Here is a 57671-nt window from a genome sequence, read left to right as displayed (position 1 = left end):
GGTACTAGTACCATCGTTACTGCTGCTGGAAGTCATATATCTTAGCCCCTCAACCCCGTTGATTTGCCTTTCTAAGATATTTGTCACTCCGCTTTCTACGACTTCTGCACTAGCTCCGCTATAGTTGGAAGTTACACTAATTTGCGTGGGACTGATTTCTGGGAACCTAGCGATCGGTAGTGTAGGAATACTAATTAATCCTATTAAAAGGATGACGATCGCACAGACCGATGCAAAGATTGGTCGCTTAATAAAAAAGTCAACAAACATAGTTTAAAAATTAGGCTTTGGATATTGGGGCATTGGGTATTGGGTATTGGGTATTGGGCATTGGGCATTGGGCATTGGGCATGGGGCATTGATAAATAATCAATAATCAATCTCTCCCCCTGCTTCCCCTGCTCCCTGCTCCCCTGCCTCTCCCTATGGCTTCTGAATACTACCCACTTCTTGCGGTGCGGGAGCGATGGGAGCGCCATTAGTTAGGTTGAGAATACCGGAAACAACAATTTTGTCTCCAGCTTTTAATCCTTCGATAACTTGATAATTATTCCCCTCAATAGCTCCCAATTTCACAGGTTTTTGTTGAGCAACTAAAGATGGCGCTCCAGCTTGTTTTTCTGCTGGCGCTTCAGCTTTTTTTTCTGTTGGCGCTTCAGCTTTTTTTTCTGCTGGTGCTTGAGCCACAAATACAAAAGTTTCTCCACCCAAGCGAGATACTGCTGTAACTGGAATTAAAATTCCCGGACGTTGGTTCCAGATCACTCTGGTTTGCACCGCCTGGCGATTTACCAGTTGATTTCTAGAATTACCAAAGTTGGCTTTCACTCAAAATTGTCTGCGAATCTGAACTGGCATCTGGAGAAATGAAACTTATCTTACCCCTTGCTGCGGGTTGCCCTTGAGCATTCAGCATTTGCACTGGTAATCCTAAGCGCAGTTTTTTGGCTTCTTCTAGGGGAACGGAAATATTCAGTTCTAAAGAGTCGTTTCTAGTAAGTGTAGTGAGTTGGTCTGCTCTTTCGACAAAATCTCCCACCTTTGTGGGAATGTTGCCAACAATGCCGGTAAAAGGAGCCAGAACTTTTGTGTATTGCAGTTGGACTTGGGCAGCTTCGACTTGGGCTGCTGCTTGAGTTACTTGCGATCGCGCTTGGGCAATTTCTTCTGGACGGGAACCATTTTCTAGTTGTCTTAAGTTTTGTCTCTGTTGTTCTAAGGCTCCAGTTAGCTCATTGATACTAGAAGTTCTGCTTTGGCGGAGTTGGCTTAGGCGTTTTTGGGCTACGACAAGGGCAGCTTCAGCACTTTGCTGTTCTTTGACATATCCTTCTAAGGTATCTTGAGAAACTGCGCCCTCTTTTCTCAATTGTGCGTATCGTTTGGCTCGTGACTGTGCTAATTCCACATCCGATTTAGCTGACTGAATTTGAGCCTCAGCCTGAGCAATTTCTTGTGGTTGCGATCCTGATTGGGCATCTCGAAGACGAGCTTGAGCTTGGGTTAACTGCGCTCTAGCTTGGGCAACTTCTTCTTGTCGCGTACCCGCTTGGACTTCAGCAAGACGTGCTTGAGCTTGTGCTAGTCCAGCTTTTGCTTGTGATAATTGCGCTTGGACACTATCACTTTCGAGGCTAATAATAGCTTGCCCCTGTTGAACACGATTGCCCTCTTGAATAAAAATATTGGTAATTCGTCCATCAACCTGTGGCTTGATGATTACCGAACGGGGAGCCTCTAAGGAGCCAATAAACTCCGAACTTTCCTGCACTGTTTCTGTTTGCACAGTCGCTAGCTTGACGGGAATTGCCATCGGTTGACCAGCAGCAGGCCCACCTGCTCCTGGATTGCTAGCGTTACTAGTTTGCCACCAGCGCCAACCAAAACCAATACCTGCAACTAAAAGGACGATGCCCAATATCATGGGCCAACGCCGTTTTTGAGGTGGCTTAGGCGATCGCGGGAGCAATGGTTGCGACTCTTGATTAAAATCGTTAACAGAAGCCTGTTCTGTTTCAATGGGTAGGGGAGAATCAGGGAACTCAGAATTGGACATCTTCGGTTTCTCGTCTTGTGGATTTAAACTTGGGCAATCTACTCTTCAGTAAAAAAGGATTGTTTGAATAGTTTTTTAGCCCTTTGTTTTTGATGTTGGTGTCAAATGTATATATTGGGTATTGGGGCGATCGCTCACGTTGTCTAGCACCTGAAATAAATATTGTTCACCACATTATGTTTATTTTGTACATTACTTAGCTAAAATCATTGTCAAAGTGTAATTTATAAAACTTTTTTTAGGTAGTATAAAACCAGTGCCTTAGTTCAAAGATAAAACAGGGTTCATATTGTTGCAGACTAATCAACTGAAACGCTTGCCTCCTGCAATGGCAAAGTGCCAATATCGCGCACAAATAAATTCACAAAAGTTTTTATGTAGTATTCACGACTATATTTTAGTTTGGTAAGTATATGGCTAAAATGCAGCATACCGTGAAGCAACATAGCCGTTAAATTACTCAGAGATACTTTTCAATCTATATCGCAGACACTGCGCCCTGCTCTTGACTCTTGCGTAAGTAAACAACCACTTGTTCGCGCAGCGATTTGTCAGTTTCGTATAAGATTGCAAACACCTTAATTGCCGCCTTTATCAAGCGTCCAGCAGTTTGTGCCCTCCTTGATACTAAGTCTTCCATAAATGTTTGCAAGTGCTTGCTTGCATTATAACCAGATAGGTAGGTAGGTGTAAATAATTATCAATTGGGATAAAGAGGGAGGGACAAAGCAGGGAGCAGGGCAAAAAGGGTTTAAGCTGTGTTTACTTTTTTTCACATACTTTGCTTTTATCATGCCTACTTACTTGCTAAACGAGATTGTGTATAAGTTACAGATGAGTTTATCGCTCTTAATTATTAGTGAATATTGATCTTAGGGAAGAGAAGGGTATGGAGCGATGCCAACTTTTGGAGAGGCTTGTCTGCGACACACTGCGTGTAGCTAGCTTGTTTCCACCTTCGGGGAGCGTGGGGTAGGCAAATAGTACGCTGCTTAATTTAGCTTTATTAATCAAGCTTGCAAGTTTCATTTAGTTATCCTCACCAAGAACGACGTGCAATCAATCAGTGTTCTCTAGAGTCCTACTTTTGAGCCGTCTCAACTTCCTACAGTTAGTTCACCCGATCGGTTGGTTTCTAATTCACCCAAATGGGTGATTTAATTTATCTCAATCAAGGCACTTATGCGGCTTGCATTGAGCAATAAAATGCGAGGTGCTATTTTTAGCACCTCGCCAACTGTACTGTTTAGCGATCGCACAGCGCTAGTCAAGATTAAACAACCACAAAATTGTTTTCGGTTAGTGACAATCCATTTGATAGTTGTGCAAATTGTACCTGAGCAAATGCACCCGCATTGCCATCTTGGTCAAAGTACAATGCACCTGTAGTATTGTCATAGATAAATCGTTGATTACTTGTCATTGCAGATGTTCCGATTATAAACTGGCTAGCTGAGAGCGAACCTATTGATAACCCATAATCAAAACCAGCAGATGATACTTGAATGAGTTCATTAGTAGCGTCGAAATCATAAATAGTATCAAGTCCTTGATTGTAAGTATAGAAGGCAAAGGTATCAGTACCATTGTTTCCATAGAGGTTATCATTGCCATTGCTCCCTACAATGTAGTCATCGTACTGTGTGCCTAAGATACTTAATCGTTCAATATTCTTGTAGCTAATTTGATCCGTACCTGCCGCAATTGAGCCAATGTTATTAGTAGCATTAAATGTCGTTGTCATCCTGCTGTTAGCATAGGTGTAATCAACGGATAACAAATCGTCACCCTTGCCCCCATCTACCGTATCATTGCCCCCATTTACCCTATTATCATCGTCACCACTGCCCGTGGACAGTGTATCGTTACCATCACTCCCTACAATGTTGTCATCGTACCTTGTACCTGAGATATTTAATCGTTCGATATTCTTGTAGTTAACCCGACTCTTGCCTGCCGTAATTGAGGTAATGCTAGTGATGGCATCGAATGTCGTTGTGATTCCTCTGGTGGCACCATAGCCAAACCTGACGGACAATACATCGTCTCCCTTACCTCCATCTACCGTATCCTTGCCACCATTGTTCGTGGAGAGCGTATCGTCGCCATCGCCCCCCACAATATTGTCATCGTACCCTGTACCTGAGATATTTAATCGTTCGATATTCTTGTAGTTAAACCGACTCTTGCCTGCTGTAATTAAGGTAATGCTAGTGATGGCATCGAATGTCGTTGTGATTCCTCCGGTGGCACTATCGCCAAAACCGACGGACAATACATCGTCTCCCTTACCCCCATCTACCGTATCCTTGCCACCAATGCCCGGGAAGAGCGTATCGTTGCCATCGCTCCCCACAATATTGTCATCGTACCTTGTACCTGAGATATTTAATTGTTCGATATTCTTGTAGCTAACCTGCTCCGTGCCTGCCTTAATTGAGGTAATCTTAGTAGTGGCATCGAATGTCGTTGTGATTCCCCCAGTGCCACTATAGCTAAAACCGACGGACAATACATCGTCTCCCTTGCCCCCATCTACCGTATCATTGCCAGCATTGCCTGTGGAGAGCGTATCGTTGCCATCGCTCCCCACAATATTGTCATCGTACCCTGTACCTGAGATATTTAATCGTTCGATATTCTTGTAGTTAACCCGACTCTTGTCTCCCGTAATTGAGCCAATGCTAGTAGCGGCATCGAATGTCGTTGTAATTGCTCCGGTAAAATCATAGTTAAAATAGACGGACAACACATCCTCACCCTTACCCCCGTCTACCGTTTGTGTCACTAAATCAGAGGGTAAATTACTATATCCATCTGATAAGCCTAGGTAGAAGGTATCATTGCCATCGCCCCCAGAGAGTACATTATCGCCTAATGAACCGCTAGCATCCAAGGTATCATTACCAGCGCCACCGTTAAGGGTGTTATTGCCAGACGAACTACTCAAATAGCCGGTGTCACTACCTCTATAATCTAAGCCAGAAACGGAGAGAGAATCATTGCCGTCACCCCCAGAGAGCAGGTTATCGCCGAATGAACCGCTAGCATCCAAGGTATCGTCACCACCACCACCGTTGAGAGTATTATTGCCAAAGGATCGAGAGTCGAAGACGGAGGTGCCGCTGTACGGGTCGCTACTTCCTTGCTGATAGCCAGAGACTGAGAGAGAATCATTGCCATCGCCCCCAGAGAGCAGGTTATCGCCGAATGAACCGGTAACATTCAAGGTATCGTTACCTGCATCACCGTTGAGCGTATTATTGCCTAAGTAGCGAAGGTCTCCTTCTTCTTCTTGTGACCCGTAGCTTTGGTAGTACTGATAGCCTAAGGCAAAAAGAGAATCATTGCCATCGCCCCCAGAGAGCAGATTATCGCCTATTAAAGAATCAACATTTAAGGTATCGTTATCGGCACCACCGTTGAGAGTATTATTGCCTGCACCACCCCTGAGCATATCCTTGCCACCGCCACCTGTGAGGATATCATTGCCATTACCACCTGTGAGGCTATCGTCACCTGCACCACCATTAAGGGTATCATTACCTGCACCACCCCTCAGTATGTCGTTGCCACTTAAGCCGTTAATGACATCATCACCCCCCTGACCATTGATGACATCATCTGAGTTGTCAAAGCCGTTAACGTTATTGGAGAGGTCGTTAAGGAAGGTGACTGTGTTTTTGTTGAAGATAGTGCTTTGGCTAGAGTTGCCATTGAAGACATCAAAGCTATCGGTGATGCTAGTTTGCCCATCAAACAGGATGTTACCCAAGTCTACAGTGGCTCCTGTAGTTTTGCTGAGGTTATCCAGGTTTTCCAGGGCAAAGTTTTGCAAGATGACTTTATTGTTATCTGACTGCCCTTCAAAAGTGATTTCCAGATCGTCGCCATTCTGAGCCAGTAGCAGATTTCGGGCAGTTAAAATATCACCTTTGAATTTTATCGTATCCACTTCGGCAATGACTTCTGCTGTCGGATTTGTTCCTTTACCTACGCCACTGAAATCAGTGATGGTATAGCGCTCATTGGATGAGTCGTTGTTTAAACTGTAAACAAATTCATCTTTGCCGCCTCCACCAGTAACCGTGTCGCCGTTCCCGTTAGGTGTGATGGTATCGTTGCCTGCTTTACCGTTAATCGTGTCGTTGTAATCGTTGCTGCCTACTAAAGTATCATTACTGTTGGTTCCAATGACATTTGCCATAACTTTTGCCTACCTCAATCTATTTTTTCAGTAAATTCAGTTGTCAATTTTAATTTGTGCTTTCAGACACACAAATTCACCGGAATCTGCATACTTTATATGTCACATTTGAGGATAAGTAAATTATCGGAAATTCACCCTAATTCCAAGGATTTTACCTATCACTTGTTTAACTATCTCAAACTATCTAAGTCTTAAGCACTGGACAATTTCAGGAGTGCATTCATGAGAATCTGTGATTTCATGCTTTTTAATCATTTTTGTTTCAATAGAAATCGCTGAACAAAGATGATTAAAAAGTCTGGCTATTGGATACCAAAAACATACCCTTGATATTTGTTTTTTTGCCAGCGCCTAAGTCTTAACTATAGAAAATATTTAACGGTTGACTCTTGATGGGGAAAGAGATTTTTATCACCTCTTTGTGAGCTATTCTCGCTCGGTGTCTATTTTGAACATAGAGAACGTCTCAGAGGATGTTTTAAATTTCTCTCTCTAAAGGGTATAATTCTGCCGTCTCTATTGGGTTAAGTATAACACCAAATCAAGGTTTTCACTATATACTGAGATGCTTCGCTGTGCTAACTATAGAGAGCAAAATTCCCTTTCAAAACGCCTTTTCGCCATACTTGTCGGTTTTTGCAGTTCAAAAGAGGAATTTGGTTTAGGGGAAAAGTGAAAGGTGAAAGGTTTATTCTTTCCCTTTTCCCCTTAACCGAAAAGTATTGTGAACATCTCATTAGCTTCCAATAACTGCATAGCCAAGTACAAGTGTCCCATGCCCTTCAACCATCCACAACTGATTTTTTAGAATCTAATTTTGGTAAAATTCCTACAGATGATTTTCGGTTAGCAACAACACAAGAAAGCAACCCTTCATAACGATCAAGTGCTTGCTCCAAAGAGTAGTTTTCTTCGGCAAACTGTCTTCCTTTGTTACCTAGCATCGCACTTAGAGCAGGATTAGCATATAAATCATGTACCGCAGCGGCTATTGCATCAGGTGATTCTGGCTCAACAATTATCCCACCACCACTAAGTTGGATTGCTTTAGCAGCTGTACCAGTGGCGGGAACTGAACCCACAATCGGGCGACCACTCGCCAACAGCAGTGGTATTTTTGAAGGCATATTGAACGAAATCACATTGCGCTTTTGCACAATTAGCCCCACATCAGATGCTGCCAGCATTTCGGGTAGTTTTTCTCGCGGCTGTAACGGTAGCAGCAAAACATTATCTGCTCCATTTAAGAGACAATATTCCTGCAATCTTTGCAATGCTATTGATTCGCCAACGATGACAAAGACAATCTCCTTGATATGACGTAAGCAAACGGCTGCTTTTATTACCGTTTCTAAACCTTGCGTTAAAGCAATGTTTCCCGAATAAAGTACTACAAATTTCCCATTCAGTTGATGGCTAGATATCCACGAGTTATTCTCTTTCTGTAAAGGGCGGATGAAATTTACATTTACCCAATTGGGAATACAAACAATTTTATTAACAGGTACTCCTTTATTCACTAAATTCTCACGAAAAGCATCGGCAATGACACTAATAGTGTGTGCGGACTGATATGCAAATTTCTCCAGACTTGCAAGAGTTCGGATCATCCACTTGTTCTTCAATAGCCCGATACGTACCGCAGCATCTGGTAGAATATCTTGCACATTTAGAACTACTGGGCAGTTGTATAACCAAGCAAATATTGTTACTGGTAAAGTACCGAAAAGAGGCGGTATTGTTAAAATAATCACATCTGGGCGTCTGCCTTTAAAAGCTTGAGGTAAACTCGTAAAAACAAAGCTCAACTCCAGCAACAAGCGATCTAGGAGATTAGGTTTAGACTTAATTCGTAAGTAACTTCGTTGAATTATGACACCATTTATTTGTTCAGTAATATACCACTTACCCCGATATTCATCGTAAATTTCGCGCTGAGGATAGTTGGGCATTCCCGTAACCACCCGCACTTCGTGACCTCGCTTTGCTAGTCCTTCTGCTAATTCAGTCATTAACGGAGCAATACCAATCGGCTCTGGATGATAGTTATAGGAATAAATCAGAATGTGCATGAGCTATTTGTGAATTTTTTAAAGACAGCCTGAGATAATCGGATTTATTCCTTCATAGTCAGTACGGGCTGCTACTATTTATTACTTATTTGAATTTTTAATTTTGCTTCATTAACAATGCGTTAAACATCGTTGATGAATTTTTTAGAGGTTGTTTTAAAAATTCCAGGGGGGTATAATTTTCTTCTTTCGACTTGTATAAATTACAACGAAAACATTAGCTTTTAGTTATGTAATGAAATTCTTCGTTGTGTTCACTATGAAAGTAAAATGTCCTTTGAAAACATCCACTTCTAGGCATAGTTTTTAATTTCTGGTTATTTATGACAATATTTGTCCTAGTTATTTCGGAACTAATGTCTAAATTTACAACATGGGGGATTTTACCATCATATTCAAGCTCATGCATATAACCCGCATTCCGCCCTTTAAACTGGCACATAGTGTTGATGAGAATTAATGAGTTTTAATGATGGCCCTACCAGTTTAGTGAACTAGTAGGGCTAGAATAGAGATTCAGTAAATATGGCAAGCTCTAACTAGAAAGCCCTAATTTCTAGCAAGAGGCTTGCTTTTTCTTCAAAGATGAACCTACACCCAAGGCAGCAAATGCTAGCAAACCCAACATAGAAGCAGGTTCAGGAACTTTGGATACCTGAATAGAGCCAGAGTTTTGATCTAGTGTTATTGATGTCCCTTGTTGATTTACATCCTGACGTAATCGCAAAGAGTCGCCAACAGTTCCAGAAAAGAAGTATTCTCCAATTACACCCGTTCCTCCCCCGATATTCAAGGAGCTAAACAATGTATGAGTGGAAGTATCAAAGTTGAAAGCGAAGAAATCAGACTGTGATACTCCACCAGCAACGGTGTCATAAGTTCCTAAAAGATTTTTAGATGGATCTAGGAAGGATACATTCAAGGATTGTAAAAAGTTGGTTGCTCCACGACCAGCTTCGGAAATGATTGTTGGTGCTGTAGTTTCGTCGTAGCTGAATGAACCTGTGGCTGAATAACCAGCATCGCCTAGCCAGTTAAAGTTTAATTCAATAGCTTGCGCTGGGTTGTTAGCAGCTGTGATCGCAACAGTAGTTGCTGCGATCGCACCGATTTTGGTGAAAATGTTTTTCATGGTTATAACTCCAAAATTGATTGAAATGATGCAGATATCAATGCATCAAACAAAACTAAGCTTACGATAGAAAAGTTCTAATTTCTAGCAAGAGGCTTGCTTTTTCTTCAGAGTTGAAGCTACACCCAACCCAGCAAATGCCAATAAACCCAACATAGAAGCAGGTTCAGGGACTTTGGATACCTGAATAGAACCAGAATTTTGATCTAATGTTCTAAATGCTGACACTTGATCGATGTCCTGACGTAAGAACAAAGAGTCGTCAACCGTTCCCTGAAAGAAATATTCGCCAATTATACCCGTACCTCCGGCTATATCAAAGGAGCTAAACAATGTATGAGTGGAAGTATCAAAGTTGAAAGCGAAGAAATCAGACTGTGATACTCCACCAGCAACGGTGTCATAAGTTCCTAAAAGATTTTTAGATGGATCTAGGAAGGATACATTCAAGGATTGTAAAAAGTTGGTTGCTCCACGACCAGCTTCGGAAATGATTGTTGGTGCTGTAGTTTCGTCGTAGCTAAATGAACCTGTGGCTGAATAACCAGCATCGCCTAGCCAGTTAAAGTTTAATTCAATAGCTTGGGCTGGGTTGTTAGCAGCTGCGATCGCAACAGTAGTTGCTGCGATCGCACCGATTTTGCTGAAAATGTTTTTCATGGTCATAGCTCCAAAGTTGATTGAAATAATGCAGATATCAATGCATTAAACAAAACTAAGCTTACATTAGAAATATATACACGTAAATACCGCACACAACTACGGTAGCTAATGTAATGAATCAGTGAAGTAAAACACTTTTTTTGTGAAGTTTTGCATAAAATGCTAAGTTTATCTAAGTTAAAAATTTACGCAAAACATCCAAACTCTAGTATTATGTGGCGGGAGTCTGCTTAATTTTAAGAAGTTGCTTCAGCAACTTGTTGTCTGGTTAATTGAAATGGCACAAGAAGCTCGGAATACAATTATGCGTGACTTTTGAGATCCAGTTGTTATCCTGCCTTAATGCTAATAGCGTAGCTTGCTTTCTCGTAGGGTTACAAGTTGGTATCGCAGGGGCGCACTGGTTCAAGATTGACTTTTGACTTTTGCGTTGCAGTACTAATTACCTAAAAATCACGAGCGATCGCCTGAGAATACCTGATAAAGTTGAGCTACGCAAAGTTGAAAACAGTATTATATGCCTGGGTTTCTATTAGAAGTTGGTACAGAAGAACTACCTGCAAGTTTTCTCAGTGATGCTTTAGTGCAATGGCAGGAACGCATTCCTCAAAGCCTGGAAGCAAACAGCCTTAAAGGTGAAAGTGTCCAGGTATACGGTACTCCCCGGCGGCTGGCGGTATTAATTACAGGTTTACCATCCCAGCAAGCAGACCGAGAAGAAGAAATTAAAGGGCCTCCCGCTCAAGCCGCCTTTAAAAATGGTCAGCCGACACCAGCAGCGATAGGCTTTGCCAAAAAGCAAGGTGTGGAACTGGATGCGCTGTCTGTTCGCCCCACTGACAAAGGCGAATTTGTATTTGTACAAAAAAGAATTTCCGGTCGTCCGGTGGCGGAAATTTTGACAGAACTTATTCCCCAGTGGATTTGGGGGTTAGAAGGTAAACGGTTAATGCGTTGGGGAAATGGAGATGCGAGGTTTTCTCGACCGATTCGCTGGCTGGTAGCTTTGTTAGATCAAACGGTGCTACCTCTAGAATTAGTAAATGGTTCTAAAACGATTCAGAGCGATCGCATTTCTCAAGGTCATCGTGTCTTACATTCTGAACCTGTGACAATTGCCCAAGCTACTGATTATGTTACCACCCTCAAATCTGCTTATGTCACCGTTGACCCAGAAGAACGGGCAAATTTAATCAAAGAGCAAGTAAATACAGTAGCCGAGAATTTAGGCGGGTATACAGTAATTTACCCCGATTTGTTAGCGGAAGTAACCAACCTTGTAGAATATCCTTCCGCAGTTGTCGGTAAATTTGAACCAGAATTTTTGGAATTACCAACTGAGGTAATTACTGAAGTTATGGTTATTCATCAGCGTTATTTCCCTGTCTTTAAACCAGATAGCTCCGAGCAAGAATTATTGCCCAACTTCATCACCATTTCTAACGGTGATCCTAAAAAATCAGATATTATTGCCGTCGGGAATGAAAGGGTAATTCGTGCCAGATTAGCTGATGGCAGATTTTTCTACGAAGCTGATTTAACTAAGCCAATAGAAAGCTTTTTACCCCAGTTAGAAAAAGTCACTTTCCAAGAAGAATTGGGTTCGGTGCGTACCAAGGTAGATAGAGTAGTTAAGATTGCCGAACGAATAACCACCCAATTAAAATTAACGGAAAATCAAAGCCAAAGAATCCAACGTGCCGCTTTATTATGTAAAGCAGACTTGGTTACTCAAATGGTGTATGAATTTCCCGAATTGCAAGGGATTATGGGAGAAAAATATGCTTTAGCCAGTGGCGAAGATGGAGAAGTAGCAAAGGCAATTTATCAACATTATTTACCCACAGGAGCCAGTGATAATTTCCCCGAAACACTCACGGGTCAAATTGTTGCTTTGGCAGATAGATTAGATACCTTAGTGAGTATCTTTGGTTTAGGCTTAATTCCCTCTGGTTCCTCCGATCCTTTCGCCTTGCGCCGTGCTGCTAATGCTGTAGTTAAAATTACTTGGTTTTACAATTTACCAATAAATTTAGATGAGTTATTGGCACAAATATCGACAGATTTTGCAGCCAAATATCACAAAGATGGGGTATCATTAACCGCCGCATTACAAGAATTTTTCTTGCAACGCATCCGCACTTTACTACAAGAAGAAAAACAGATTGATTACGACCTAGTAAATGCAGTTTTGGGAGAAAATGACCCAGAATACACAGAACGGGCGTTAAAAGGTTTATTGGATGTACGCGATCGCGCCCTATACTTACAACAAATCCGCAACGACAGTACCTTAGATAACATCTACGAAACCGTTAACCGTTCTACCCGATTAGCTGCCCAAGGTGATTTGGATACAAAACAGCTAGAACCAACAACTGTAGTTCGTCAAGAACTATTCCAAAAACCCTCTGAGACAGCTTTGTATAATGCCCTAATCGAATCAGTGCCGCAAACTCAAGCAGCACAACAGACGCGAAATTATCAACTATTAGTAGCAGCATTAGCAAAAATTGCTCCGGCAGTCAGTAACTTCTTTGATGGGCCAGATAGCGTTTTAGTTATGGACTCCGATCCAGCAGTCAAGCGTAATCGATTGCATTTACTGGGACTAGTTCGCAATCATGCCCGTGTTTTAGCTGATTTTGGTGCGATCGTCAAAAATCTGTAGCGTAGGTCAACAAAAAGTTGTGTAATTTTTGCCAAGAAACGCTACTATAGGGAGTGCTTAACCAGGGACTCTGCTGCAATCTATGCCTAGAGCTACTGTAATTGGATTGGGAAAGTCCGGTGTTGCTGCGGCGAGATTGTTGAAACGGGAAGGTTGGGAGGTAGAGCTAAGTGATAGCAACACCTCCGAAACCCTCCTACAACAACAACAAGAACTCGCTGCCGAGCAAATAACCGTGAAACTAGGCCAATCCCTAGAATTGAATGGTGATAATTTACCCCAATTAATAGTTGTTAGTCCTGGCGTGCCTTGGGATATTCCCGTATTAATTAAGGCACGCCAATTAGGTATTGAAACCATTGGGGAAATGGAACTCGCTTGGCGAAATTTGCAAGGGCTACCTTGGGTAGGAATTACCGGCACTAACGGCAAAACTACTACCACAGCTTTAATTGCTGCCATTTTTAAAGCAGCAGAATTAAATGCACCCGCCTGCGGTAATATTGGCTACGCTGCTTGTGATGTTGCCCTATCTGATAGGGGAGAGGGGACAGAGGATAGGGGACAGAGGGATAAGGAAAGAGGTGGGGAAACTCGAATCCAAAATCCAAAATCTAAAATCCGAAATCATATTGATTGGGTGATTGCGGAAGTTAGCAGCTATCAAATAGAATCTTCGAGTTCTCTTGCACCACGTATCGGTGTTTGGACGACTTTCACACCGGATCATCTCAGTCGCCATCAGACTTTAGAGAACTATTACAACATCAAAGCCAAGTTATTACGTCAGTCCGAATTGCAAGTGTTCAATGGCGATGATGCCTACTTGAGCCAGCTAGGTTTAAGTGCTTGGCCTGATGCTTATTGGACAAGTGTCAAAGGAAAAGATTTCCTGATTAGCGAAAAAGGCTTTTATATCGAAGACGGCTGGGTTGTGGAAAAGTTGACTGCAACCTCTACACCAGAACCGATTGTGAAGGTATCTACTTTGCGGATGGTGGGGGAACATAACCAGCAAAATCTTTTGATGGCAGTAGCAACGGCAAGATTAGCGGGAATTAATCGTGATGCGATCGCACTTGCAATTCGAGAATTTACCGGTGTTCCTCATCGTTTGGAACATATCTGCACTTGGGAAGGTATTGATTTCATTAACGATAGCAAAGCCACCAACTACGATGCTGCCGAAGTCGGTTTAGCATCCGTTGACAGTCCAGCGATTTTAATTGCTGGTGGAGAAGCCAAAGCAGGAGATGATACTGCCTGGCTAGCACAAATTCAAACAAAGACTGCTGCTGTGTTATTGATTGGCTCTGCTGCACCTGCATTTGCCAAACGTCTCCAAGAGGTTGGTTATCATACATACCATATTGTGGAAACTATGGAAAGGGCAGTTTCCAAGTCGGCAGAATTAGCCAAGCAGTATCAAGCGCAGGTGGTGTTGCTGTCTCCGGCTTGCGCGAGTTTCGACCAATACCCAAATTTTGAGGTGCGGGGCGATCGTTTCCGTCAATTATGCCTCGCTTGGGTGGGAGGTTGGCAGCCTGCCAGAGTAGAACTTCCAGAACTTGAAAGCTTTAGTCAAGAGTCCATAGTTCAAAGTCGATAAGCATTGTTTGTCCACAAATCTTTTATGAAGGCAGCCTCCAAAGTTTGGAGGCTGTTTTGTCTTATGTGTACACCATAGGCAAGCGGGGAGGGTTCTTTTAACCCTGTTTTGTCACTCTCGGAAAACAATAATCAAAGTCAAATTCTGAGGCTTTGATTTAATCAAGGTTTGAGACTTTATTTTCTAATAGAAACTAAAATTTATAGCTTAAAAAGTGGAAACAAAACGAAAGCCCCGTAATCGTTTGGATTATTGGCTTTTCCCACTCTGACAAAAGAGGGTTAAGCTGTTCCACATTTACAGCAAATTGCAATCAAACGTGCTACAGATAAAAGTACTGAAAGCAATACTGGGCTTTGTTTTAGGATTTATTTTGTGGTGGGCTTGATCGAAAACTGCTGTAAATTGCATAAGCTGGGCGAGCAAGATGCCCATCAAAACTCCAAAGACATAAAGCTAGGCTTTGTATTTGCCTATTAATCTCAGAATGCTAAAAGTAGTTTAAAATTAAGTTTTTAATACTTTATTTTTTATTATGAATAATAGTTATACCAATTTGAAAAAAGAATGCGGCAGATGGACAGGGGCACAACAATGTTGTGCCCTTATAAATAATTGATGTGTCGCAAATATGATTTGAATTGGTATTATTGCAAATTTGACGGCATCAGTATTTATACGAAAATTTGAGATTATATCTTCAATTTCACAAACAAATCATGCAAAATAATCTTTTTAATAATTTTTCCTAAACCTATTAGTTTTTATATTGCCGATTTCTTACTACAAACTTAAGGTTGAGGGGTGTTATTCCCTGAAATTAAGAATTATGAAATTATCTCTCCGCACCTTATCACTTAGCGCAACATTAACTATTCTTTCGGCTGTAGGTATCAGTCAAGCACCAGCCTCTGCCGTCCTTGCTTCAACGCCAGTTACCTCAGTGAACTTACTCGTTAATGGCAGCTTTGAAGATACAACTTTAGCGGGTACTTCTCAAGCTCAACTAACAAGCGGTTGGGCAACTTATTCTCAGATCAACGGTTGGTCTGCAACTCCAAACGGTAAAATCGAAGTTCAACGTGGTGTTGCTGGTACTCCTTATGCTGGTTCAAACCTAATAGAATTGGATAGCCACAACTATGATAAAAGCAAGTTTTCTGCAAATAACCCCTTGGGTTTATACCAAGACGTTGCCACTGTAGCAGGTCAAAGCTATACTCTATCTTTTGCTTACTCTGCTCGTCCAAATATAGCCGCAGCAGAGAATATTTTTGATATCTTGGTTGGTGACATCGGCAATGTTGGCAATATTTTCAAAACGACCATTTCTGATGGTGCAGGTGGTGCAAATACTGCTTGGTCAATCTTTACTACGACCTTCACAGCAAACAATGCGCTATCACGAATACAATTTAACTATAAAGGAAATTTAGATACTTACGGAGCCTATATTGATGATGTGAAACTGGTTACTAGTGCAACAGCAGTTCCAGAACCCAGTACAATGGCAGGAATGGTTGTAGTTGGCTTGGGATTAGTTTCTTTGAAAAAGCGCAATACTTCTAAAAAATTACTGGCATCTTAAAAAAGAGTAAATTAACTTAGATGTACTAAATAGACATCTAGGCAAACTAATTCTTTGCTTTTCTAAAGTGAAAGTAAATAGTGTGAAACGTAAGCTTAGAAAGTTTCCACGCGTTACGAAATAAGAGGTTCTCCGCTTATAGTGAAGTGCAAATGAAGTACCCCACCCTAAATCGTCTCAGAGTGGGTCTTCCATTTTTATGAGCAAATATCTGTGGAATGCAGATTACCTCAAACTTCAGCATTGCTACTCAATATATCAATCAACCAATGGGGCGATTTCCGGGATTGACTGCATGAATATATTCACTACCCGATCGCGGCCTTCCTCGTTTATAATAAGCTTCTTCTGGTTTACCCCATCCTAGCTGCAAAATCATTTCCAAAAAACTAGTATTTTCCCACTTACACAAACTTGCCCACTCTGTTATTTGAACAATTCTCTCTACATCAGATGTGACAATTTGTTGGTATTGTTTACTATTATTGAAACTCAAGTACAAATCCATCCCGATAGAGACTTCATACCAAAATTCTACGATGGAATTTTTAGCGGCTTTTAATATCTCTAAGTCACCATTGAGGGCAATTAACTCAGTATCTATTTCGGGATAGTGCAAGCTTTTTCCTTTAACTGTCAATTCCCGCCAGATAATACCGGAAACTCGATTTTCTTTCTGATACTCGTGAATTGCAGTTTTGAAATCTTGATAAGCAGTGAACTGTTGCAGCCCATCAGTTCTGATAAACTGGTCAATTACAGGATTGCCAGAGGCTGTTATTTCTAATTTTAGGCGTTTTCCTTTGAGGCAAGCTTGGCGTTCGGCTGCCAAAATTTGAATTAGCTCCTGGGTGGTGTAAACTTTTGACATCAGAGTACACTCTATTTAGTCATGGGCATTGGGCATTGATTACGGACTATAGACTATGGATTAATTTCCTCAATTGTGAACACTGATATTTCAATATTATGCTTTGACATTGACGACAATGTAGTAACAGATATCACTAAAAATTAGGGCAGACCAATTTGGTCTACCCCATAATTTACTTAGCTAACTCACTACTAAACTCATTGAATGCTCGTCGTTTTAACTGTCCTGTTTCCGTGCTGGGTAACAAATCAAAGATTTTGCGAAATTGCTCGTCTATTTCTTCAAAAGGTACTTGACCCTTCTTATTCAAAACGACCTCACCTGATTTATTAAACACCACGACTTGAGGAACAGCGCCAGAATAGTAATATCCTATTTCTGTAGGGTCGTAGGTCTGTTTAAGCGGGATAGCATCTACATTAATAGGCATAATTTCTGCTACCCGACCATAGAATTCCTGTACCCGTGAAATGGAAATGGCATATCTTTTAGAATCGCTGCTGTCGTCCAAATAAAAGGCCAAAAATATGGGTTTATGTTCCGCTAAAGCCTGTGCCAGTGTCTGTCTGGGAGGAACCAATGAGCCATTGCCAGCATAAACGACAAAGATGTTGCCATCATATAAATCATTATCGAGACCAGCGTATGCAGGTTGCATACTTATAATTAAAAGACTTGCAAGCAATAACAGGCATTTGGACAACCACCTTCGCCAGCCAGTAATTTGTTTATGTAAAAAAAGAAACTTTGTGCTATTCATCAAAAGGAACCTTGTAAGCTACTACTTGTCGTGAGTTTGTGCTGAATTCGGCCAACTGGGCTGGATATGTAATTACGCCCGTGTACTAATTTTTAAGATAACGCCTACTGAGATTATCTCTTGTAAGTGGATGATGGAGATGAGGAGTAGGGGGCAGAGGGGCAGGGGAGCAGGGGGAGCAGGGGAGGCAGGGGGAGCAGGGGGAGCAGGGGGAGCAGGGGGAGCAGGGGAGGCAGAGGGGTAGAAGGTGGAGTTATGATGTGCGTCCACTAGTAAAAAAAACTCATTCACGAATATCAAAGGCTCGTTCACGAATATCAAAGGCTCATTCACGAATATCAAAGGCTCATTCACGAATATCAAAGGCTCGTTCACGAATATCAAAGGCTCATTCACGAATATCAAAGGCTCATTCACGAATATCAAAGACTCATTCACGAATATCAAAGGCTCATTCACGAATATCAAAGGCTTGTTCACGAATATCAAAGGCTCGTTCACGAATATCAAAGGCTCGTTCACGAATATCAAAGACTCGTTCACGAATATCAAAGACTCGTTCACGAATATCAAAGACTCGTTGTTGTATTCCAAAATATATCTCTTCTGCCCTTCTACCCCTTCTACCCCCTCTGCCTCCCCTGCCTCCCCTGCCTCCCCTGCCTCCCCTGCTCCCCCTGCTCCCCCTTAATTCTGGGGCTGGCTTTTTCAGCCAGGATTCGCTAAACTCACAAGATTAAATTTGCAATTAAATACTTTCAATTAGCAACTGCCAGAAGACTAGGGTACTGATGTGGGAAACAAAATACAATTCATAGATAGGCTGCGATTGGGTTTCGCGGTGTCAGTGGCAAAAAGTGTGACGTTTATAGTGCGATGTCTTCGACGGGCTGCACCTACGCTCCGTCTGGGTGCTGGAAGTGTATTACCAGGCGCAATTGCTCGTCGCATTGAACCCCGACTTTTACAATTATTGAGTCAGCAAGTTAAAAATGGAGTGATTTTAATTGCTGGTACTAACGGCAAAACCACTACAGCGCTGCTTTTATGCACAATCCTAGAACGCAAAGGTTTTCGCGTCACTCATAATTCTACAGGTGCAAATCTAGAAAATGGCTTGATGACGGCGCTGTTAGAAAGCACCAACTTACTAGGTACGCTAAATAGTGATTACGCCATTCTGGAAGTTGACGAAAATATTGTCCCAAGAGTATTAGCACCACTCCAGCCGCGAATTATTCTCTGTTTAAACTTGTTCCGTGACCAACTTGATAGGTACGGCGAAGTAGACACAATTAGTAAGCGTTGGACAAAAGTTATTTCTACGCTACCAGCAGAAACAGTAGTAATTCCCAATGCTGATGACCCAACTTTATCTAACCTCGGTCAGCAGTTACCCCAACGGGTGTTATTCTTTGGCTTGAATGAACCAGAACATTATTTAGAAGCAATTCCTCACGCCGTTGATTCTATTTATTGTCCCAAATGTGGACATTCTCTAGATTACAAAGGTGTTTATTTGTCTCATTTGGGAGATTTCACTTGTCCCAAGTGTGGTTTTAGTAAAAGTAAACCTACTCTCGAAAGTAGTGAATGGTCGCAAATTCTGGTTGGTTTGTACAACAAATATAATACTTTAGCGGCTGCTACTGCGGCTATTGAGTTAGGAGTTGATGAAGTAACAATCAGAGATACTATTAATACCTTTCAAGCTGCATTTGGTCGTGCGGAAGATTTAGTAATTAACGGTAAACGAGTACGGATATTGCTATCAAAAAACCCTGTAGGAACGAACGAAACCATTCGCGTAGTTACTCAAAGCACAGATAAAACCACACTGCTAATATTAAACGATCGCACACCCGATGGCACTGATGTATCCTGGATTTGGGACGTAGATACCGAGAAATTAGTCGAACGCGGCGGGACTTTAGTAGTGAGTGGCGATCGCGTCTATGATATGGCACTACGTCTACGTTACAGCCAAAAGTCCCCTGAAAGTAACTTAAATTTAATTGTGGAAGAAGATTTGCGACAAGCGATCGCAACTGCATTAGAGCATACACCAGAGAATGAAACTTTGCATATTCTGCCCACCTACTCAGCCATGTTAGAAGTGCGAGAAGTCTTAACTGGTCGGAAAATTCTTTAAATTAGTCATTTGTCATTGGTCATTTGTCTAAAGCTAATACTCAATGCCCAATGCTCAATGCCCAATGCCCAATGCCCAATGCCCCATTCCCAAAATTTATGAGTTCTCAAAATTTGGAATTAACAATTGGTTGGTTATACCCGACGCTGATGAGTACCTATGGCGATCGCGGTAATGTAATTACTATAGAACGTCGCGCCGAGTGGCGGGGATACGATGTTAAAGTTTTACCCCTAGATCAAAATGCCACAGCCGCAGATATTAAAACTGTAGATGTAATCGTGGGTGGTGGCGCACAAGATCGTCAGCAAGAAATAGTCATGCGTGATTTGCAAGGTGCGAAAGCTGACGCTATGCGCGAGAAAATCGAAAATGGAACACCAGGAGTATTTACCTGTGGTTCACCCCAACTGCTGGGACATTATTATGAACCAGGATTAGGACAACGGATTGATGGTTTGGGAATACTCGATTTAGTTTCCGTGCATCCTGGTGAAAATACTAAGCGCTGTATTGGTAACTTGGTAATTGAAGTGACAGCTTCACGTTTAGCGCAAGAATTGCGAGAGATGACGGGCAATACACCATATTTGGTAGGCTTTGAAAATCACGGCGGACGTACCAAACTAGGAAAAGTGGAAGCTTTAGGGCGAGTGGTGTACGGTTTGGGAAATAATGGAGAGGATGGTACAGAAGGAGCATTTTACCAGAATGCGATCGCTACTTATTCTCACGGCCCTTTGTTACCAAAAAATCCTTTTGTCGCCGATTGGTTAATTCAAACAGCACTGCGGCTAAAGTATCAGCAGGAAATTAAGTTACAACCTTTAGATGATAGTCTTGCTTTACAAGCACGAGAAGCGATGTTTAAGCGATTGAAAGTGAGTTTACCAAATGCTGCTGCGGCGAAAGTTTAACAAACTTTGGGGGTTTAAGTCCCCTGCCTCTATAGGCAGCGCGTTTTGTGTCGGGGTCTAAATCCCCGTCACAAAACGTAATTGCGAATTGCGAATTGCGAATTGCGAATTGGTTTAACCTAAGTTCGCTGATTAAGCCTCTCTCCGTGTCGGGGAGAGGTTTGGAGAGGGGTCAAATTTGACATAAAGAGGGCAAAGCATGACTCAAGTTTTAACCAAACAAGTAACATTTGATGAATTTATCGCTTGGTATCCCGATTCAGACAGGCATTATGAACTACATGATGGGGTAATTGTTGAAATGCCTAAGCCAAGAGGGAAGCACTCGGAGATAGCCGGGTTTATCAATGGTTCTTTGTTTATTGAAATCAACCGTTTGTCCATCCCTAAAGAATGCGTCATCAAGTCAATTAACACTGATTCAGGTTATGAACCAGATGTCATCGTTCTTGATAGACAAGCTGTTAGGGATGAACCTCGTTGGAAAAAAGAATCTATCATTACGCTGGGTAGTTCCGTCAAGTTGGTTGTAGAAGTTGTTTCAACCAACTGGAGTGATGATTATGCTTTGAAGCTACAAGATTACGAGTCTTTGGGCATTCCTGAATATTGGATTGTAGACTATCTAGGTTTAGGTGGTAGGCGCTTTATTGGCAATCCTAAACAACCAACTATCTCGATTTATTACCTAATTGAAGGCGAGTATCAAGTTAGGCAATTTAGAGGAAATGACCGCATTCAGTCGCTAGCTTTCCCAGATTTGAATTTAACTGCTGAACAGATTTTTTGGGCTGGAGAAGTCGCGTAATTTATGTGGCTAAGGTTTAAATTTTTATCTTACTTTAAAGCAAGAGGAAAGTATGACTCAAACCTTACGCAAAGTAGTAACATTTGATGAATTTATCGCTTGGTATCCAGAAAACTCACAACGACGCTATGAACTTCATGATGGAGTAATTGTAGAAATGGCTCCTCCCACAGGTGAACATGAACAGATTGTTGGATTTTTAGTTGGGGAAATAGTTACAGAATACAAACGTTTAAAACTACCTTATTTCATCCCCAAAACAGCTTTATTAAACCGACTCAAAGCGAAGCAGCTTACTCACCAGATGTACTGTTATTGAATAACTCTAATTTAGTAAATGAACCTCTGTGGAAAAAAGAATCTACTGTAAGCCAAGCGGCATCAATTCCTTTAGTAATTGAGGTGGTAAGTACCAACTGGCGAGATGACTATTTTACCAAAGCAGGTAAATATGAAGAGGTCGGAATATCTGAATACTGGATTGTAGACTATTTAGGTTTAGGTGGTAGGCGCTTTATTGGCAATCCAAAACAACCAACTATCTCAATTTACCAATTAATTGAAGGTGAATATCAAGTTAGGCAATTTAGGGGAAATGACCGCATTCACTCGCTAGCGTTTCCAGAGTTAAATTTAACTGCTGAACAGATTTTTCAGGCTGGTGAAGTCGCGTAAAAAACCGCTAAAGAAGTAAAAGAACCATCAAAGACTCATCCACGAGTATCAAAGACTCATCCACGAGTATCAAAGACTCATCCGCGAGTATCAAAGGCTCGTCCACGAGTATCAAAGACTCATCCACGAGTATCAAAGACTCATCGGCGAGTATCAAAGACTCATTCACGAGTATCAAAAACTCGTCCACGAGTATCAAAGACTCGTCCACGAGTATCAAAGACTCATTAACGGAGTTCCGAACCTCATTAATGAGTATTAGAGACTCGTTGACAAGCCAATCTGAACCATTGGGAATGATAAATTCTTTTTAGATTCAGTAAAAATTATTAGCACTCGTGTAGTAATACACAGAATAGTAAATTGCTTTGATATCTTGCAGCATTCTTAATTAACACCCACCTTTGCCTGCAACTCGAATTTCCTTTCTCATAGCCAAAGTCTATTCAATATGGACTAAAATCCAAGCCTGGAAAGAATTTAGCCCTCTTAAGAGGATGTTTGAAAAGTCCTTTTCTCGGTAACAAAACTTTTAGATCCCCCTAAATCCACGCCAGTTGCTCATGGGGGAAACCCCCAAGACCGCACTGGCTCCCCTTCAAAAAGGGGACTTTGACTCCGGGTTCCCCCCTTAAAAAGGGCGGTTAGGGGGAATCGATGAGTGCCTAAAATCACAGCCAACTACTTTTCAAACAACCTCTAAGAGGACTTTCGCTATCAGCCAGACGTTTCTAACCTGTGGCGGTTGTTGGGATTAGTGCAAAATATTAATGGTTGCGAGATTGTCCAGCGAATCAGGGGCATTATATATAATTTTCGTTAACAAGTGAACCTCAGTATGGCAAATACGCCTCAACGTTACCTTAAAAAAATCCGAGAAGCGAAACAGAAAAAGCTTAAAGAACTAGATTTAAGCAATAATTGGAGTACTAATGACAAGGAAAAATTAACGGAAATTCCTGCTGAGGTGTTTGAACTGAAATGGTTGGAGGTTTTGAATTTAAGCTACAACCAATTAAGGACACTGCCAGAAGCGATCGCTGATCTGCAACAACTCACTTCCCTGAATTTAAGCCTCAACCAATTAACGACGCTGCCAGAAGCGATCGCTGATCTGCAACAACTCACTTCCCTGGATTTAAGCAGCAACCAATTAAGGACACTGCCAGAAGCGATCACTGATCTGCAACAACTCACTTCCCTGAATTTAAGCCGCAACCAATTAAGGACACTGCCAGAAGCGATCGCTAATCTGCAACAACTCACTTCCCTGAATTTAAGCCTCAACAAATTAAAGATACTGCCAGAAACGATCGCTAATCTGCAACAACTCACTTCTCTGGGTTTAAGCGGTAACCAATTAACGACACTGCCAAAAGCGATCCCCCGCTTGCAACAACTCACCACCCTGTATTTAAGCCGCAACAAATTAACCACACTGCCAGAAGGGTTCGCCCGCCTGCAACAACTCACCACTCTGAAATTAAACCTCAACAAATTAACGACACTGCCAGAAGCGATCGCTGATCTGCAACAACTCAATTCCCTGGATTTAAAGGACAACCCCATCGAACAGCCACCACCAGAAATTGTTGCAAAAGGTATTAAGGCTATTAAGGATTATTTCCGGCAACTGAAAGCACAAGGTACAGATTATCTGTATGAAGCAAAGTTACTAATTATCGGCGAAGGAGGCGCAGGGAAGACAACACTGGCGAAAAAGATTGAACACGTAAATTATCAACTCCGAGAGGAAGACTCTACGAAGGGAATTGAGGTGATCCAGTGGGGTTTTCCAATGGAAAATGGGCAAGAATTTCGAGTCAATATCTGGGATTTTGGGGGACAAGAGATTTATCATGCAACTCACCAGTTTTTCCTCACCAAGCGTTCCCTCTATGTCTTAGTGGCAGATACCCGCAAGGAAGACACGGATTTTAATTACTGGTTGAATGTGGTGGAACTGTTGAGCGATAACAGTCCACTGCTAATCATCAAAAATGAGAAACAAGACCGCCACCGGGAAATTAATGAACTCCAGTTACGGGGGCAGTTTACTAATTTGAAGGAAACTTTACCAACGAACCTTGCTACTAACAGAGGTTTAGAACAAGTTTTAAAACAAATCAAGCTTTATATTCAAAGCTTGCCTCATATTGGCAGTCCGCTCCCAAGAACCTGGGTTAAAGTCCGGAAAGCTTTGGAAAGTGACTCACGCAATTACATCGGCTTGGATGAATACCTGAGCATCTGTCAACAAAATGGGTTTACCGAAACAAATGACAAGTTGCCGTTAAGCAGCTATCTGCACGATTTGGGAGTATGCTTGCACTTCCAGGAAGACCCACTTTTGAATAAGACCGTCATCCTCAAACCCAAGTGGGGAACTGATGCAGTCTACAAAGTGCTGGATAATGAAAAGGTTATTTGCAACTTCGGCAGTTTCACACGGTCTGACTTGACAAACATCTGGCGTGAAGATGAATACGCCACGATGCATGATGAACTATTGCGCCTGATGATCAACTTCAAGCTGTGTTATGAAATTCCTAGAAGCCAAGGAAAGTATATTGCCCCACAACTGCTATCTGCAAATCAACCCTCCTATAAGTGGAATGAAACCAACAACCTGATACTGCGTTACACTTACGAGTTCATGCCCAAGGGGATCATCACCCAGTTCATCGTCGCCATGCATAAGTTGATAAATGAACAAAAATGTGTCTGGAAAAGCGGCGTTGTTCTCAGCAAAGACCAGACGCAGGCAGAGGTGATTGAATATTACGGCAAGCGGGAGATTAAGATTCGATTCTCAGGTCGTCACAAAAGAGATTTGATGACTATAGTTACACATGAACTCGATAAAATTCATGACTCCTACAAGCGACTAAAGTACAACAAGTTAATTCCCTGTAATTGTGTGACTTGCAAAGATAACCAAGAGCCACACTTTTACCCCTTTGACATATTGCGACAGTTTGTAGCTGATAAGCAAGAACGCATTCAATGTCAAAAAAGCTATCAAATGATTGATGTCTTGGGCTTAATTGATGATGTGATGAATAGAAAGGAGCTAGAGAAAGCAGAAGATATGCCGAAACGATTTGAACCGGAAAATAATCCTCAACGAGAAGAGCATAAACCATCCTCGCAAATTTCACCTGCTGAACGTGGAATAGCTCTTGCTATGGCTCTGGCGGTCTTAACAGTCTTTATTGTTCTTGTACTCAACCCACGAGCAATGCAAGGTAGCACTTTAGCAATAATTAGATTTTTAGCAGCTATATTTGCTGGGATATCAGGTTATTTTTTCACAGGTAGTCTTGGTTTAGAAGCACACGTACCTTTGAATAAAACTAATATTAAAGCTGGAGGAGCATTTGCAGCGTTTGTCTTTGTATTTCTTCTATTCTTTTATGGAGTCCCAGCATCCGAGAATTAAGATAAATCTAAACCTATTTCAGATGCGAAGACAATCATCACCGCAATTGCCAGTGTGAATCAACAGAGCGATCGCACTTAAGATTTACTAATTAAAAGCGATCGCACCACCACAACATCTTACTGCTCTTCACCTTTCTCCTGAAGGAGCGATCGCCAATCTGCGATCGCCTTCTCCGTCCACAGCCAATTTTTAGCTAATTTATCTACCTGGAAATTTTCTCGATCAGACTTGAGAACCATTTGCCGCAATTTGATCGCTTCATTCAGATATTGCGTCTGCTTCCCACTAGATTGACTAAGTGCAGATTTATACAATCCAAGAGCTAAACCAGCATAAGAAGTTAAAGCATCTTGAGGCACTGCTGTCTTTGTGGATGTTGAATTTGTGTTCTGTTCTTTGAGAGCTAAATTCAAAGCTTTGAACCAAGAATCATTGGCGCGATTCAGATTCCCCTCTGTGTAGTAGGCAAATCCCAAAGCGTTATTATACAAAAGCGATTCGGGTTTAGCTTTGGCAGCAGTTTCCCAGTAACGGCGGGCATCATCAACGCTATAGTTATTGTCTCCAGTTTGAATAGACTGCCAAGCTAATCGTCCCTTGTAAAAGTTCACAGATGGATCGTCAGCTTGTTTACTGGGAATTAGTTTTAAGGAAGTTTCAGCCGCAGCTAGTGCGCCCCGATTGAGTAATTCTTCTACAGCTAACAACCCACCTTGCAACTCACCCTGGCTCAATTTTTCCGTAGCAGTAGCGGTGACAATCCCAGTCGCTGCTGTTTCTAAATCGATGTTTGGCTGTTTTTGAATCGGTTGAGAATCAGGTAGAGATTGGGTAGGAATTACTGGTATTTTCGGCATTGCTTGGGGTCGATTTTGCCACCACCAATTTAAACCGATCGCAGCTGCGATCGCACTGATCCCCACAATACCGACAATCGGCCACAGCTTGCGGCGACGGGTACGATTTCTTGGTGGGGCTGGTTGCGAACGCAAAGAATTAGAATTTTGCCACTTTTCTTCAAGGTTCCCACCAGTTGCAGGTGGCGGCGGTGGAACTTCGCCCCATAAGTCTGCTTCCTCTGGCAAAGAAGTCATTTCCTCTGAAACCTGGCTTTGGTGAAGACTATTTTCGTGGATTTGTTGATCCGGTTCAGTTGAGGCTTTTTGGTTATCTAACTGACGAAACAAATCCGAAACTATGGCAGAATCTTCTTCATAACTTGGGTCATCATACTCAATTTCATCAACCAGATCGCCCCAAGTATCTTCACCCAGCCAGTCCAACCCAGAAGAGTCACGCGTCAAACCAGAAGGAATCATATCCTCCATTCCTAAAGCCATCTCAGTATCATCGGCGTTGGCGTAGCCCGTCGTAGACATCGCAGAGTACATTGTGGAAGTTATGCCTAAAGGCGAACTATATTGATTCAGCGACTCGGCACTTTGAGATAACTCAGTTTCCTGGCTGAGAAAACCGTCAAATTCTGGCTGGAGATATAAAATCGGTAATGCCCAGTACATCTGGTGAGAACCATAAGCAGAAATTAATCCTTGGCGCACCCGACTGACACACAAATCTACTGGATATCCCTGGCTCAAATTGCGGTAAAACAATTGTGTAAGCGTCAACGCCACTTCATCTGGAATCCGTTCTGACATCGCCAAAACGCTTCTAATTCCCCGCTTCACCAGACTTTCTGCGAGATTTCGTTCGCCAGTATCTCCAGAGGCATTAGATGCAGCTGTGTACGCCCCCAAGCAGGAATTAAACACTGCCATTTGGATATTATTGTTGACAAGCAAACCTGCCAGATCGTCCCCAGTCAAAATTTCCGTTAAGCCAGTTCTGCGACTAACAAGATAAATTTCTCCGCCATTATTGCCTAAATTACTATGACCAGAGTAGTGTAGAACGTGGTATCTGCCTTGTTCTAGGGCTTGCGTCAGTTCTTCCCGTCCTGGTTGATCTAATACAGTGAGTTCAATTTCTGGGAAACGACTGCTACCTTCAGCAAGTCGTGATGTTTGACGGTGAAGTTCTGCTTGCAGTTTGATAGCTTCCTGTTTCTGTAAATCAAGACGGACTTGATCTGAGGGAGAAGCAATTACCATTAATACTTTTACACCACCTTCTGCTCGTGGTGTGGGTATATGCGATCGCAAAGGCGAAGCCCCCAAAATTCCACTTTGGAAGCGAGAAAAAGCCACATAAGGGCCAGTAGCCAAAGGGCGATCGCCTGCGTGCATCACTTCCCAAGGCAAACGAGCTAACCTAGTGTCCTTTAGCCCCAAACGTAAGCGTAGTACTTGTTGATGGTTCTGGGCAATACCTTGGGCAGTAATCCAACTATCTCTGAGAGTGCCTTGAAATAGGGCATTATAAAATTGTTGACCCAACGCCACCAAATTAACAGAGTTTCTGGCGATGTCGCTTTCATGCCCGCCAGAAGCATACGGATCTCCTTGCAAAACCGACTTCAACGGGTCATTCATTAAATGCCCAGCAGCCATCAACCAATCGGCTATAGGCCAAGTCACCAATTCTTCTGCCAATGGTACCCCAGGCGCGACTTGTTCCGTCCGCACCAAGTAGTCATTTTGCCCTACAGGAGTTACCGAAATGTGGAATTCCTGGGTCACAGTTTCTCGTGTTCGCCTCCTAAATCTGGTTTGAAACGCGAAAGTTTCAAGTCGATTTTTCGCTCCCTCTGATAATTTAGATGCATCGCGCCCCTGAATGTTTCTGATTCGGTGCTGTTTTGGTTTTTCCTGCCTTTACAACTTTGATCCGGATCGGATTACTTGGGACTAGAACACTTAATTGGTAGATGCACCTTGATCTTCAACTCCCTTAGTTGGCTAACACCCACTAGGGGTTTTTTTTGTTTGGGCAAACGACAGCAACTTCTGACGCAGATATTCTCTACCAGAAAATAGTGCTTAATTCTAGAATACTTGATTATATAGATGGATGTCCCTTGATCTTTAACTTCCCTAATTCAGTTAACATCCACTCTTGTTTTTATTGACACACTACAACAATTAATTTTCTAATAAATTTATCCGGAGCATGATGGTTAAGCCTAGAACATTTAATTGGTAGATGCACCCTGATAACTAGCTCCCCTGGTTGGCTAAGGCCCACTGGGGGTTTTTTTGTACAGGAAGTAAGCTAATCGGTTTTTAAGGGACTTACAAAAAATAAATTACCCCAAATTATTTGTAGATTTGTAGGGGCGCAAGGTCTTGCGCCTCTACATTCGCGGAGCGTCCCGCAGGGATGGGATGTTTTTTTACTGGAAGTCCTTAAATTGCATAATTCTTAGCCTCATAAAGACGCTTTGATGCAAAGAAGGGGAGATGCGGCGATGTTAATTAACCCTGACACAGGCATTTTGTAAGGCAGCACACTGGTCACTTAATTGGTAAGTCTGTCCTGATAACTAACCCCTCTGAGGTTTTTCTCTGAATAAACAAACAGTAACATCTTCAACGTTTGCTAATTTATCCGGTAGCCACCCATTCACTTTAGAAGAGATTATTGGTAGATGCACCCTGATAACTAACTCCCCTAGTAGGCTAACACCCACTGGGGGTTTTTTCTAGTTGCTTAGGCGTAGCCCTTCATAGACACCGCCATTAACCCTGATTTTAACCATTTTCTCCGGAAAATACTGGTAGCCCCTAGAAAAGATTATTAGTAGATGCACCCTGATAACTGACTCCCCTAGTAGGTTAACACCAACTGGGGTTTTTTTATTTAAAAAAATAACTTAGCCTTTAGACAAATTTATCCGGAGTATGGTGTTCAATTTGAGAACATTTAATTGGTAGATGCACCCTGATAACTCACTCCCCTAGTAGGTTAACACCAACTGGGGTTTTTTTTATTTAAAAAAATAACTTAGCCTTTAGACAAATTCATCCGGAGTATGGGGTTCAACTTAAGAACATTTAATTGGTAGATGCACCCTGATAACTAACTCCCCTGGTTGGCTAAAGCTCACTGGGGGGTTTTTTTTGGCATAGACGCTTTGTGGTGAAAGGGTAGCAGTTTGGGTGGTTCCTGTCGTTAGCAAGTGTTCTCTCTTGGCGCTAGCCTCTCCCTTTCGGAAAAGAGGATAGAGCATAACCTGCTCACTGAATCTCTGAATCGCTTTCTTTTTATTGTGATCTAAAGATGCCACCGCAAAATGATTGCTATGATATTTAATCACATTCTTAATTTTTTTTCTATATTTTGACTTTTAACTATTTAGTTACCAACAATCCTGTTGTCAAATTTAGAGCCGAGCTTTCTCATCGACTACATCATAATTTCTCGTTAAGAGCCTGAGAGGTTGTTTGAAAAGTGGTTAACCGTGATTTTAGGCACTTATTGCTCTTGATGAGCAAGCCTTGAAAAGGAGGGAACCCTAATAAAATTCCCCCTTTTTCGGAGAAATTACAGCAATTTGATATCAAACCCGCCACAAAGATAGTAAACTGTAAAAATGTAAAGAATAATATTTAAAGATGGCAGCATATTCAATTGACTTACGACAAAAGATATTGAGTGCCTGGCAAAACAAAGAAGGCAGCCAAAGGGAATTAGCAAAACGATTTAAAGTCAGTTTGTCTTTTATCCGTGACTTTTTACGTCGATATCGAGAGACGGCAGAGATAGCTGCCAGACCCCAAGGAGGAGATCGCCGCTCTAAGCTTAATAGTATTGAGCAAGAATTATTAAAGGTAATGGTGACAAAGCAAAGCGATATATATTTGCGAGAAATTCAAGAAGCAATAAAAGAACGCACAGAAATAAATGTAAGTATATCAAGTTTATCCCGCACTCTTAAACGCTTAAAATTAAATCGTAAAAAAAAACTTTAGTATCGACTGAGCAAACTACAGAAAGAGTACAAAAATTACGCTATGAATTTCGACGTTGGCTAGATACTATAGATATCAAAAACCTCATATTTATTGATGAAACAGGTGTAAATCTGGCTATGACACGACATTATGCCAGAGGTATTGACGGAGGAAGAGTCTATGATGAGCGACCGGGTAATAAAGGCAAAAATATTACTGTAATTGGAGCTATGAGTGATGAGGGCTTAATTGCCACTATGACTTTTCCAGGTAGTCTGAACACTGCTAGCTTTTTAGTTTTTATTGAGCAAATATTACTACCATCATTATGGATTGGAGCGATTATAGTTATGGATAACTTACCTGTACATTATGCTGGGACTGCAAAATCTTTAATAGAATCTGTTGGAGCAAAGGTTAAGTTTTTGCCTCCATACTCACCTGATTTATCACCAATTGAGTTATGTTGGTCAAAGTTAAAAGAAATTCAACGTTGCGGCTAAAACTCGAACATTCGATGCTCTAGATGTTGCAATAACTATGGCTGTTAATGCCATTACTGATGAAAATGCTCTAAATTGGTTTAATCATTGTGGTTTATTCTTTGAGCCTATTTAGATAGCTCTTTTTGTGGTGAGTTTGATCGCAAACTGCTGTAAGAGATTCTCCAACCTTTTTCTAACAATAAATAACTTTTCAAAAATCCTCTGAGGCTGGAAACGAGAAAAAGATTTTTTGTTTACTGGCTTTTACCTTGGGTTGATAGGCATGAACATTATTATGCCCTATGAATTATGTCTACTTCACGCAATTGAAGCATATTAGAAGTTCCAATTTTTTAGGCGGGGTTAGACGGTATATCTCTGCTAAAAAAGCGGTCTAAAATTTCTGATTTCTGCTCTGAACTGAAGTTGCTATAACAATTTTCAAGCTTCTCTACCACTGCGTAATTTCTAAAAGTATTTAAATTCAAACCTGTTATTTCTGGTAGAGATTTTTGCCTATTGTGAGAAGAAGTCAGCCTTTCTACTCTATAGTCATTCTTTCGATGCACAAGCTGCATCAATAAATCTATGGCTACGGTTGGCAAAACGCGGCACTTATAATTCACAAAAAAATCAAAAGTCATATTGCCAAGACGGATGCGATCGCCATCTTTGAGCTTGGTTAGTCCAAAAGCGCGATCGCCATTTACGAACGAGCCATTGGTACTATTGAAATCAATTAAGTAAAAACCTTGTTCGTCAATATATTGAATAGCAGCATGGCGACGAGACATGTGAGTATCAGCAATGCAAATACCACTGGCACGATTACGACCTATCGTCCAGATATGCTGTGGCTGTTGTAAACTTTGAGTGTGATTGTCGGACAAGTTAGTCATCAAATAAACAGCAGCACTATCCACTACACCATTTACGTAATATGTCTTCACTCTCGTCAATGAAGGTTGAGATAGGTTTTCTAGCTGAAGAATTTCATCTAGAAGGCTGCTGTGGTGTTCATACAACTTGACAAATACTTCATATAAAGTTAGTCGCCGTTCTATTTCCGTTTGTGCAAAGTCAGTCATTATACGTAAACCTTGTACTACCTGATGTGGGTTGTGAATATTTTGCTTCAGCCTACAATCAGGGATAAATAATTGATTTTTCTCTTTCCCCTGCCATTTGAAAACTTGAGTGGCTTAAGAGCGTTCTATTCTACAACTTTTAGATGAGAGATTGCCTGTTATTTCTACCCATAAAAAGTATGGAAATATTTTTAAAAAACTATTATGCTTCATTGTTTATTGTAAATAATCATTTGTGATTTGTAACAGATGTAAACTATAAAGATTTCATTAAGAATTGCTAACTATTTGCGTATCTTTGCTATGCAACGGCACTTTTCTTAATATTTGGGAGAGCGATCGCTATTAATAAACCCAAGTATTGTATATATTTGGTCAATTCTGAATAAATTTGAGTTTTTATCGAGAATAATCAGGGCTGATATTGCCAGCTAGCGAGAAAATATAGTATTTTCCGCATGGGTAAGATAATAAGTCAGTTTTAAATAAGTAATAATGCTTAAATTATTGGACAGAATCGGGGTAAAAAACACAATTTTTCCGCAAGCGATGCCTATGGCTGGTAACGCCTACGTTTCATATAAAAAAGTATCATTTACCCTTGTCCTCAAAAGTGACTATTTGACTAAATTTCAGTTAGGCAAAGTTAGGGTAATCTACCCAGTGGTGTCGCTAAACCATCAATGCTGACAAGATTTTTCTGCTGTTGATATTCTCGAACTCCCTCTTCGCCTTTTTTACTAGCCCAGTTTACTAAAGTTTGGCGCTGACCTCGGTATTCATAAAGTGGTACGCCAAAACCACAGGAGGTCTGGATTTTTTCAATATCAGCGACAATAATTTGACGAGTTCCAGGTATTGGCAAAAATAGAGAGTGAAGAGAGTCCCACTCTGGATAACTCGGTAAAATCGTCCTTCCTTGGCCGTAAAGACGCAGGATACACGCGGGTTCTTCAAAGGCACAAAACATGAAGGTTATTCGCCCATTTTCTTGCAAATGGGCTGATGTTTCGTTGCCACTACCTGTGAGGTCTACGTAAGCTACGCGGTTGGGAGAGAGGATGCGAAAGGAGTCCTGACCTTTAGGAGATAGGTTGACATGACCAGTAGAACTCAAAGGTGCAGAGCCAACAAAAAAAAGGTGTTGGGCAGCAATAAAGTCTTGTAGCTCCTCAGTAATACAGTCAAACAATTTAGACATAGACTGTCTGATTTATATTTATAAATTTACTATGTTCTCAGCCTATGTCTTAGCTAAAAATCTAGCAAGGTATAATTACCAATGTCTGATTTATCGCAGGGGAGTGGAGAAAACTGTTATTTTCTCATGTACCGACTAGCCATTTGAATGGCATCAGCGATATCAACATCACCATCGCCATCAGCATCTAAGAAAGAATTCAGTACAGGATTACCACCAGCTTGGGGATTTTGAACATTTGCACCTGATTGTAAAAACTTTAGCACCAAAGGTACTGCTAAAGGCAGCAATTGTTGAACTATACCAGTATCCAACCCAGTGCGCTGGGCAGCAACCTGAGCTACTTGCTGTTGTATCTGAGGAGAAAACAACGAATTGACGGCTTGGGGGTTGGCAGAAGTACCAGCATATTGATTGACTAGATTTTGGGCAGCTTCATTACCATCTGTAGCTTGCTTGTCTTGTAGAGCAGAACGGACTTGACCGCCCGACAATTGACAAAACGGATTGGATGGTAGAAGGGTTTGCACCTGTGCTACTGCTCAACTGTTGTATGGTGTTAACAATACTTCCTATTTGACCTAAGCTGCCCTGTTGATTGGGATTAGCGACGGCACCAAGAATTTGATCGAAAAGTCCCATAAGTTTGTTTCTCTTTTTGTTCTCAAAAAACTTACCAAAACTGGTTTGGAGTTTTTTTATGTATACTGACTTTCGTCAGCCTATTAAAAGATTAGAACATTACGAGCTTCATGATGAACAATTGAAGAAGAATTCAGAAGTCAGAATTCAGGAGTCAGAATTCAGGAGTCGGGGATTCAGACCGCGCAGGAATTGTTTCGCGCTTGCGTCTCGTAGAGAAGACCACCAAATTTTCATTTGGTGGGGTGCAAAAACTCCGATTATTCAGACGCGACGCTCGAATACTCGCTCTAAGCGAAGCCATGCCGCAGGCTTTACGCTGCGCTATCCGCCAGTCCATACAGAAAACATTGCTGAATTCTGACTCCTGACTCCTGAATTCTGTTCGATAAAACTTGAAAAGCTACTAACTCAAGGATGAGAAATCGGTAAGGGGCTGGATTTATATAGTAGAAAAATATATTAGTAAAAACATGACCTTCAATCCTTGGATTATCTGTCCCCAACCAAATCCTCAAGCTAATTTGCGTTTATTCTGCTTCCCTTACGCGGGTGGTAGCTCGGCAATTTTTCGCACATGGCCGAATAATCTACCTACTAATGTTGAAATTTGTGCTGTGGAATATCCGGGACGCGGAAAACAGATTAAGTCAGCACCCTTGAAACGATTAGAACCTCTTGTGGAAGCGATCGCTCCAGTTTTGATACCATACTTAGACAAACCATTCGCCTTCTTTGGGCACAGTATGGGGGGATTAGTTAGCTTTGAATTAACCCGTCTACTTCGCTCTGAGTATAGTCTTGCTCCCTTTCACCTCTTCATCTCTGCTCGTCGCGCCCCACAAATCCCTATCACCAAACCACCCCTCCACGTCCTATCAGACCCTGATTTGCTCAATGAGCTACGCAGTCTTAACGGTACACCCAAAGCAGTATTAGAAAGCCAGGAACTGATGCAGATGTTCCTTCCCATTTTGCGGGCAGATTTTGCCGTTCTGGAAACGTATATTTACGCTCAAAAACAGCCACTAGAGTGTGCTATTACTGTTTTTGGTGGTTTGCAAGACCGAGAAGTTATTCATGAGGCTCTGCAAGCATGGCGAGAGCAGACGATCGCTGCTTTCTCATTACATGAGTTTAACAGTGACCACTTTTTTATCCATTCACACCAAGAATCATTATTAAAACTTATATCTCAAGAATTACAGATGCGTCAGCGTAGCTTATGAGAAGTCTTGCAGAAGACAGAATTCAGAATACCCCAGCAGTCAACCCAGTAGTAAAAGTAACGAAAATCTGGATTCTGGCTCCTGAATTCTGAATTCTGACTCCTGAATTCTGCTGTATTATCTTTGGGTAGCGATCGCTAATTTTGCCCCCGGAACCTGACGTACCCGATCCATCACAGCCACCACCCGACCATAATCAACTTTTTCATCAGCATTAATAATCACTAACACTTCTGCGTTAGAACCAACTAAAGTCCGCACTTTCGTTGTCAAATCATCAATTGCAATTGGTTGACGATTCAGGCTGACTTGTTCTTTGTCATCTACAGTAATGGTAATTTTAGTAGGAACTTGCTGTTGTTTGGCTGTGCTAGCCTTCGGTAAATTTACTGGCAAACCTTCTGATCGCGTTAAAAACAAAGTGGACATGATGAAAAATGTCAAAATTGCAAAAATCACGTCAATCATCGGCAGGATGTTGATCTGTAGCGGAAGTTCTGGCTCATCTGGTAGACGCATAAGTTTTTTCTCCTTTTTCATAACGACGGCGGTAGAGTAATTCTAGCTGTCCACCATACTCCTGAATTAGTGCAATTTGCCGTTGATACAGCCCCCGGAAGGTATTGGCAAACAAGAGTGTAAAGATAGCAACGATCAATCCTGATGCTGTTGATACCAAAGCTTCACTAATCCCCGATGTAACACCAGTTGTTTTAGTGCCTCCCACATCACCAAGGTTTAGGGAGGCAAAGGAGGTTATCAATCCTAACACCGTGCCAAGTAGACCCAACAATGGCGCTAATCCGATAATTGTCTCAAAAATGTTTTGGAAGCGTTTGAGAACAGGGATCTCAGCCTGCGATTCACGTTCTAAAGCCAAACGAAATTCTTCTGGATTTGGCTCTTCTAACTCTAAAGCCGCCAGAAAAATGCGTGCCAGTGGTAAATCTGCGTTTTTCTGAAGTTTATCCATTGCACCGACAACATTATCGAGTCGGTAGAGATTCAAAACATCTCGCACCACACGGCTTTGACGCTGATTTATCCGTACCCAAAATCTGATCCGCTCGATGATCAGTGCCCCACCCAATACCGAAAACGCCAGCAGGGGCCACATGACCACACCACCTGCTGTAAACAAATTTTGAATTCCCATGTAGTGCCTCTATAACTTCATCCACAATACAAAATCAGACTACCAGAATCTAGAGATAAGCTGAAAGTTATTCTCAATAAAATATAAAATATAATGATAATTTTTTCAAATGTAATGCTCATGACTTTTATTTACTTATTCGTTTGTTTTACATAACTTAATTTAATTGGATTGCAACAAAAATTAATTTTGTCCAAAAACCATGATATTGGTGGTTTGAAAAGATGTTTTTGCTATTGCAGGGTTCCGTAAGGCGATCGCAATTAATTTTAATTTTTTACTTGATATTTGTAACCTTGCATTCTAAGATGACTAAATTAGTGAGAATAGGTAGCAATAGCTATGAGCTTTTCTGGCATTACTGTCGAGCAACGTTCCAAAGAAGTTGAGGCTCTCAAGTCTTTTCTGACTTACAGTCTGATAGGTTCACTGGCGCTGCATATCGGCGTACTGTCCTCAGGCATAGGCAATTATTTGACGAGAGTGCCCACAGAAGAAGATGACGCAATAGAATTTGCGATCGTGGATTCTCCGACTGCCGAACCAGAAAAACCACTTGAAAAAATTCCAGAAGAACCGAAAAAAGAACCAGAGATTATCCAAAAACAGTCTATAGAAACTCCACAAGTACAAAAACCAGTACAAGAATTTATTGAAAGACCAAAAATTCAGCCAGTTCAAGAACAACCAAAACAAACTACTCAAAACCCACAACCAATAAATAGGGAAATTGCTCCCAATCCACAAGCCCCTGTGACAGCTGTTGCTCCCTCCATAAACCAAGGTAGTGAAAAGTTAAGAGGAGTTTTGAGCGAACTCAGAGATTCAAGAGCGAGTCAAAACACTGGCGGGGGTGGCGGTAGTAGTGGAGTTCTCACAGGCTCCGGTTCTGGTGTTGCTTTAGGTACAGGTTTAGGAAGTGGCTCTGGTAGTGGTACGGGTTCAGGAAGTGGCTCTGGCTCTGGTAGTGGTACAGGTTCAGGCATTGGCTCTGGTACAGGCAATGGAGTAGGGAACCGTCCGCCAGTAGCGACAGCGCCAATAGCGCCAACACCTCCAAAAGTTAACACTTCAGGTGATGGTAATGGGAATGGTCGTGCAGCCTGCCGTGAATGTAATGCCAAGTAATCCAGAGGCAGCAAGACGGCGAGGAGTTGAAGGCAGAGTAGAAGTAGCTGTGGATACTGATGCCCAAGGTAATGTTACCAACGTGCGGATTGCGCGCTCCAGTGGAAACCGCGACTTAGATGAAGAAACCGCTAGACAAGCGCGTAACTGGAAATTAAAACCCGCAGAAGGTGGTAGACAAGGGGTATCCATAGCAACTGAATTTGCCATCAAAGGTTCACGGCGATCGCGCCAAGTTCAAGAACGGCAAGCACAAAGAGAGGCACAAAGACAAGCAGAAGAAAGAACCCAGCAAACAAGGGCTGCTAATTCCACAGAGGAAAATCCAAGACGCAGGCGCAGAGAGTTGTCACCCCCATCAAAACCAGCAATATCTGGATTTAGTAGACGGTTGGAACCCCAAAGAGTCGAAAATACTCTTACAAGCCCATCATCTGGAGCTAGGACAACTGGCACTCAAGGAACTGCAAGAGAGTCCTTACGCCGCATCCAGCGTGAACGAGCGACTACTAATTCATCACAAAAGCCACAACCAACCATAAATCGGCGGCGGCGAAGAGATAATGCTAGCCAAAACAAGTTGCGGGAATCTTTGCGCGGTTTACGCAAACAACCTCAATCGCAACCTGCTGCTCCTAGTCAGGAGTAATCTGTCAAATTGAAGAAGAATTCAAAAGTCAGAATTCAGGAGTCAGAATCAAGACGCGACGCTCGTTCCTCTCTACCGCTACGCTATCGCGGACTCGCTAACACTTTTCTACGAGACGCAACGCGAACGCTATCAGTCGGGGATTCAGACCGTCGCAGGAATTGTTGCACCACCAAATTTTCAATTTGGTGGGGGTCTTAAACCCGATTATTCATCCACCAGTCGTACAGAATTCATTCTGAATTCTGACTCCCGACTCCTGAATTCTGTTCGATAAAACTTATTGGAATCATACTTTGATTAGCGCTTCACCGCCTCTTGTTTTTAGGAGGCGGTTGTTTTTTAGACAAAAATAGGCTTCTTTAAGCATCATCCCCATACCATGAGGCAGATGGGTTAGGAGTGGGATAATTTTATGATGGGCAATTAGACACGCTGGCGATCGCTTGATTTGCCAATCAATACGAAGTGGAATTAAATAATCTTGCACTTTCACCTGCCCATTTCTCTGATGAGGGGAATGAAAGTGATCTGCACTTAAAGAATAATAGTAGTGTTTGCTCATCACCAATTATATGCTGAGAGGATAGTCAATAGCTAACTCTCAAATTACTCATCTGCACTTTATGCTAGGCTGCAAATTCATTAATTTGGATAAAACTTCTACATAAACACACACTGATGCGGTTTGATTTGCTTGAATAGCTATATTGATAGGACATTGATAACGTCGGCAATTCACAATCCTGATTATGGCAAGTAAATTCATTGATGTTAGGGAATATACTGTCAGGGCGCACAAAAGACAGATTCATACTCGTGTTTTCCAGTTTGTCTGTAAAGAGTGTAACGATCTGACAAAGCGCGAGACTTTCGGCCCTCGACCCTTATATTGTGAGAGATGTCGCCCTCCCCAACCGCCTAAAAAATCCCAGCCAACATCTCAAAAAGCAAAACCCAGAGCAATGTCTTATAAAAGTGATATCGATTTAAATTGATTGACGCCTTATGACTCAAAATGGACAATTAGAACCACCTCCGGGGACTTTTCTCTCACCACTGTTGGAATTACGAGAGTATTATGCTCGCCTTACAGAAGAATATGAACGCCTCTTTGTGCAAGCGCGATCGCAACTGGATCATGTAGAAGCGTTGTTGTCTAACTGGTCTTTTTCTGATCCCAACAAGCAGATATCTAGACTGACTGGGGCTGATGAAACCTCAAATCTTTCCCCAAGAAAGCTCTCTGCGGTTTTTATCACCCCTTGATGACATCAACGAAATTAAGTTGGTAGAGTCTGTACGAAAAGACTCAGATCAGGTTGAGATAGATAATTCTTCTGCTGCTGTTGATACAAAAAAGAGTCAACCTCTAACTACATCAACATCTCCAAAAATCGTTCCAGAGAACAACGATAGTTCAACGAAGGTAGCGGAAATTCCCATGCTACCCCAATATCAGCACGCCCTCTCGCGAATGGAAGCTATCAAACAGCTATTGCAAGAGCAGATAGGCACTGTTTGTCATATTGATTTTATCGTGCGATCGCTTTATGGAGAGTTAGATTCCAACCTATTCAGAGTAGTTAAAGGTAGGGTTCAATCTTCCCTCACTCAAGGCAGAGAAAGAAATTACTGGGTAACTATTCCCGACGAACCAGGTTGTTATACTCTAGATTTAAGTTTAGTAGCTCCAAATAATGGCAATGGTGCTTCTAGAAGCATCAAAAACAAAAAGAAGAAACCTTTCGTACCCCCGACAAAAACAGTACCAATGCTCAAAGCCTTTGAGGGTCAATTTTTAATTGATGCCCTTACCTCTCTCTTTGAACAAAATCCAGGTAAAGTTTTCAGCGTCGCTGAAGTCATCGCCGGAATTTATGGAGAAATAGATTCTCAGCAACTTAGAGAGATTAAAAATAAAATACTGAATGAATTATCGAGAGGCTATCGGACAGGCAGATTTTCTAGGGTTCCTAACCAAATTGGCTTGTATACTTGGGACTCTAATCTGATATTGGAAGGGAATTCTCGTTAAATTGGGCATTGGGCAATTCAATTTTGGATTTTGGATTAACGATTTTGGATTAAATTTTAATCTAAAATCCAAAATCTAAAATCTAAAATTCTTACTCCCCACTCCCTATCCCAAAAACAGCTTGTATGCTGGATTCTTGTTTTCATCCCAATAGCGATAGCCCAGATTATCGAGAAAAGCTTGCCACTCTCCCATCTCGTGGGGGGGAACCTGGATACCAACAACGATTCGTCCATAGTCTGACCCATTGTTGCGGTAGTGAAAAAGACTAATATTCCAATCGGGACTCATGGAAGTAACAAACTTCATCAATGCACCGGGGCGTTCGGGAAACTCAAAACGGTAGAGTAATTCATTGTGAGCCAGGGGAGAATGCCCACCTACCATGTGCCGCAGATGTAATTTGGTGAGTTCGTCGTCCGTTAAATCAATGGTTTCAAATCCTTGAGCTTGAAAGTTTTCTACCATCTTTGCAGCATCGGCACGATTTTGAATTTGCACACCGACAAAAATATGGGCTGTTTGTTCATCGGCAATGCGATAATTAAACTCGGTAAGATTACGATTGCCAATACATTCACAAAACTGGCGAATACTTCCCCGTTCCTCTGGAATTGTGACTGCAAAGATCGCTTCGCGGCGTTCGCCCAACTCTGCCCGTTCTGCCACAAAGCGGAGGCGATCAAAATTCATGTTTGCACCGCAGGCGACAGCAATTAAGGTTTGTCCTTCGATTTGTTCTCGCTCTGCGTAGGCTTTGGCAGCTGCGATCGCTAATGCACCAGCTGGTTCTAAAATGGATCGCGTATCCTCAAACACGTCTTTAATGGCAGCACAAGTATCGTCTGTATCCACCAAAATAATTTCATCTACATACTGCTGACACAAACGGAAGGTTTCTTCACCTACTTCCCGCACCGCCACACCATCAGCAAATAAACCCACTTGCGACAAGCGCACCCGATGCCCAGCTTTGAGCGATTGAGACATCGCATCAGCATCTACTGGTTCAACGCCAATAATCTTGATTTCGGGACGCAACCGTTTCACATAAGCCCCAATCCCAGAAATTAATCCGCCTCCTCCAATTGCCACAAAAATCGCATGGATGGGTTGCTGATATTGCCGTAAAATTTCCATCCCGATTGTTCCCTGTCCAGCTATGACATGAGGATCATCAAAGGGATGAATAAAGGTTAATCCTTTTTCTACTTCTAATTCACGGGCATAGCTATAAGCGTCGTCGTATGTATTTCCATGTAACACGACTGCTCCGCCCCTCATTCTAACTGCGTCCACCTTGACTTGAGGCGTGGTTATTGGCATAACGATAATCGCTTTGGTTCCTAAACGATTAGCTGCAAGGGCGACACCCTGAGCATGGTTCCCCGCAGATGCTGCGATTACACCCTGCGCCAATATATCTGGTGGCAGTTGCACCATTTTGTTATAAGCACCCCGCAGTTTAAAGGAAAATACTGACTGCATATCCTCACGTTTCAGCAGGAGTTGATTATTCAGCCGCGCAGACAAATTTGGGGCAAACTCCAGTGGTGTTTCCTGGGCAACATCGTACACACGGGCAGTCAGGATTTGGATGAGGTAGTCGCAAAACATGGGCGTCAAGGTGTTAGCAAATGCTGGATGGAGATTAATTTTACGTCAGAAGCGATCGCACTGGTTTTATTTAATTGCATTCTCTGGGAATTTGGAATGAATAAAATTTCAAAATTACTAATACTATTTGAATAGAAATAAGTTTAGTTATTAAAACTTTTTGGTGAGTTCAAATTTAAGGCGATCGCTGCTAGGTTGATTCTGAGCTAGTTTTGCTAACTGTCCGAGTATTTTAATTGAACAGATTAAGTAAGTATAATGTTACTGATGAACAGAACTTTTTAATTTATGTTAAAATTGTGCATGGAAGATTAAATTCGGTTATGTAGTTTGTTTTTATATATACTTGTATTACAGACCTCTCCGGATCTAAATCTCTACACCCCCTGATTCTGGAGACATTCTATGTCAATTTATGTTGGTAATCTAGCTTATGAGGTTAAAGAAGATGACCTCCGCCAAGTCTTTGCAGAATACGGAACTGTAAAAAATGTTCAACTGCCTATTGACCGGGAAACAGGACGGATGAGAGGTTTTGGTTTTGTAGAGATGGAATCAGACGCACAAGAACAAGCGGCAATTGATGCCCTTGATAACGCTGAATGGATGGGTCGGAGCTTGAAAGTTAATAAAGCCAAGCCCAAGACAGACGGAGGTTCTTCTGGTGGTAGACGAGGTGGTGATGGAGGAGGATACTCTCGCCGTTATTAAAGTCTAAAACCAAGAATTTAACAAACTTTGGGGGTTTAAGTCCCCAGCAAGACAGGCAGCCCGTTTTGTGTCGGGGTCTAAATCCCCGTCACAAAACATAATTGCGAATTGCGAATTGCGAATTGTTTTAACTCTAAGGTCTTGAGGGCAGACAAGGGGTCTGCCTTTTTTCGTGCTTTGGTTGACCGCATACTTCGCGGCGTGAAACCATACGTTAACGAAGCTAATTGTAAGTATCGTTTTTGTAACAGGTGTAGCAACCATGAACCCAGAAGCTAAACATATTGTTAGCGAACTAAGAGCGTGAGTTCTACTCTAACTTTGTTGCTGCTATGAATATGCCGGTGAGCATAACTGGTACATCTTATAGTAATAATTCACCGATCGCATCTTGGATTGATCATAGGCAGAGACTGAACTATATAAATGTATATGCTTATACAGCACCCGATGAATTTGTCCCATTGCGCCCATTCATTCTTCGACTGGCTATTAACAAAAGTGCTGGTAGAGTAATGGTGTTAAAAAAAGGACAAGTATGCCGAGGTCTTAATTTGGTGTGGAATTTTGAGTTAACTGTACTACCAAAAGAAATCTTAGACTTTCTTCCCTGGATAGTTAACTTAGTTGAATCTCATGACAAAGGTTCGCCGTTGTTGATAGAATCACCACCCCATTCCTTTGAATTAAAAGTGTCAGAGGTCGAGTTATTTAATAATGCATGGACTCAGAAAGCTTGGCTCCTGGCAAATTCGTAATTAAGAAACATATTTTATATGAAAGCCTACGAATGGATTGTGGTTGGCGGTGGAATTACGGGTGCTGTACTCGCTTATGAACTTGCTCAAACAGGGTTTTCTGTACTTTTGTTAGAGCAATACAGCACACCACAGAATGCAACTCGTTATAGTTATGGCGGGCTTGCCTACTGGTCGGGTACTACATTACTCACTCGTCTATTATGCGAAGAAGCGATCGCGTGTTACCATATCCTATCTCAAGAGTTGGATGCTGATATCCAATTTCGGGAATTAGATTTATTACTTACTATTTCAGCCGCTAATGACCCAAAAGCAACGGCTGCATCATATAATAATTCTGCCATTCGACCCCGTTTATTGAGTGTCGAAGAAGCTTGTGAGTTGGAACCACAGCTAAATCGAAAAGCGATATCTGGTGCTTTAACTGTCAAACACGGTCATATCCACCCAGAAAAAACATCACTTGCTTACATCCAAGCTTTTGAGAGGGCTGGGGGTGAAATGCAGATTACCCAAGTATTGCAAGTATTGCAAGATGGCGTAAAAACCACCACTGCAACTTTCCACAGTGCTAACGTTGCCATTTGTGCAGGTGGACTCAGCCGCCAGCTGCTAAAATCTGCTGGTATTCCCATCAAGCTGTATTTTACCCATGCAGAAATTATTGAAACTCCACCAGTGGATGTGCAGTTACGCACCTTAGTTATGCCAGCGAATCTGCAACGGTTTCAACTAGAAGCTGAATCTACTCAAGTTGATGAATTGTGGGATGAACTTGGTAACGAGTTAGTACCGCCAATTTTAGATGCGGGTGCGATTCAGTTTCAAGATGGTAGCCTTCGCATCGGTCAAATTAGCCGCGTTCTCACAGATCCTTATGCCAAGGTAAACTCAGAGGCGAGTGAAAAATGGTTGCGAAAAAATGTCGGTGAAGTTTTACCAGCTTTGGAGAATTTACCAGGAACTTGGCATCATTGCTTGGTGGCATTTAGTAGCGATCGCTTACCCTTGATTGGTACTATTCCAGGATTTGAGAGCGTTCATCTATTCTCTGGCTTTAGCAATCCTTTGGTAACTATACCACCTTTGGCAAAGCGCTTTGCCAATTTTGCATCTGGCAATAAAGATGAGATTATCATCCAGCTATCTCTTCATCGCTGACAATAATTTCACATCACAATACTAGGCTTAACAAACTTTAATATTATAAAGTTATTTTTTTATTACAAAAATCGTACATTTTGTATAAGAAGTAACTTTTTACTAGTAAACTATCGCACTATCATCACACTTTAAGTTTAATATTGTCAGCTTTCTATTAAGTTGGCTGATTGGTCAAGAGGAAAATTCATCAAGATATGAGAAGACAATTTAACAGACGCAAGTTTTTAATCTACGGTTCTTTAACTTTTGGAAGCAGCTTTTTTCTGAAGGCTTGCGCGAATAATTCCCCAACTGTTACAGAGAGTCAAGCCGCGCCTCCTACTGCAACTCCTGCGGCTGCTACTGCTGGTGGCACAATCAAAGTAGGTATTTTGCACTCCCTTAGTGGCACGATGGCTATTAGTGAAAAAAGCGTTGTTGATGCTGAAAAACTAGCCATCAAAGAAATTAACGCGAATGGTGGTATCTTAGGTAAACAAATTGAAGCAATTAGCGAAGATGGTGCTTCTAACTGGGATACTTTTAGGGAAAAGGCAACCAAGCTCATTGATCAAGATAAAGTAGCTGTAGTTTTCGGTTGTTGGACTTCTGCTAGTCGCAAAAATGTCAAGCCAGTATTTGAGAGCAAAGACCACATGCTCTGGTATCCAGTGCAATATGAAGGTCAAGAGTGTTCTAAAAATATTTTCTACACTGGTGCGGCTCCAAATCAACAAATTGAACCATCTGTTGATTGGTTGTTGAAAAATAAGGGAAAAGAATTTTTCTTAGTCGGCTCTGACTATGTTTTTCCCCGGACTGCTAACACAATTATTAAAGCCCAATTAGAAGCATTAGGCGGGAAAACAGTCGGTGAAGATTACTTACCATTGGGTAACACAGAAGTTACCCCAATTATTACTAAAATCAAGCAAAATTTGCCTAACGGTGGAGTGATTTACAATACGTTAAATGGTGATAGCAACGTTGCTTTCTTCAAACAATTGAAAGGTGCTGGATTAACACCAGACAAATATCCCTCCATGTCTGTAAGTATTGCCGAAGAAGAAGTTAAAGCAATTGGTGTAGAGTATCTCAAAGATCATTATGCTGCTTGGAATTACTTTCAAACGGTAGATACACCTGCTAATAAGAAGTTTGTTGCAGCTTTTAAAAAAGAGTACGGCGAAAATCGGGTAACAAATGACCCAATGGAAGCAGCATACATCGCGGTTTATTTGTGGAAGCAAGCAGTAGAAAAAGCTGGCACAACTGATTTAGCTAAGGTACGTGCGGCGGCATCCGGTCAAACTATAGATGCGCCTGAAGGTAAAGTGACCATGAACGCCAATCATCACATATCTAAAATTGTGCGGATTGGTCAAGTCAGGGACGATGGTTTGTTTAATATTGTCTATGCTACTCCGACAGCCGTTGAGCCAGTTCCTTGGAATCAATTTGTAAAAGAAACTAAGGGATTTGCTTGTGATTGGACTGACCCGGCGAAGGGTGGTAAGTACAAGAAAGCCTAAATAATTCGTAATTCGTAATACTCGCCTCCGGCGAGAAGCAAGCTACGTAATTCGTAATTAATTGCCGATTACGAACTCTCAGAAATAGTAGGGTGTGTTATGGCTTTAGCCTAACGCACCATCTTGGGTAATAGTGGGGTAAAAAAGTGTTAGCAGGTTTCTTAGAAGCTGTATTTAATGGCATTAGTATTGGCGCTGTATTATTAATTGCTGCGTTAGGACTAGCTATTATATTTGGATTGATGGGCGTTATCAATATGGCGCATGGTGAATTGATGATGTTCGGCGCTTATGCAACATTTGTTGTGCAAAATGTATGTAAGCAATTGGGCGGGGTGTGGTTTGAAGTTTATATATTTTTGGCTTTAATTATTGCTTTTATTTTCACGGCTGCTGTGGGATTAATTTTAGAGAAAGGCGTGATTCGTTATCTTTATGGACGCCCATTAGAAACTCTCTTGGCAACTTGGGGAGTAAGTTTGATTTTTCAACAGTTTGTTCGCAGTGTAAATTGGGTATTGATAATTTGCATAGCTATATTTTCTCTGTTATTTTTTGGAGGTTTATGGATTTTAAATTCCCGCACAGATTTGGGAAGAGTTCGTAACTGGATTGTGGCTGTGATATTTTTATTATCGCTGGGGGTAACAATCATAACGGGCAATTTATTGAGTCAAACTTATCAGCTAGCAGTAACTCAACCTTGGTTTGGCGCTCAAAATGTAGATGTAACAGCGCCTACTTGGTTGCAAACAGGTATATCTTTGGGTGGTGTACAATTACCCTTCGCCAGGTTATTTATTATTGGTTTAACAATCATCTGTGTGACGGGAATTTATTTATTTTTACAACGTTCTAGCTGGGGTTTAAGAATTCGGGCTGTGACGCAAAACCGGAGTATGAGTGCTTGTTTAGGAATTCCAACTGAAAAAGTTGATGCGATTACTTTTGCACTAGGTTCTGGTTTAGCTGGTGTGGCTGGATGTGCGATTAGTTTACTCGGTTCTGTGGGGCCAAATACTGGACAGAACTATATTATTGATACTTTTATGGTTGTTGTGGTTGGGGGTGTGGGCAATTTAGCCGGGACGATTGTGGCGGCGTTGGGTATTGGTACGGCTAATTTTTTAATTGGTTCTGGGACTTTGGCTTTGTTGCTGAGTCCTGTTAAGCCTTTGGCTGATTTGTTTAGCTTTTTTGCAACAACGAGTATGGCTAAGGTGATGGTATTTGCGCTGATTATTGTGTTTTTACAGTGGAAGCCTGGGGGGATTTTTCCGCAGAAGGGACGTACTGTTGATGTTTAACGAACCGCAGAGACGCAGAGGACGCAGAGAATGAGGAAGAGAGGAGGAGGGTTATTAATTGAGGTGGGTGTGGTGGTTACGATCGCACTTTTCCTCATTATCATTATGCCACTGTTGCTGTCGGAGTTTCGTCTAAATTTGTTGGGGCGATTTTTGTCGCTGGCGATCGTGGCTTTGGGTATCGATTTGATTTGGGGGTATACTGGTTTACTAAGTTTGGGACATGGTATTTTCTTTGGTTTGGGTGGATATGCGATCGCAATGTACCTAAAACTGCAAGTCCCTACTGGAGAATTACCTGATTTCATGGGACTTTATGGGGTTACGGAACTTCCCGCCTTTTGGCAACCTTTTTATTCTTTTCCTTTGACAATAGCTTTTGTGGTACTAATTCCAGGGTTATTGGCGGGATTATTAGGATATTTGGTTTTCCGAAATCGCATCAAGGGTGTTTATTTTTCTATCTTGACCCAAGCCGCAACTATTGTATTTTTCAACTTCTTTAACGGTCAACAACAATTTTTCAATGGTACAAATGGACTGATAGATTTTACAACTTTGTTTGGGGCAACGGTTAGCGATGCAAAAACGCAGTTTGTTTTCTATACGCTGACGGTGGTGTTTCTCGCAGTCACTTACGGAATTTGCCGATGGTTGACAACTGGACGATTTGGCAGATTGTTGATAGCGATTCGTGATGATGAAAGTCGGGTAAGGTTTTCTGGCTATGACCCTACAGATTTTAAGGTGTTGGTGTTTGCAGTTTCAGGTGCGATCGCAGGCATTGCAGGAGCATTTTACACCATTCAAAGTGGTTCTGTCTCACCCAGAGCAATGGATATTGCCTTTTCCATTGAAATGGTGATTTGGGTAGCTGTAGGCGGACGCGCTACTTTGATTGGCGCGATTGTGGGAACTTTGTTAGTAAATTATGCCCGCACTTTTTTAAGCGAACAATTTGCCGAAATCTGGCTATTTTTCCAAGGCGCACTATTTTTGATAGTCGTCACAGTCCTTCCTGACGGTATTGTGGGATGGTTGCGTAGTCAGAATATTTCTCTTTTCCACCGCCGTCAAGAAATTGCTACATATCCCACCTTAGAAGAAGACGCCGAAGTGCAACATGAACGCGAAAATATTGGAAACTGAAAACGTAACTGTTAATTTTGACGGATTTAGGGCGCTAAATCAGCTTAACTTTAGCATGGATGTGGGTGAATTGCGGGTAGTAATTGGCCCCAATGGCGCAGGGAAAACAACGTTTCTGGATGTGATTACGGGGAAAGTTCAGCCAACCGTTGGGCGAGTTTTATTCAAAGGAAGAAACCTGCGTTCTTTACCTGAATATAAAATTGCGCGATTGGGTATTGGACGCAAGTTCCAAACACCCCGAATTTATTTAAATTTAACGCCCCGTGAAAATCTAGAAATTACCAGTAACAAAAATAAAAACGTCTTTTCTACTTTGTTTGAACGTTCTAATGCGGTTGAGAAAAATAATATTAAAGGATTATTAGAAACTATCGGTTTAACTCCGAAAGCTGACATCAGAGCAGCTTTACTTTCCCACGGCGAAAAGCAGCGTTTAGAAATTGGGATGTTAGTAGCACAGTCGCCTGATTTATTACTCGTTGATGAACCTGTTGCGGGTTTAACAGATGAAGAAACCTATAACATCGGCGAACTACTTTTAGCATTAGCGCAAAGTCATTCAATTTTAGTCATTGAACATGATATGGAATTTGTGCGTCAAATTGCTAAGAAAGTAACAGTATTACATGAAGGTTCGGTGCTGTGCGAAGGAAATTTTGAGGAAGTCCAAAATGATTCTCGTGTAATTGAAGTATATTTAGGAAAACAGGAAGACTAAATTTTTAGCTCTACAAGGCTTAGATATACTATAGTCACAAGCTTAGTGGATGAGGAAATATGAGGTTTAATGTAACGGTTGATCGTGATGAAGATGGTGCATGGATAGTAGAATGCCCCAGTATTCCGGGTTGTGTCAGTCAAGGTCAGACTAAGGAAGAAGCACTAGAGAATATCAAAGATGCGATAGCTGCCTGCCTACAAGTTCGTGCCGAGCGCGGTTTGCCACTTACCATAGAGACTCACCAAGTAGAGGTTGTGGCTTAGTTATGGCTTCTACTCTTCCTGTTCTTAGTGGACGTGAAGTTGTTCGTGTATTTGAGTCCTTTGGCTGGGAAGTTGCACGTCAAAGTGGAAGCCATATCATCCTGGTTAAAGAAGGAGAGTTAGCCACACTGTCTGTTCCTGAGCATCGTGAAGTAGCAAAAGGAACGAGTTTGTTTCTGCAATTTGATGCGGAGTGCATCCCAGTTTTTATTTTTCAATAAGATTCTATTCACTTAGTAATTCTGCTCGATTTGCGCTGTTAAACACCTGCTCTACTGTTAGCGCCCAATCAGCAATTACCACTGATTCCATGCAAGTTGCACCTGTAAATACCTTATCCTCATACTGTCCCTCTACCCACTGACAAATTGTAATTTGTTGCATCTGTGAGTCAACAATCCAATACTCTAATATTTCCCTAGCAGCATACTCCGTCCGCTTGTAGCGATAATCACGAACATGGTTTGCCGTACCCGGAGAAACAATTTCAATCACTAATGCAGGCGGCGGCATATCACGGGTGAGAGTGGCACGAGTAGCACCGATAAGGGCAGCATAAGATTCTTCTGTGTGAACCATTAAGTCAGGTAAACGACATCTCGCCCGTCGCCCTGCTACCTCAATTTCTGTATCCTTGTGAGCAACTAAATAAAATGCGAAATGTTTTAGGAGTTCAACAAAGAGAAATCTTGCCAGATTACTATTTTCCTGACTTTCTGGTGGCATCTCAACTAGTTCTCCATCCACCAACTCATAGCGCGTGTCTGTACCATCGTCATAGGTAAGATACTCCTCAAAAGTCAGCAGTTTTTGAGTTTTCGTCTTTTGGGTCATTTGCTCTGCCTAGCATCTGTATGTTATGAAGTATGAGCTATATATTCCAGTTAGCCAAACGACCAGTAGTTATATACGTACTTCATTTTAATGTAATCCTATACAATGCAATATATTCTCTTCGATACATGCATTTGGTTAAATTTAGCTCAAAAACCAGAATCACGTCCTCTGTTGAAGAGTATTCTATCTGGTCTTAACCAAAATAAATTAAAAATACTGCTTTCTAATGTAACTATTGAAGAGTACAATCGTCACAAAGATAATATTGGCATTTGGTTTGTGCAAGATGTGAAGCATTGCTAGACACAGGGGATTTCTTTGATTAATTGAAATGCTTTTAACATTGCCTTCCAGCAGCATAACAACGCGCATACACCCGCACCCGATCAATATTTGTGAAGAAAAAAGCTACAATTGCCCTAGCTTTAGTTGAAATCGTTTATTCCTATGAGCCAACTGCTAACACTAGAATTAAGTGATGATGTTTATGCAGCTTTGCAGCAGCAAGCTGATGCCGTCGGACTTTCTGTAGCAGAATTGATTGTGACATCTCTTGATGGGCAGCATCGTCTTCTGACTATTGCTAAACTACAACCCGAAGTTCAGCCAGAAGAAGCACGTCAACGGTTACTTAGTTATGCAGGTGCAATTAGCTTGGGTTATGCCACAGGTATAGATAACGAAAGCATTGATGCTGACTTGGCAAAAGCTTACACCAATGATTTTTAAGCATTGGAATGTAGATTATGCTGCTTGATACGTCAGGATTGCTCTGCTTTCTCCATAAAGATGAGCCACAACATGAAAGGGCAGTTGAACTGATTGCTACTACAAGCAGAACTCGGCTTACGCACAACTATGTTCTAGCAGAATTAGTGGCTCTAGCATTGGTTCGAGGCTTTTCCCGTTCAATTGTACTGTCATACAGCCTTGAACTGATCAACAATTCAAACGTTCAAATTGTATGGGTTGATGAGCCGCTACATCAAGAAGCAACAGATTTATTGTTAGCAAGACAGGATAAAACCTATTCATTATGTGATGCTGTAAGCTTTGTGTTGATGCGTAGGCAAGGAATTATGGAGGCATTAACAACTGATAAACACTTTGAGCAAGAAGGTTTTACTCGGTTGTTGCGGTCAGCAGGCTAACATGATATTATCTCATTTCTATGCAGTTTTACCATTCTTATCTGATGCTTGTTCTGCAATATTTTTTAAGCGGCTCGATCTCATTTTGCGGAGGCGATCGCTATTGCGAACTCCACCCGCCATTTCATATTCAGCGCTGTCTTTGCCATACTTGATAGCAACCACCATTAACATTTTCTCAGAAAGCTGTCTCAAGTTTTTTTCCATCTCTTCAACTTCTGTTGAAGAAGAGTCAACTATAGCCAAAGCGCTATTATGAACATCAAGTTTTTTACGTAACTGTTCGATTGACTCAATCAGTTTTTCTAATGTATAATCCTGTTCAAATTTAATGCTTGGAATAATCGATTTCATCCCAGATGCTCTTAATTCAGCTTTTTCTAAAATACGGGATGTACGTTTTTGACGAGGCATAAGTTTGCTCTTTTAAGATACTTCTACAACTAGCTTGCCTCAATTAAGCCCGATTCCGGTTCAGCATAAATCGCAATTTCTGATAATAAAATTTTTGAGCTTATCTCAGTAATATTTCGGTATATAATTACTCATATAATAAGGCAAGAGGTAGCAAATACGAGAGTAGTCGCTACAGACTTGAGAGTAGTCGCTACAGACTTGAGAGTAGTCGCTACAGATTTGAGAGTAGTCGCTACAGACTTGAGAGTAGTCGCTACAGACTTGGGAGTAGTCGCTACAGGCTTGAGAGTAGTCGCTACAGGCTTGAGAGTAGTCGCTACAGACTTGGGAGTAGTCGCTACAGACTTGAGAGTAGTCGCTACAGACTTGGGATTAGTCGCTACAGACTTGAGAGTAGCAGGGTTAATAAATCTGGTCATAAAGGGCGCGATCGTCCATACTAGATGATAGACACCTTCGACTATAGGAGCCGTCTATGTTGCTACAAGAATTGAAGGAGCAGGTCTTCAAGCTATCACCAAGCGATCGCCTAGCACTAGTGAGCGCCATCATTGAGTCCTTGCAAGACACGGCAATTTCTCAGCCTGAGCGCTCTGGCGCAATTAGACGGATGCGAAACTTGTTAAAAACAGATCGGCCAGCACCGACTGATGAAGAAGTGACTAGTATGTTACAAGAGCGACGGGTAGACAAGTATCTTTAGTGAAAGTTTTAATTGATACTAATATTGTTCTAGATTTTCTGTTGCAGCGAGAGCCTTTTTTCCAAGATGCAGAACTGTTGTTTCAAAAGATTGATTCTGGTCATGTCGTTAGATATGTTACAGCGACAACACTTACAGATATTTTTTATATTTCCCGAAGACATACCCGCAGCATTGATCAAGCACGACAAGCAGTTTCAGAAATGCTGACTGCTATGATCATTTGTCCTGTGAATCGAGCCGTCTTAGAATCAGCGTTTGGATCTGGTTTAGCTGATTTTGAAGATGCCATTCAAATCGCTTGTGCTATTGCTCAAAGGTTAGACGCTATTTTGACACGCGATACGCAAGGTTTTTTGAGTTCATCTTTACCAGTTTTTATCAATTCATGAGTTGTTACAGCAGTTAGGGGCGTAAGATAGCGATTAGTTGGTTGTCAGGCAAAGATATACAAACTGAATCTTATTATGCTAAAAATTTCTAACCTCAACGTTTACTACGGCGAAAGCCACATTCTCCGCAATGTAGATTTAAGCGTACCATCTGGGCAAATGATATGCCTGATTGGACGCAATGGTGTAGGGAAATCTACATTACTCAAAACAATTATGGGTTTACTCAAAACCCCGCAGTGGTACTATTAACTGTAGCTGGAGAATTAATCAACTACGAAATCTCCAGACCAAAGGGCAAAGTTAGGAATTGGTTATGTTCCCCAAGGACGAGAAATCATCCCCCGCTTGACAGTCAAAGAAAATCTGCTGCTGGGGTTAGAGGCAAGACGCAAAACCACTAAAAAAAAGCAGAAATTCCAGAGGAAGTTTTTAGCTTATTCCCAGTTTTAAAAACCATGCTTTCGCGGATGGGTGGTGATTTAAGTGGTGGACAGCAACAACAATTAGCGATCGCACGTGCTTTAATGGGAGAACCTCAATTACTCGTATTGGATGAACCCACTGAAGGTATTCAACCCTCAATCATCCTCGAAATTGAAGCCGCAGTCCGTCGCATCGTCGAAACCACAGGCATTTCGGTTTTATTGGTAGAGCAACATTTACACTTTGTCCGTCAAGCTGATTACTACTACGCCATGCAAAAAGGTGGTATTGTCGCCTCCGGTTCCACAACCGAACTCAGCCAAGATGTGATTCAACGCTTTTTAGCTGTTTAATAAACCAGAATTCAGGAGTCAGTAGTCAGAATTCAGAATTGAATTGGAATGTGACTGGCGGATGTAGCTTGCTTCTCTGTAGGAGTATAAACGGGTTTAATTTCTCCACTTTCTTGTTCTGAATTCGGGATTATAAATTTTGTATTGTCTCTATCAATTGTGTCAGTAGCAATCAAGTCTGCGGCTTCTTGTAAAAGCTCATGTTGTTCCTTTTGAATTGCTTGTAAGCGACTAGAAATTTCTGCCAATCTTTGTTGTTTATTTAGTTGGAAATTTTCAGGTGGCAAAGCTGGCAGGTTATCACTTGTTTCACTAGCAGTTATTCGTTGAACAGTATAACTGCCAACTTTAGTTAAGGATAGAAAGCTAACTTTAATCAAAGCCAGAAGCAATTTTAACGGAACTTGGAGTATTGACCAACTAGCTGTTTCAATCAAGCGGACAATTGCTTTGATGATGCTCCAAATGATAGCGATCGCAAACAGCAAAATCACTATACTAATAATTGGGTGATTAGTCGCCCAACCTAGTATTTGAACTAACTTAAATAATATCGGGTATTGTATCAGCCAATCACTTACAGAAGATGCCATCGCATTTGTAACTGCGCCCGATGTTGTACTTTTAAATTTATCAGCAGTTTGCCAAGTTTCCTCTAAACTTGTTGTAACTGTATCAATTGCTTTATCAGTAGTTGTAGTTGCTGTTGCTTTCAAAGACTCCCCAACTTGTTGTGCTGAGTTACTTAGAGAGTTAACGCTTCCGCCCACAAAATCTTTCACATTTTGCAAACGTTGTAAAATTTTATTTGGCACGTATATATCTATTGGAGCTACCATAAGACATTTCACCGAGGTTGAAATCGATCTCGTAAAATTAACTGGAAGTCCATTAACTCGAAGCACTAGTATAAAACCGCAACGCAAACCGCCAAAACCAAGTAGAAACAAAAAACAGCACTACTGCTAATATTGCCGCACCTATCAACCAGCTAATTTCACTCCGACCCAACAGCGCTTGGGCTGGTACAGTAGTTAAAAAAGCTACTGGCATCACAAAGGTGAAGAAAAAACGGTAAGCAGTGGGATATGCGGCGATGGGATATCGTCCAGCTTCTAATAAACCACGCAAGACTTCGGTAACGTTGTATATTTTAACGAACCAAATACTTGTCGCTCCTAGCATAAACCACAGGCTGTACAAAATTATTAAGCTGAACAATAACGGCAACACACCAAGTAAATAGCCGTTTATCTCTACACCGAGGCGTTTACCTGCATAGCCAATGATAATACTACCAAAAACTAGATCCGGCAGTCCCCAAGGTGAAAGAGTATGGGTGGAAAGCCAAAACTGACTGCGGATAGGTTTTAATAATATAAAGTCCAAAGTGCCTTCCTGGACATGGCGGACAATGCGATTCAAATTTGATGCCAGAAAAGTAGCAGAAAATCCTTGAAGTAAGGTAAAAATTCCTAAAACTACTAAAGCTGCTTCCCATGACCAGCCACTAAAACTGTAGCCAGTGCGGTAAAACAAGAATAGTCCAAAGAGGCTGCCGACAAGATTTCCCAAGCTGCTGAGGGTAGCTATAAAAAAGTTAATCCGATATTCCAATTCTGCTGCGATCGCAGCACTCCAAAATAATCTTAATACTTTCAAATACCTTTGCATCTTGCACCTCTAACCTAAAACCTGCTATCTGTCATTACATTTCTCAAGATTACACAAGAACTTTATGTAAGTGTATGATGGAGCGATCGCAGTGTGTTAATTGTGCTTGTTTGCTAGTTTCGCTGGGAAGTAAAATCAAACTCTGATGTCTAGCTAGGAATTAATCGCAGAATTAGCCATTTTTACTAAAGAAGTGCGTTCGCCTGCTTTCAACCAGCCAGTGATGCCCTTAGCTAGGGATACAGGTTTACCAGTTAGGCGCGGTGTTTTGCTGGTTACAGCTTCAGCCGTAACAACACCTAAACGACAAGCAGTTCCATCAGTACAATCTAATCCAATTCCCGGCGTCCTTCCAACGCCCTCGCCAAAGTCACTTCATCTGCGTACTCCAAATCGCCACCCACAGGTAAACCAAAAGCAATCCGCGTCACCTTAGTAAATGGTTTCAATAGCTGACCGATATACAGTGTTGTTGTCTCACCTTCTATACTCGGACTAATTGCGAGAATTACCTCTTGAGGTTTTTGCTGACCGACTCGGCGCTGTAAAGCCAGTATAGTCAACTGTTCTGGCCCAATTCCATCAATTGGCGAAATCACCCCACCCAAAACGTGATATTTGCCTTTGTATTCGCGGGTTTTTTCCAGCGCAATCACATCGCGAGGATCTGCTACAACACAAATAGTATTATTGTCACGGTTGGCATTGCGGCAGATTTCACAAACAGGTTCAGCAGATAAGTGAAAGCAAACAGAACACAAGCCTATCTGTTTTTTTGCCTCAATTAAAGCTTGTGCCAAAGCTTCTACTTCTGCTTCTGGTCGCTTCAAAATATGCAAAGCCAGTCGTTGGGCACTTTTGGGGCCAACTCCCGGCAGGCGTTGCAATTGCTCAATTAACCGTGCTAAAGGGCGTGCGTAAACCGTTGTCTTCTCTCCAGAATGTTTTTACTTTTACTATGATGACATTTTTCGGGTAGTTCCATCTCTCTAGTAAGCTACGCGCATCTAATAAACAAAAGCGCCCTCCTTTTCAGGAGAGCGCTTTCTCATTTAGCTAAGACTTAAGAATTAACCGTTGATAGCAGGAGCGGTTAGAGCCACAGGAGCAAAGTCACCAGCAGCCAAATCGAGAGGGAAGTTGTGAGCGTTGCGCTCATGCATTACTTCCATACCCAGGTTAGCGCGGTTGATTACATCTGCCCAAGTTGCAATCACACGACCTTCAGAGTCAATGATTGATTGGTTGAAGTTGAAACCGTTCAAGTTGAACGCCATTGTGCTTACACCCAAGGCGGTAAACCAGATGCCGATTACAGGCCATGCTGCTAAGAAGAAGTGCAGTGAACGGCTGTTGTTGAATGAAGCGTATTGGAAGATTAGACGACCGAAGTAGCCGTGGGCTGCAACGATGTTGTAGGTTTCTTCTTCTTGACCGAATTTGTAACCGTAGTTTTGTGATTCGGTTTCGGTTGTTTCACGAACCAAGGAAGAAGTTACAAGTGAACCGTGCATTGCACTGAACAAACTTCCACCGAATACACCTGCTACACCGAGTTGGTGGAAGGGGTGCATCAAGATGTTATGTTCTGCTTGGAACACGATCATGAAGTTGAAGGTTCCAGAAATACCCAAGGGCATACCATCTGAGAAAGAACCTTGTCCGATTGGGTATACCAAGAAGACTGCGCTTGCTGCTGCTACTGGTGCAGAATAAGCTATAGCAATCCAAGGACGCATACCTAAGCGGTAGGATAGTTCCCATTCACGACCCAAGTAGCAGAATACGCCAATCAGGAAGTGGAAAATTACCAATTGGTAAGGGCCACCGTTGTACAACCACTCGTCTAAGGATGCTGCTTCCCAAATTGGGTAGAAGTGCAAGCCGATTGCATTGGAGGAAGGAACAACTGCACCGGAGATGATGTTGTTTCCGTAAATTAATGAACCTGCAACTGGTTCACGGATACCGTCGATGTCTACTGGAGGTGCTGCGATAAAGGCGATTACAAAGCAGGCGGTAGCGGCTAACAAGGTTGGAATCATGACTACGCCGAACCAACCGATGTAAATACGGTTGTTGGTGCTGGTGATCCATTCGCAGAATCGATCCCATACATTGGCGCTTGAGCGCTGTTGTAAGGTTGTTGTCATTGTTTTATAAGTGCGGTTAGTTATGTATGAATCAGGCGGTTTTGTTTTTGCCTGTGAATGTACTTTACAATGCTTTACAATTTTTAATCAACTTTTATTACTTCAGTAAACCTGATACAACTTATTAGTTTTGCTTATTTAAGAGTTATAGTTTAACAAACTTTGGGGGTTTAAGTCCCCAGTAAGACAGGCAGCCCGTTTTGTGTCGGGGTCTAAATCCCCGTCACAAAACGTAATTGCGTTAGCGTAGCGGTAGC

Annotated in this window: 56 protein-coding genes and 3 pseudogenes (1 of these 59 only partly in view); 33 read left to right on the top strand and 26 right to left on the bottom strand. The window is 41.8% G+C overall.

Annotation, left to right across the window (positions count from 1 at the left end):
- The 8 genes from ANSO36C_RS25865 to ANSO36C_RS25820 form a co-directional block, all read right to left on the bottom strand.
- Positions 1-270 carry the 5' end (the start) of an efflux RND transporter permease subunit gene (locus ANSO36C_RS25865; RefSeq protein ID WP_251956933.1) on the bottom strand. It extends 2919 nt beyond the left edge of the window, so the window shows 270 of its 3189 coding nt (coding positions 1-270); the start codon lies at positions 268-270; its stop codon lies off the left edge, out of view.
- 153 nt (positions 271-423) lie between these two features.
- On the bottom strand, positions 424-828 hold the full coding sequence (locus ANSO36C_RS25860) for an efflux RND transporter periplasmic adaptor subunit (RefSeq protein WP_251956932.1): 405 nt from the start codon (positions 826-828) through the stop codon (positions 424-426).
- A complete protein-coding gene (locus ANSO36C_RS25855) occupies positions 809-2056 on the bottom strand; it encodes an HlyD family secretion protein (RefSeq protein WP_251956930.1) in 1248 nt (415 codons plus the stop codon). The genes ANSO36C_RS25860 and ANSO36C_RS25855 overlap by 20 nt, the downstream gene beginning before the upstream one ends.
- Positions 2057-2534: 478 nt before the next feature.
- Positions 2535-2696, bottom strand: a complete 162-nt coding sequence (locus tag ANSO36C_RS25850) for a hypothetical protein (protein ID WP_251956928.1) — start codon at positions 2694-2696, stop codon at positions 2535-2537.
- Positions 2697-3329: 633 nt separating this feature from the next.
- Positions 3330-6263, bottom strand: a complete 2934-nt coding sequence (locus tag ANSO36C_RS34500; protein WP_323374510.1) for a beta strand repeat-containing protein — start codon at positions 6261-6263, stop codon at positions 3330-3332.
- Between the two features lie 785 nt (positions 6264-7048).
- The gene (locus ANSO36C_RS25830) at positions 7049-8338 is read right to left on the bottom strand and encodes a glycosyltransferase family 4 protein (RefSeq protein ID WP_251956926.1); all 1290 of its coding nucleotides are present in this window, start codon (positions 8336-8338) and stop codon (positions 7049-7051) included.
- Between the two features lie 556 nt (positions 8339-8894).
- Positions 8895-9470, bottom strand: coding sequence for a PEP-CTERM sorting domain-containing protein (locus ANSO36C_RS25825; protein WP_251956925.1), 576 nt, complete (start codon positions 9468-9470; stop codon positions 8895-8897).
- An 84-nt stretch (positions 9471-9554) separates the two neighbouring features.
- The gene (locus ANSO36C_RS25820) at positions 9555-10130 is read right to left on the bottom strand and encodes a PEP-CTERM sorting domain-containing protein (protein ID WP_251956923.1); all 576 of its coding nucleotides are present in this window, start codon (positions 10128-10130) and stop codon (positions 9555-9557) included.
- A gap of 520 nt (positions 10131-10650) precedes the next feature.
- Between ANSO36C_RS25820 and glyS the strand changes: the two genes are divergently transcribed.
- The 3 genes from glyS to ANSO36C_RS25805 all read left to right on the top strand — a co-directional run bounded on the left by glyS (position 10651) and on the right by ANSO36C_RS25805 (position 16001).
- Positions 10651-12804: a glycine--tRNA ligase subunit beta gene (gene glyS / locus ANSO36C_RS25815; protein WP_251956921.1), complete on the top strand. Its 2154-nt coding sequence runs from the start codon at positions 10651-10653 to the stop codon at positions 12802-12804.
- 82 nt (positions 12805-12886) lie between these two features.
- Positions 12887-14413, top strand: coding sequence for a UDP-N-acetylmuramoyl-L-alanine--D-glutamate ligase (gene murD / locus ANSO36C_RS25810; protein WP_251956918.1), 1527 nt, complete (start codon positions 12887-12889; stop codon positions 14411-14413).
- Positions 14414-15242: 829 nt separating this feature from the next.
- On the top strand, positions 15243-16001 hold the full coding sequence (locus ANSO36C_RS25805; protein ID WP_251956916.1) for a PEP-CTERM sorting domain-containing protein: 759 nt from the start codon (positions 15243-15245) through the stop codon (positions 15999-16001).
- Between the two features lie 262 nt (positions 16002-16263).
- Here the strand turns inward: ANSO36C_RS25805 and ANSO36C_RS25800 are convergent, their stop codons facing one another.
- The 3 genes from ANSO36C_RS25800 to ANSO36C_RS25790 form a co-directional block, all read right to left on the bottom strand.
- On the bottom strand, positions 16264-16872 hold the full coding sequence (locus ANSO36C_RS25800; protein WP_251956914.1) for a hypothetical protein: 609 nt from the start codon (positions 16870-16872) through the stop codon (positions 16264-16266).
- Positions 16873-17047: 175 nt separating this feature from the next.
- Complete coding sequence (locus ANSO36C_RS25795) at positions 17048-17635, bottom strand: thylakoid membrane photosystem I accumulation factor (RefSeq protein WP_251956912.1); 588 nt, start codon at positions 17633-17635, stop codon at positions 17048-17050.
- 72 nt (positions 17636-17707) lie between these two features.
- Complete coding sequence (locus ANSO36C_RS25790; RefSeq protein WP_251956910.1) at positions 17708-18229, bottom strand: hypothetical protein; 522 nt, start codon at positions 18227-18229, stop codon at positions 17708-17710.
- 199 nt (positions 18230-18428) lie between these two features.
- Between ANSO36C_RS25790 and ANSO36C_RS25785 the strand changes: the two genes are divergently transcribed.
- The 5 genes and pseudogenes from ANSO36C_RS25785 to ANSO36C_RS25765 all read left to right on the top strand — a co-directional run bounded on the left by ANSO36C_RS25785 (position 18429) and on the right by ANSO36C_RS25765 (position 25629).
- A complete protein-coding gene (locus ANSO36C_RS25785; protein ID WP_251956909.1) occupies positions 18429-19787 on the top strand; it encodes a Mur ligase family protein in 1359 nt (452 codons plus the stop codon).
- Between the two features lie 98 nt (positions 19788-19885).
- Positions 19886-20704, top strand: a complete 819-nt coding sequence (locus ANSO36C_RS25780; RefSeq protein ID WP_251960440.1) for a type 1 glutamine amidotransferase — start codon at positions 19886-19888, stop codon at positions 20702-20704.
- A gap of 199 nt (positions 20705-20903) precedes the next feature.
- Positions 20904-21512: a Uma2 family endonuclease gene (locus tag ANSO36C_RS25775; RefSeq protein ID WP_251956907.1), complete on the top strand. Its 609-nt coding sequence runs from the start codon at positions 20904-20906 to the stop codon at positions 21510-21512.
- 52 nt (positions 21513-21564) lie between these two features.
- Positions 21565-22187, top strand: a pseudogene (locus ANSO36C_RS25770) (Uma2 family endonuclease).
- An 838-nt stretch (positions 22188-23025) separates the two neighbouring features.
- A complete protein-coding gene (locus ANSO36C_RS25765) occupies positions 23026-25629 on the top strand; it encodes a COR domain-containing protein (RefSeq protein ID WP_251956905.1) in 2604 nt (867 codons plus the stop codon).
- A 119-nt stretch (positions 25630-25748) separates the two neighbouring features.
- Here the strand turns inward: ANSO36C_RS25765 and hetF are convergent, their stop codons facing one another.
- Positions 25749-28271: a cell division protein HetF gene (gene hetF / locus ANSO36C_RS25760; RefSeq protein ID WP_251956903.1), complete on the bottom strand. Its 2523-nt coding sequence runs from the start codon at positions 28269-28271 to the stop codon at positions 25749-25751.
- Between the two features lie 1875 nt (positions 28272-30146).
- On the opposite strand from hetF, the gene ANSO36C_RS25755 reads away from it, so the two are divergent.
- Positions 30147-30503 carry an IS630 transposase-related protein gene (locus tag ANSO36C_RS25755; protein WP_251956147.1) on the top strand — a complete coding sequence of 119 codons (357 nt, stop codon included), beginning with the start codon at positions 30147-30149 and terminating at the stop codon, positions 30501-30503.
- Positions 30504-30622: 119 nt separating this feature from the next.
- The gene (locus ANSO36C_RS25750) at positions 30623-30988 is read left to right on the top strand and encodes a transposase (protein WP_251956146.1); all 366 of its coding nucleotides are present in this window, start codon (positions 30623-30625) and stop codon (positions 30986-30988) included.
- Positions 30989-31323: 335 nt separating this feature from the next.
- Here the strand turns inward: ANSO36C_RS25750 and ANSO36C_RS25745 are convergent, their stop codons facing one another.
- The 3 genes and pseudogenes from ANSO36C_RS25745 to ANSO36C_RS25735 form a co-directional block, all read right to left on the bottom strand.
- Positions 31324-32058 carry an FHA domain-containing protein gene (locus ANSO36C_RS25745; RefSeq protein WP_251956901.1) on the bottom strand — a complete coding sequence of 245 codons (735 nt, stop codon included), beginning with the start codon at positions 32056-32058 and terminating at the stop codon, positions 31324-31326.
- A 646-nt stretch (positions 32059-32704) separates the two neighbouring features.
- Entirely contained in the window at positions 32705-33259 is a 555-nt protein-coding gene (locus tag ANSO36C_RS25740) for a pyridoxamine 5'-phosphate oxidase family protein (protein WP_251956899.1), read from the bottom strand.
- A 116-nt stretch (positions 33260-33375) separates the two neighbouring features.
- Positions 33376-33901: pseudogene (locus ANSO36C_RS25735) on the bottom strand (DUF937 domain-containing protein).
- 58 nt (positions 33902-33959) lie between these two features.
- Between ANSO36C_RS25735 and ANSO36C_RS25730 the strand changes: the two are divergent.
- Together ANSO36C_RS25730 and ANSO36C_RS25725 are read left to right on the top strand one after the other, a co-directional pair.
- Positions 33960-34265: a hypothetical protein gene (locus ANSO36C_RS25730; RefSeq protein WP_251956897.1), complete on the top strand. Its 306-nt coding sequence runs from the start codon at positions 33960-33962 to the stop codon at positions 34263-34265.
- A 109-nt stretch (positions 34266-34374) separates the two neighbouring features.
- Positions 34375-35130 (top strand): thioesterase II family protein, encoded by a 756-nt coding sequence (locus ANSO36C_RS25725; protein WP_251956895.1) that lies wholly within the window; start codon positions 34375-34377, stop codon positions 35128-35130.
- Between the two features lie 117 nt (positions 35131-35247).
- On the opposite strand, the gene ANSO36C_RS25720 is transcribed toward ANSO36C_RS25725, so the two are convergent.
- Positions 35248-35649, bottom strand: a complete 402-nt coding sequence (locus ANSO36C_RS25720; protein WP_251956893.1) for an ExbD/TolR family protein — start codon at positions 35647-35649, stop codon at positions 35248-35250.
- Positions 35633-36286, bottom strand: coding sequence for a MotA/TolQ/ExbB proton channel family protein (locus tag ANSO36C_RS25715; RefSeq protein WP_251956891.1), 654 nt, complete (start codon positions 36284-36286; stop codon positions 35633-35635). The genes ANSO36C_RS25720 and ANSO36C_RS25715 overlap by 17 nt, the downstream gene beginning before the upstream one ends.
- 342 nt (positions 36287-36628) lie before the next feature.
- Here ANSO36C_RS25715 and ANSO36C_RS34495 point away from each other — a divergent pair, with 342 nt between their 5' ends.
- Both ANSO36C_RS34495 and ANSO36C_RS34490 read left to right on the top strand, forming a co-directional pair.
- The gene (locus ANSO36C_RS34495) at positions 36629-37414 is read left to right on the top strand and encodes an energy transducer TonB (protein ID WP_323374509.1); all 786 of its coding nucleotides are present in this window, start codon (positions 36629-36631) and stop codon (positions 37412-37414) included.
- Positions 37371-38063, top strand: coding sequence for a TonB family protein (locus tag ANSO36C_RS34490; RefSeq protein WP_323374508.1), 693 nt, complete (start codon positions 37371-37373; stop codon positions 38061-38063). Before ANSO36C_RS34495 ends, ANSO36C_RS34490 begins: the two co-directional genes overlap by 44 nt.
- A gap of 289 nt (positions 38064-38352) precedes the next feature.
- Here ANSO36C_RS34490 and ANSO36C_RS25705 read toward each other — a convergent pair whose 3' ends face one another.
- Positions 38353-38628: a hypothetical protein gene (locus ANSO36C_RS25705; RefSeq protein WP_251956889.1), complete on the bottom strand. Its 276-nt coding sequence runs from the start codon at positions 38626-38628 to the stop codon at positions 38353-38355.
- 187 nt (positions 38629-38815) lie between these two features.
- Between ANSO36C_RS25705 and ANSO36C_RS25700 the strand changes: the two genes are divergently transcribed.
- The 3 genes from ANSO36C_RS25700 to ANSO36C_RS25695 are packed head-to-tail and all read left to right on the top strand — an operon-like array spanning position 38816 to position 40101.
- Positions 38816-39061 (top strand): hypothetical protein, encoded by a 246-nt coding sequence (locus ANSO36C_RS25700; protein WP_229550863.1) that lies wholly within the window; start codon positions 38816-38818, stop codon positions 39059-39061.
- A 10-nt stretch (positions 39062-39071) separates the two neighbouring features.
- Positions 39072-39332 carry a hypothetical protein gene (locus ANSO36C_RS34485; protein WP_323374507.1) on the top strand — a complete coding sequence of 87 codons (261 nt, stop codon included), beginning with the start codon at positions 39072-39074 and terminating at the stop codon, positions 39330-39332.
- A complete protein-coding gene (locus ANSO36C_RS25695) occupies positions 39277-40101 on the top strand; it encodes a hypothetical protein (RefSeq protein ID WP_323374506.1) in 825 nt (274 codons plus the stop codon). The genes ANSO36C_RS34485 and ANSO36C_RS25695 overlap by 56 nt, the downstream gene beginning before the upstream one ends.
- Before the next feature lie 105 nt (positions 40102-40206).
- Here the strand turns inward: ANSO36C_RS25695 and ilvA are convergent, their stop codons facing one another.
- Complete coding sequence (gene ilvA / locus ANSO36C_RS25690) at positions 40207-41718, bottom strand: threonine ammonia-lyase, biosynthetic (RefSeq protein WP_251956886.1); 1512 nt, start codon at positions 41716-41718, stop codon at positions 40207-40209.
- Positions 41719-42123: 405 nt separating this feature from the next.
- Between ilvA and ANSO36C_RS25685 the strand changes: the two genes are divergently transcribed.
- From ANSO36C_RS25685 to ANSO36C_RS25645, 9 genes are all read left to right on the top strand, one after another.
- A complete protein-coding gene (locus tag ANSO36C_RS25685) occupies positions 42124-42429 on the top strand; it encodes an RNA recognition motif domain-containing protein (RefSeq protein WP_190944446.1) in 306 nt (101 codons plus the stop codon).
- Between the two features lie 338 nt (positions 42430-42767).
- The gene (locus tag ANSO36C_RS25680) at positions 42768-43187 is read left to right on the top strand and encodes a hypothetical protein (RefSeq protein ID WP_251956885.1); all 420 of its coding nucleotides are present in this window, start codon (positions 42768-42770) and stop codon (positions 43185-43187) included.
- 18 nt (positions 43188-43205) lie between these two features.
- Positions 43206-44351 (top strand): NAD(P)/FAD-dependent oxidoreductase, encoded by a 1146-nt coding sequence (locus ANSO36C_RS25675; protein ID WP_251956883.1) that lies wholly within the window; start codon positions 43206-43208, stop codon positions 44349-44351.
- Between the two features lie 197 nt (positions 44352-44548).
- A complete protein-coding gene (gene urtA / locus ANSO36C_RS25670) occupies positions 44549-45865 on the top strand; it encodes an urea ABC transporter substrate-binding protein (RefSeq protein ID WP_251956881.1) in 1317 nt (438 codons plus the stop codon).
- Between the two features lie 146 nt (positions 45866-46011).
- Entirely contained in the window at positions 46012-47172 is a 1161-nt protein-coding gene (locus ANSO36C_RS25665) for an ABC transporter permease subunit (protein ID WP_251956863.1), read from the top strand.
- Between the two features lie 30 nt (positions 47173-47202).
- On the top strand, positions 47203-48321 hold the full coding sequence (urtC, locus tag ANSO36C_RS25660; RefSeq protein WP_251956862.1) for an urea ABC transporter permease subunit UrtC: 1119 nt from the start codon (positions 47203-47205) through the stop codon (positions 48319-48321).
- A complete protein-coding gene (urtD, locus tag ANSO36C_RS25655; protein ID WP_251956861.1) occupies positions 48296-49042 on the top strand; it encodes an urea ABC transporter ATP-binding protein UrtD in 747 nt (248 codons plus the stop codon). The genes urtC and urtD overlap by 26 nt, the downstream gene beginning before the upstream one ends.
- Positions 49043-49101: 59 nt before the next feature.
- On the top strand, positions 49102-49308 hold the full coding sequence (locus ANSO36C_RS25650; RefSeq protein WP_109007382.1) for a type II toxin-antitoxin system HicB family antitoxin: 207 nt from the start codon (positions 49102-49104) through the stop codon (positions 49306-49308).
- A 2-nt stretch (positions 49309-49310) separates the two neighbouring features.
- Positions 49311-49529 carry a type II toxin-antitoxin system HicA family toxin gene (locus tag ANSO36C_RS25645; protein ID WP_251956860.1) on the top strand — a complete coding sequence of 73 codons (219 nt, stop codon included), beginning with the start codon at positions 49311-49313 and terminating at the stop codon, positions 49527-49529.
- 4 nt (positions 49530-49533) lie between these two features.
- On the opposite strand, the gene ANSO36C_RS25640 is transcribed toward ANSO36C_RS25645, so the two are convergent.
- Positions 49534-50142 carry a Uma2 family endonuclease gene (locus ANSO36C_RS25640; protein ID WP_251956859.1) on the bottom strand — a complete coding sequence of 203 codons (609 nt, stop codon included), beginning with the start codon at positions 50140-50142 and terminating at the stop codon, positions 49534-49536.
- Between the two features lie 450 nt (positions 50143-50592).
- On the opposite strand from ANSO36C_RS25640, the gene ANSO36C_RS25635 reads away from it, so the two are divergent.
- Together ANSO36C_RS25635 and ANSO36C_RS25630 are read left to right on the top strand one after the other, a co-directional pair.
- A complete protein-coding gene (locus tag ANSO36C_RS25635) occupies positions 50593-50874 on the top strand; it encodes a hypothetical protein (protein ID WP_251956857.1) in 282 nt (93 codons plus the stop codon).
- A 17-nt stretch (positions 50875-50891) separates the two neighbouring features.
- Positions 50892-51296, top strand: a complete 405-nt coding sequence (locus ANSO36C_RS25630; protein ID WP_251956855.1) for a type II toxin-antitoxin system VapC family toxin — start codon at positions 50892-50894, stop codon at positions 51294-51296.
- An 18-nt stretch (positions 51297-51314) separates the two neighbouring features.
- Here the strand turns inward: ANSO36C_RS25630 and ANSO36C_RS25625 are convergent, their stop codons facing one another.
- Positions 51315-51710: a hypothetical protein gene (locus tag ANSO36C_RS25625; RefSeq protein WP_251956853.1), complete on the bottom strand. Its 396-nt coding sequence runs from the start codon at positions 51708-51710 to the stop codon at positions 51315-51317.
- Between the two features lie 180 nt (positions 51711-51890).
- Between ANSO36C_RS25625 and ANSO36C_RS25620 the strand changes: the two genes are divergently transcribed.
- The 5 genes from ANSO36C_RS25620 (at position 51891) to ANSO36C_RS35070 (ending at position 53587) form a co-directional block, all read left to right on the top strand.
- Positions 51891-52160, top strand: a complete 270-nt coding sequence (locus ANSO36C_RS25620) for a hypothetical protein (protein WP_251956851.1) — start codon at positions 51891-51893, stop codon at positions 52158-52160.
- A gap of 28 nt (positions 52161-52188) precedes the next feature.
- Positions 52189-52416: a hypothetical protein gene (locus ANSO36C_RS25615; RefSeq protein ID WP_251956849.1), complete on the top strand. Its 228-nt coding sequence runs from the start codon at positions 52189-52191 to the stop codon at positions 52414-52416.
- Positions 52416-52808 carry a type II toxin-antitoxin system VapC family toxin gene (locus ANSO36C_RS25610; RefSeq protein ID WP_251956847.1) on the top strand — a complete coding sequence of 131 codons (393 nt, stop codon included), beginning with the start codon at positions 52416-52418 and terminating at the stop codon, positions 52806-52808. Before ANSO36C_RS25615 ends, ANSO36C_RS25610 begins: the two co-directional genes overlap by 1 nt.
- A 75-nt stretch (positions 52809-52883) precedes the next feature.
- Positions 52884-53060, top strand: coding sequence for an ATP-binding cassette domain-containing protein (locus ANSO36C_RS35075; RefSeq protein ID WP_251956845.1), 177 nt, complete (start codon positions 52884-52886; stop codon positions 53058-53060).
- Positions 53061-53266: 206 nt separating this feature from the next.
- On the top strand, positions 53267-53587 hold the full coding sequence (locus ANSO36C_RS35070; protein WP_251956843.1) for an ATP-binding cassette domain-containing protein: 321 nt from the start codon (positions 53267-53269) through the stop codon (positions 53585-53587).
- Between the two features lie 32 nt (positions 53588-53619).
- Here the strand turns inward: ANSO36C_RS35070 and ANSO36C_RS25595 are convergent, their stop codons facing one another.
- The 5 genes and pseudogenes from ANSO36C_RS25595 to psbA all read right to left on the bottom strand — a co-directional run bounded on the left by ANSO36C_RS25595 (position 53620) and on the right by psbA (position 57414).
- The gene (locus tag ANSO36C_RS25595) at positions 53620-54426 is read right to left on the bottom strand and encodes a hypothetical protein (protein WP_251956841.1); all 807 of its coding nucleotides are present in this window, start codon (positions 54424-54426) and stop codon (positions 53620-53622) included.
- 52 nt (positions 54427-54478) lie between these two features.
- Complete coding sequence (locus ANSO36C_RS25590; RefSeq protein ID WP_251956839.1) at positions 54479-55261, bottom strand: ABC transporter permease; 783 nt, start codon at positions 55259-55261, stop codon at positions 54479-54481.
- A gap of 153 nt (positions 55262-55414) precedes the next feature.
- A pseudogene (locus ANSO36C_RS35065) lies at positions 55415-55603 on the bottom strand (hypothetical protein); the annotation flags it as partial.
- On the bottom strand, positions 55591-56148 hold the full coding sequence (gene recR, locus ANSO36C_RS25585; protein WP_199349778.1) for a recombination mediator RecR: 558 nt from the start codon (positions 56146-56148) through the stop codon (positions 55591-55593). The pseudogene ANSO36C_RS35065 and the gene recR, both read right to left, overlap by 13 nt.
- A 183-nt stretch (positions 56149-56331) precedes the next feature.
- Positions 56332-57414: a photosystem II q(b) protein gene (psbA, locus tag ANSO36C_RS25580; RefSeq protein ID WP_251956458.1), complete on the bottom strand. Its 1083-nt coding sequence runs from the start codon at positions 57412-57414 to the stop codon at positions 56332-56334.
- Positions 57415-57671 lie beyond the last annotated feature (257 nt).

The organism is Nostoc cf. commune SO-36 (genome assembly GCF_023734775.1).
GTDB lineage: Bacteria > Cyanobacteriota > Cyanobacteriia > Cyanobacteriales > Nostocaceae > Nostoc > Nostoc commune_A.
The sequence above is the reverse complement of the archived record's forward strand: the minus strand, read 5'-3'. Positions and strand labels throughout refer to the sequence as shown.

What these genes read in the sequence shown, in the direction of transcription:
- ANSO36C_RS25855 (WP_251956930.1), bottom strand. Translation starts at nt 2,056, where the DNA reads ATGTCCAATTCTGAGTTCCCTGATTCTCCCCTACCCATTGAAACAGAA.
- ANSO36C_RS25850 (WP_251956928.1), bottom strand. Translation starts at nt 2,696, where the DNA reads ATGGAAGACTTAGTATCAAGGAGGGCACAAACTGCTGGACGCTTGATA.
- ANSO36C_RS34500 (WP_323374510.1), bottom strand. Translation starts at nt 6,263, where the DNA reads ATGGCAAATGTCATTGGAACCAACAGTAATGATACTTTAGTAGGCAGC.
- ANSO36C_RS25830 (WP_251956926.1), bottom strand. Translation starts at nt 8,338, where the DNA reads ATGCACATTCTGATTTATTCCTATAACTATCATCCAGAGCCGATTGGT.
- ANSO36C_RS25825 (WP_251956925.1), bottom strand. Translation starts at nt 9,470, where the DNA reads ATGAAAAACATTTTCACCAAAATCGGTGCGATCGCAGCAACTACTGTT.
- ANSO36C_RS25820 (WP_251956923.1), bottom strand. Translation starts at nt 10,130, where the DNA reads ATGAAAAACATTTTCAGCAAAATCGGTGCGATCGCAGCAACTACTGTT.
- glyS (WP_251956921.1), top strand. Translation starts at nt 10,651, where the DNA reads ATGCCTGGGTTTCTATTAGAAGTTGGTACAGAAGAACTACCTGCAAGT.
- murD (WP_251956918.1), top strand. Translation starts at nt 12,887, where the DNA reads ATGCCTAGAGCTACTGTAATTGGATTGGGAAAGTCCGGTGTTGCTGCG.
- ANSO36C_RS25805 (WP_251956916.1), top strand. Translation starts at nt 15,243, where the DNA reads ATGAAATTATCTCTCCGCACCTTATCACTTAGCGCAACATTAACTATT.
- ANSO36C_RS25800 (WP_251956914.1), bottom strand. Translation starts at nt 16,872, where the DNA reads ATGTCAAAAGTTTACACCACCCAGGAGCTAATTCAAATTTTGGCAGCC.
- ANSO36C_RS25795 (WP_251956912.1), bottom strand. Translation starts at nt 17,635, where the DNA reads ATGAATAGCACAAAGTTTCTTTTTTTACATAAACAAATTACTGGCTGG.
- ANSO36C_RS25780 (WP_251960440.1), top strand. Translation starts at nt 19,886, where the DNA reads ATGAGTTCTCAAAATTTGGAATTAACAATTGGTTGGTTATACCCGACG.
- ANSO36C_RS25775 (WP_251956907.1), top strand. Translation starts at nt 20,904, where the DNA reads ATGACTCAAGTTTTAACCAAACAAGTAACATTTGATGAATTTATCGCT.
- ANSO36C_RS25765 (WP_251956905.1), top strand. Translation starts at nt 23,026, where the DNA reads ATGGCAAATACGCCTCAACGTTACCTTAAAAAAATCCGAGAAGCGAAA.
- ANSO36C_RS25755 (WP_251956147.1), top strand. Translation starts at nt 30,147, where the DNA reads ATGGCAGCATATTCAATTGACTTACGACAAAAGATATTGAGTGCCTGG.
- ANSO36C_RS25750 (WP_251956146.1), top strand. Translation starts at nt 30,623, where the DNA reads ATGACACGACATTATGCCAGAGGTATTGACGGAGGAAGAGTCTATGAT.
- ANSO36C_RS25745 (WP_251956901.1), bottom strand. Translation starts at nt 32,058, where the DNA reads ATGACTGACTTTGCACAAACGGAAATAGAACGGCGACTAACTTTATAT.
- ANSO36C_RS25740 (WP_251956899.1), bottom strand. Translation starts at nt 33,259, where the DNA reads ATGTCTAAATTGTTTGACTGTATTACTGAGGAGCTACAAGACTTTATT.
- ANSO36C_RS25730 (WP_251956897.1), top strand. Translation starts at nt 33,960, where the DNA reads ATGTATACTGACTTTCGTCAGCCTATTAAAAGATTAGAACATTACGAG.
- ANSO36C_RS25725 (WP_251956895.1), top strand. Translation starts at nt 34,375, where the DNA reads ATGACCTTCAATCCTTGGATTATCTGTCCCCAACCAAATCCTCAAGCT.
- ANSO36C_RS25720 (WP_251956893.1), bottom strand. Translation starts at nt 35,649, where the DNA reads ATGCGTCTACCAGATGAGCCAGAACTTCCGCTACAGATCAACATCCTG.
- ANSO36C_RS25715 (WP_251956891.1), bottom strand. Translation starts at nt 36,286, where the DNA reads ATGGGAATTCAAAATTTGTTTACAGCAGGTGGTGTGGTCATGTGGCCC.
- ANSO36C_RS34495 (WP_323374509.1), top strand. Translation starts at nt 36,629, where the DNA reads ATGAGCTTTTCTGGCATTACTGTCGAGCAACGTTCCAAAGAAGTTGAG.
- ANSO36C_RS34490 (WP_323374508.1), top strand. Translation starts at nt 37,371, where the DNA reads ATGGGAATGGTCGTGCAGCCTGCCGTGAATGTAATGCCAAGTAATCCA.
- ANSO36C_RS25705 (WP_251956889.1), bottom strand. Translation starts at nt 38,628, where the DNA reads ATGAGCAAACACTACTATTATTCTTTAAGTGCAGATCACTTTCATTCC.
- ANSO36C_RS25700 (WP_229550863.1), top strand. Translation starts at nt 38,816, where the DNA reads ATGGCAAGTAAATTCATTGATGTTAGGGAATATACTGTCAGGGCGCAC.
- ANSO36C_RS34485 (WP_323374507.1), top strand. Translation starts at nt 39,072, where the DNA reads ATGACTCAAAATGGACAATTAGAACCACCTCCGGGGACTTTTCTCTCA.
- ANSO36C_RS25695 (WP_323374506.1), top strand. Translation starts at nt 39,277, where the DNA reads ATGAAACCTCAAATCTTTCCCCAAGAAAGCTCTCTGCGGTTTTTATCA.
- ilvA (WP_251956886.1), bottom strand. Translation starts at nt 41,718, where the DNA reads ATGTTTTGCGACTACCTCATCCAAATCCTGACTGCCCGTGTGTACGAT.
- ANSO36C_RS25685 (WP_190944446.1), top strand. Translation starts at nt 42,124, where the DNA reads ATGTCAATTTATGTTGGTAATCTAGCTTATGAGGTTAAAGAAGATGAC.
- ANSO36C_RS25680 (WP_251956885.1), top strand. Translation starts at nt 42,768, where the DNA reads ATGCCGGTGAGCATAACTGGTACATCTTATAGTAATAATTCACCGATC.
- ANSO36C_RS25675 (WP_251956883.1), top strand. Translation starts at nt 43,206, where the DNA reads ATGAAAGCCTACGAATGGATTGTGGTTGGCGGTGGAATTACGGGTGCT.
- urtA (WP_251956881.1), top strand. Translation starts at nt 44,549, where the DNA reads ATGAGAAGACAATTTAACAGACGCAAGTTTTTAATCTACGGTTCTTTA.
- urtC (WP_251956862.1), top strand. Translation starts at nt 47,203, where the DNA reads ATGAGGAAGAGAGGAGGAGGGTTATTAATTGAGGTGGGTGTGGTGGTT.
- urtD (WP_251956861.1), top strand. Translation starts at nt 48,296, where the DNA reads ATGAACGCGAAAATATTGGAAACTGAAAACGTAACTGTTAATTTTGAC.
- ANSO36C_RS25650 (WP_109007382.1), top strand. Translation starts at nt 49,102, where the DNA reads ATGAGGTTTAATGTAACGGTTGATCGTGATGAAGATGGTGCATGGATA.
- ANSO36C_RS25645 (WP_251956860.1), top strand. Translation starts at nt 49,311, where the DNA reads ATGGCTTCTACTCTTCCTGTTCTTAGTGGACGTGAAGTTGTTCGTGTA.
- ANSO36C_RS25640 (WP_251956859.1), bottom strand. Translation starts at nt 50,142, where the DNA reads ATGACCCAAAAGACGAAAACTCAAAAACTGCTGACTTTTGAGGAGTAT.
- ANSO36C_RS25635 (WP_251956857.1), top strand. Translation starts at nt 50,593, where the DNA reads ATGAGCCAACTGCTAACACTAGAATTAAGTGATGATGTTTATGCAGCT.
- ANSO36C_RS25630 (WP_251956855.1), top strand. Translation starts at nt 50,892, where the DNA reads ATGCTGCTTGATACGTCAGGATTGCTCTGCTTTCTCCATAAAGATGAG.
- ANSO36C_RS25625 (WP_251956853.1), bottom strand. Translation starts at nt 51,710, where the DNA reads ATGCCTCGTCAAAAACGTACATCCCGTATTTTAGAAAAAGCTGAATTA.
- ANSO36C_RS25615 (WP_251956849.1), top strand. Translation starts at nt 52,189, where the DNA reads ATGTTGCTACAAGAATTGAAGGAGCAGGTCTTCAAGCTATCACCAAGC.
- ANSO36C_RS35075 (WP_251956845.1), top strand. Translation starts at nt 52,884, where the DNA reads ATGCTAAAAATTTCTAACCTCAACGTTTACTACGGCGAAAGCCACATT.
- ANSO36C_RS35070 (WP_251956843.1), top strand. Translation starts at nt 53,267, where the DNA reads ATGCTTTCGCGGATGGGTGGTGATTTAAGTGGTGGACAGCAACAACAA.
- ANSO36C_RS25595 (WP_251956841.1), bottom strand. Translation starts at nt 54,426, where the DNA reads ATGGTAGCTCCAATAGATATATACGTGCCAAATAAAATTTTACAACGT.
- ANSO36C_RS25590 (WP_251956839.1), bottom strand. Translation starts at nt 55,261, where the DNA reads ATGCAAAGGTATTTGAAAGTATTAAGATTATTTTGGAGTGCTGCGATC.
- psbA (WP_251956458.1), bottom strand. Translation starts at nt 57,414, where the DNA reads ATGACAACAACCTTACAACAGCGCTCAAGCGCCAATGTATGGGATCGA.